Origin of the sequence: Brevibacterium sp. UBA7493 (assembly GCF_002479565.1) — a bacterium.
Lineage (GTDB): Bacteria > Actinomycetota > Actinomycetes > Actinomycetales > Brevibacteriaceae > Brevibacterium > Brevibacterium luteolum.
The window spans coordinates 1-57671 of record NZ_DLOD01000021.1 but is presented as its reverse complement, the minus strand read 5'-3'; the positions used below and the strand labels follow the sequence as shown (position 1 = coordinate 57671).

At 68.1% G+C, this 57671-nt stretch carries 48 protein-coding genes and 1 pseudogene (1 of these 49 running past the window's edge); 34 read left to right on the top strand and 15 right to left on the bottom strand.

The annotated features are described in order from the left end of the window. The 3 genes in view from B4E96_RS12335 to B4E96_RS12325 are tightly spaced (each overlapping or abutting the next) and all read right to left on the bottom strand, a layout consistent with a single transcriptional unit that may run on beyond the window. Positions 1 to 435, bottom strand: the start of a protein-coding gene (locus tag B4E96_RS12335) for a tripartite tricarboxylate transporter permease (protein ID WP_286957807.1). 1143 nt of this gene lie to the left of the window's left edge; only the first 435 of its 1578 coding nucleotides appear in the window; it begins with the start codon at positions 433 to 435; its stop codon lies off the left edge, out of view. Next, on the bottom strand, positions 435 to 1070 hold the full coding sequence (locus B4E96_RS12330; RefSeq protein ID WP_259834035.1) for a tripartite tricarboxylate transporter TctB family protein: 636 nt from the start codon (positions 1068 to 1070) through the stop codon (positions 435 to 437). Before B4E96_RS12330 ends, B4E96_RS12335 begins: the two co-directional genes overlap by 1 nt. After that, entirely contained in the window at positions 1067 to 2101 is a 1035-nt protein-coding gene (locus B4E96_RS12325; RefSeq protein WP_286957805.1) for a Bug family tripartite tricarboxylate transporter substrate binding protein, read from the bottom strand. Before B4E96_RS12325 ends, B4E96_RS12330 begins: the two co-directional genes overlap by 4 nt. 228 nt (positions 2102 to 2329) lie before the next feature. Between B4E96_RS12325 and B4E96_RS12320 the strand changes: the two genes are divergently transcribed. Further along, positions 2330 to 3646, top strand: a complete 1317-nt coding sequence (locus tag B4E96_RS12320; RefSeq protein ID WP_286957803.1) for an MFS transporter — start codon at positions 2330 to 2332, stop codon at positions 3644 to 3646. A 57-nt stretch (positions 3647 to 3703) separates the two neighbouring features. Here B4E96_RS12320 and mgtE read toward each other — a convergent pair whose 3' ends face one another. Further along, positions 3704 to 5056: a magnesium transporter gene (gene mgtE, locus B4E96_RS12315; RefSeq protein ID WP_259876840.1), complete on the bottom strand. Its 1353-nt coding sequence runs from the start codon at positions 5054 to 5056 to the stop codon at positions 3704 to 3706. Between the two features lie 77 nt (positions 5057 to 5133). On the opposite strand from mgtE, the gene B4E96_RS12310 reads away from it, so the two are divergent. Continuing rightward, complete coding sequence (locus tag B4E96_RS12310) at positions 5134 to 6111, top strand: SCO6745 family protein (RefSeq protein ID WP_286957802.1); 978 nt, start codon at positions 5134 to 5136, stop codon at positions 6109 to 6111. On the opposite strand, the gene orn is transcribed toward B4E96_RS12310, so the two are convergent. Continuing rightward, positions 6098 to 6694: an oligoribonuclease gene (orn, locus tag B4E96_RS12305; RefSeq protein WP_286957801.1), complete on the bottom strand. Its 597-nt coding sequence runs from the start codon at positions 6692 to 6694 to the stop codon at positions 6098 to 6100. The genes B4E96_RS12310 and orn overlap by 14 nt on opposite strands. Before the next feature lie 239 nt (positions 6695 to 6933). Here orn and B4E96_RS12300 point away from each other — a divergent pair, with 239 nt between their 5' ends. The 3 genes from B4E96_RS12300 to B4E96_RS12290 all read left to right on the top strand — a co-directional run bounded on the left by B4E96_RS12300 (position 6934) and on the right by B4E96_RS12290 (position 11457). Then, positions 6934 to 8568 (top strand): hypothetical protein, encoded by a 1635-nt coding sequence (locus tag B4E96_RS12300; RefSeq protein WP_286957800.1) that lies wholly within the window; start codon positions 6934 to 6936, stop codon positions 8566 to 8568. A 37-nt stretch (positions 8569 to 8605) separates the two neighbouring features. Then, positions 8606 to 9580 (top strand): tetratricopeptide repeat protein, encoded by a 975-nt coding sequence (locus tag B4E96_RS12295; protein WP_286957799.1) that lies wholly within the window; start codon positions 8606 to 8608, stop codon positions 9578 to 9580. A gap of 119 nt (positions 9581 to 9699) precedes the next feature. Continuing rightward, complete coding sequence (locus tag B4E96_RS12290) at positions 9700 to 11457, top strand: hypothetical protein (protein ID WP_286957798.1); 1758 nt, start codon at positions 9700 to 9702, stop codon at positions 11455 to 11457. 94 nt (positions 11458 to 11551) lie between these two features. On the opposite strand, the gene B4E96_RS12285 is transcribed toward B4E96_RS12290, so the two are convergent. Continuing rightward, on the bottom strand, positions 11552 to 11950 hold the full coding sequence (locus B4E96_RS12285; protein ID WP_165884712.1) for a hypothetical protein: 399 nt from the start codon (positions 11948 to 11950) through the stop codon (positions 11552 to 11554). Between the two features lie 11 nt (positions 11951 to 11961). Continuing rightward, positions 11962 to 12312, bottom strand: coding sequence for a hypothetical protein (locus B4E96_RS12280; protein ID WP_286957796.1), 351 nt, complete (start codon positions 12310 to 12312; stop codon positions 11962 to 11964). A gap of 47 nt (positions 12313 to 12359) precedes the next feature. On the opposite strand from B4E96_RS12280, the gene B4E96_RS12275 reads away from it, so the two are divergent. From B4E96_RS12275 to B4E96_RS12250, 6 genes are all read left to right on the top strand, one after another. Further along, complete coding sequence (locus B4E96_RS12275; RefSeq protein WP_286957795.1) at positions 12360 to 13625, top strand: cysteine desulfurase family protein; 1266 nt, start codon at positions 12360 to 12362, stop codon at positions 13623 to 13625. Further along, positions 13622 to 14800: a tRNA 2-thiouridine(34) synthase MnmA gene (gene mnmA, locus B4E96_RS12270; protein WP_286957793.1), complete on the top strand. Its 1179-nt coding sequence runs from the start codon at positions 13622 to 13624 to the stop codon at positions 14798 to 14800. The genes B4E96_RS12275 and mnmA overlap by 4 nt, the downstream gene beginning before the upstream one ends. Positions 14801 to 14877: 77 nt before the next feature. After that, a complete protein-coding gene (locus B4E96_RS12265) occupies positions 14878 to 16932 on the top strand; it encodes an alpha/beta hydrolase family protein (RefSeq protein WP_286957791.1) in 2055 nt (684 codons plus the stop codon). After that, positions 16929 to 18089 (top strand): hypothetical protein, encoded by a 1161-nt coding sequence (locus tag B4E96_RS12260; RefSeq protein ID WP_286957790.1) that lies wholly within the window; start codon positions 16929 to 16931, stop codon positions 18087 to 18089. Before B4E96_RS12265 ends, B4E96_RS12260 begins: the two co-directional genes overlap by 4 nt. A 53-nt stretch (positions 18090 to 18142) precedes the next feature. Beyond that, positions 18143 to 20395 carry an NAD-dependent DNA ligase LigA gene (gene ligA / locus B4E96_RS12255; RefSeq protein WP_286957789.1) on the top strand — a complete coding sequence of 751 codons (2253 nt, stop codon included), beginning with the start codon at positions 18143 to 18145 and terminating at the stop codon, positions 20393 to 20395. 375 nt (positions 20396 to 20770) lie between these two features. Beyond that, positions 20771 to 22231 carry an AAA family ATPase gene (locus B4E96_RS12250; protein WP_286957788.1) on the top strand — a complete coding sequence of 487 codons (1461 nt, stop codon included), beginning with the start codon at positions 20771 to 20773 and terminating at the stop codon, positions 22229 to 22231. On the opposite strand, the gene B4E96_RS12245 is transcribed toward B4E96_RS12250, so the two are convergent. After that, positions 22225 to 22464 carry a hypothetical protein gene (locus tag B4E96_RS12245; RefSeq protein WP_286957787.1) on the bottom strand — a complete coding sequence of 80 codons (240 nt, stop codon included), beginning with the start codon at positions 22462 to 22464 and terminating at the stop codon, positions 22225 to 22227. The genes B4E96_RS12250 and B4E96_RS12245 overlap by 7 nt on opposite strands. A gap of 154 nt (positions 22465 to 22618) precedes the next feature. Between B4E96_RS12245 and B4E96_RS12240 the strand changes: the two genes are divergently transcribed. The 5 genes from B4E96_RS12240 (at position 22619) to B4E96_RS12220 (ending at position 27767) form a co-directional block, all read left to right on the top strand. Beyond that, positions 22619 to 23092: a hypothetical protein gene (locus tag B4E96_RS12240; protein ID WP_286957785.1), complete on the top strand. Its 474-nt coding sequence runs from the start codon at positions 22619 to 22621 to the stop codon at positions 23090 to 23092. An 85-nt stretch (positions 23093 to 23177) separates the two neighbouring features. After that, on the top strand, positions 23178 to 23483 hold the full coding sequence (gene gatC / locus B4E96_RS12235) for an Asp-tRNA(Asn)/Glu-tRNA(Gln) amidotransferase subunit GatC (RefSeq protein ID WP_165882458.1): 306 nt from the start codon (positions 23178 to 23180) through the stop codon (positions 23481 to 23483). Then, the gene (gatA, locus tag B4E96_RS12230) at positions 23483 to 24988 is read left to right on the top strand and encodes an Asp-tRNA(Asn)/Glu-tRNA(Gln) amidotransferase subunit GatA (protein ID WP_286957784.1); all 1506 of its coding nucleotides are present in this window, start codon (positions 23483 to 23485) and stop codon (positions 24986 to 24988) included. The genes gatC and gatA overlap by 1 nt, the downstream gene beginning before the upstream one ends. A 9-nt stretch (positions 24989 to 24997) precedes the next feature. Continuing rightward, a complete protein-coding gene (gene gatB / locus B4E96_RS12225) occupies positions 24998 to 26476 on the top strand; it encodes an Asp-tRNA(Asn)/Glu-tRNA(Gln) amidotransferase subunit GatB (protein ID WP_286957783.1) in 1479 nt (492 codons plus the stop codon). A 157-nt stretch (positions 26477 to 26633) separates the two neighbouring features. Beyond that, positions 26634 to 27767: a hypothetical protein gene (locus B4E96_RS12220; RefSeq protein ID WP_286957782.1), complete on the top strand. Its 1134-nt coding sequence runs from the start codon at positions 26634 to 26636 to the stop codon at positions 27765 to 27767. A gap of 92 nt (positions 27768 to 27859) precedes the next feature. Here the strand turns inward: B4E96_RS12220 and def are convergent, their stop codons facing one another. Continuing rightward, positions 27860 to 28435: a peptide deformylase gene (gene def / locus B4E96_RS12215; protein ID WP_286957781.1), complete on the bottom strand. Its 576-nt coding sequence runs from the start codon at positions 28433 to 28435 to the stop codon at positions 27860 to 27862. 293 nt (positions 28436 to 28728) lie between these two features. On the opposite strand from def, the gene cysK reads away from it, so the two are divergent. From cysK to B4E96_RS12175, 8 genes are all read left to right on the top strand, one after another. Next, positions 28729 to 29658 (top strand): cysteine synthase A, encoded by a 930-nt coding sequence (cysK, locus tag B4E96_RS12210; RefSeq protein ID WP_170273351.1) that lies wholly within the window; start codon positions 28729 to 28731, stop codon positions 29656 to 29658. Between the two features lie 7 nt (positions 29659 to 29665). Next, entirely contained in the window at positions 29666 to 30319 is a 654-nt protein-coding gene (epsC, locus tag B4E96_RS12205; RefSeq protein ID WP_102161678.1) for a serine O-acetyltransferase EpsC, read from the top strand. A 547-nt stretch (positions 30320 to 30866) separates the two neighbouring features. Then, positions 30867 to 32006, top strand: coding sequence for a CE1758 family FMN-dependent luciferase-like monooxygenase (locus tag B4E96_RS12200; RefSeq protein WP_286957858.1), 1140 nt, complete (start codon positions 30867 to 30869; stop codon positions 32004 to 32006). After that, positions 31999 to 32787 carry a CE1759 family FMN reductase gene (locus B4E96_RS12195; protein ID WP_286957780.1) on the top strand — a complete coding sequence of 263 codons (789 nt, stop codon included), beginning with the start codon at positions 31999 to 32001 and terminating at the stop codon, positions 32785 to 32787. The genes B4E96_RS12200 and B4E96_RS12195 overlap by 8 nt, the downstream gene beginning before the upstream one ends. 48 nt (positions 32788 to 32835) lie before the next feature. Next, positions 32836 to 33804 (top strand): 2-hydroxyacid dehydrogenase, encoded by a 969-nt coding sequence (locus B4E96_RS12190; protein ID WP_286957779.1) that lies wholly within the window; start codon positions 32836 to 32838, stop codon positions 33802 to 33804. Positions 33805 to 34010: 206 nt separating this feature from the next. Beyond that, positions 34011 to 35759, top strand: a complete 1749-nt coding sequence (gene ilvD / locus B4E96_RS12185) for a dihydroxy-acid dehydratase (RefSeq protein ID WP_286957778.1) — start codon at positions 34011 to 34013, stop codon at positions 35757 to 35759. Positions 35760 to 35963: 204 nt separating this feature from the next. Further along, complete coding sequence (locus B4E96_RS12180) at positions 35964 to 36473, top strand: VanZ family protein (RefSeq protein ID WP_286957777.1); 510 nt, start codon at positions 35964 to 35966, stop codon at positions 36471 to 36473. A 44-nt stretch (positions 36474 to 36517) separates the two neighbouring features. Then, the gene (locus B4E96_RS12175) at positions 36518 to 37255 is read left to right on the top strand and encodes an SDR family oxidoreductase (RefSeq protein ID WP_165882470.1); all 738 of its coding nucleotides are present in this window, start codon (positions 36518 to 36520) and stop codon (positions 37253 to 37255) included. On the opposite strand, the gene B4E96_RS12170 is transcribed toward B4E96_RS12175, so the two are convergent. Continuing rightward, the gene (locus tag B4E96_RS12170) at positions 37207 to 37518 is read right to left on the bottom strand and encodes a hypothetical protein (RefSeq protein WP_259798585.1); all 312 of its coding nucleotides are present in this window, start codon (positions 37516 to 37518) and stop codon (positions 37207 to 37209) included. The two genes, B4E96_RS12175 and B4E96_RS12170, sit on opposite strands and share 49 nt — an antisense overlap. A 343-nt stretch (positions 37519 to 37861) precedes the next feature. Between B4E96_RS12170 and B4E96_RS12165 the strand changes: the two genes are divergently transcribed. Both B4E96_RS12165 and B4E96_RS12160 read left to right on the top strand, forming a co-directional pair. Beyond that, positions 37862 to 39070: a cation:proton antiporter gene (locus B4E96_RS12165; protein ID WP_286957776.1), complete on the top strand. Its 1209-nt coding sequence runs from the start codon at positions 37862 to 37864 to the stop codon at positions 39068 to 39070. A 136-nt stretch (positions 39071 to 39206) separates the two neighbouring features. Beyond that, complete coding sequence (locus tag B4E96_RS12160) at positions 39207 to 40649, top strand: HNH endonuclease (RefSeq protein ID WP_259798580.1); 1443 nt, start codon at positions 39207 to 39209, stop codon at positions 40647 to 40649. 67 nt (positions 40650 to 40716) lie between these two features. Here B4E96_RS12160 and B4E96_RS12155 read toward each other — a convergent pair whose 3' ends face one another. The 3 genes and pseudogenes from B4E96_RS12155 to B4E96_RS13425 all read right to left on the bottom strand — a co-directional run. Continuing rightward, positions 40717 to 42531: an ABC transporter ATP-binding protein gene (locus B4E96_RS12155; protein WP_286957775.1), complete on the bottom strand. Its 1815-nt coding sequence runs from the start codon at positions 42529 to 42531 to the stop codon at positions 40717 to 40719. Beyond that, positions 42531 to 43439 (bottom strand): ABC transporter ATP-binding protein, encoded by a 909-nt coding sequence (locus tag B4E96_RS13430; protein ID WP_414632708.1) that lies wholly within the window; start codon positions 43437 to 43439, stop codon positions 42531 to 42533. The genes B4E96_RS12155 and B4E96_RS13430 overlap by 1 nt, the downstream gene beginning before the upstream one ends. Positions 43440 to 43523: 84 nt before the next feature. After that, positions 43524 to 44375 (bottom strand): annotated as a pseudogene (locus B4E96_RS13425) (ABC transporter transmembrane domain-containing protein); the annotation flags it as partial. A 139-nt stretch (positions 44376 to 44514) separates the two neighbouring features. On the opposite strand from B4E96_RS13425, the gene B4E96_RS12145 reads away from it, so the two are divergent. Further along, a complete protein-coding gene (locus B4E96_RS12145) occupies positions 44515 to 45555 on the top strand; it encodes a C39 family peptidase (protein ID WP_259798574.1) in 1041 nt (346 codons plus the stop codon). Between the two features lie 58 nt (positions 45556 to 45613). Here B4E96_RS12145 and B4E96_RS12140 read toward each other — a convergent pair whose 3' ends face one another. Beyond that, the gene (locus tag B4E96_RS12140) at positions 45614 to 46852 is read right to left on the bottom strand and encodes a methyltransferase domain-containing protein (RefSeq protein ID WP_286957772.1); all 1239 of its coding nucleotides are present in this window, start codon (positions 46850 to 46852) and stop codon (positions 45614 to 45616) included. 328 nt (positions 46853 to 47180) lie between these two features. Here B4E96_RS12140 and B4E96_RS12135 point away from each other — a divergent pair, with 328 nt between their 5' ends. The 5 genes from B4E96_RS12135 (at position 47181) to serA (ending at position 53974) form a co-directional block, all read left to right on the top strand. Continuing rightward, positions 47181 to 48944 carry an acetolactate synthase large subunit gene (locus tag B4E96_RS12135; RefSeq protein WP_414632707.1) on the top strand — a complete coding sequence of 588 codons (1764 nt, stop codon included), beginning with the start codon at positions 47181 to 47183 and terminating at the stop codon, positions 48942 to 48944. Further along, a complete protein-coding gene (ilvN, locus tag B4E96_RS12130) occupies positions 48941 to 49450 on the top strand; it encodes an acetolactate synthase small subunit (protein WP_102161690.1) in 510 nt (169 codons plus the stop codon). Before B4E96_RS12135 ends, ilvN begins: the two co-directional genes overlap by 4 nt. A gap of 188 nt (positions 49451 to 49638) precedes the next feature. Beyond that, positions 49639 to 50667 (top strand): ketol-acid reductoisomerase, encoded by a 1029-nt coding sequence (ilvC, locus tag B4E96_RS12125; protein ID WP_217007084.1) that lies wholly within the window; start codon positions 49639 to 49641, stop codon positions 50665 to 50667. 186 nt (positions 50668 to 50853) lie between these two features. Then, positions 50854 to 52143: a GNAT family N-acetyltransferase gene (locus B4E96_RS12120; RefSeq protein ID WP_286957770.1), complete on the top strand. Its 1290-nt coding sequence runs from the start codon at positions 50854 to 50856 to the stop codon at positions 52141 to 52143. Positions 52144 to 52381: 238 nt separating this feature from the next. Continuing rightward, positions 52382 to 53974 carry a phosphoglycerate dehydrogenase gene (gene serA / locus B4E96_RS12115; protein ID WP_286957769.1) on the top strand — a complete coding sequence of 531 codons (1593 nt, stop codon included), beginning with the start codon at positions 52382 to 52384 and terminating at the stop codon, positions 53972 to 53974. A gap of 254 nt (positions 53975 to 54228) precedes the next feature. On the opposite strand, the gene B4E96_RS12110 is transcribed toward serA, so the two are convergent. Beyond that, positions 54229 to 55080, bottom strand: a complete 852-nt coding sequence (locus tag B4E96_RS12110; RefSeq protein WP_259800345.1) for an HpcH/HpaI aldolase/citrate lyase family protein — start codon at positions 55078 to 55080, stop codon at positions 54229 to 54231. 130 nt (positions 55081 to 55210) lie between these two features. On the opposite strand from B4E96_RS12110, the gene B4E96_RS12105 reads away from it, so the two are divergent. Together B4E96_RS12105 and B4E96_RS12100 are read left to right on the top strand one after the other, a co-directional pair. Beyond that, the gene (locus B4E96_RS12105; RefSeq protein WP_286957768.1) at positions 55211 to 56254 is read left to right on the top strand and encodes a 3-isopropylmalate dehydrogenase; all 1044 of its coding nucleotides are present in this window, start codon (positions 55211 to 55213) and stop codon (positions 56252 to 56254) included. Positions 56255 to 56364: 110 nt separating this feature from the next. Continuing rightward, positions 56365 to 57462 (top strand): branched-chain amino acid aminotransferase, encoded by a 1098-nt coding sequence (locus B4E96_RS12100; protein WP_286957767.1) that lies wholly within the window; start codon positions 56365 to 56367, stop codon positions 57460 to 57462. The last annotated feature ends 209 nt before the right edge of the window (positions 57463 to 57671 follow it).

The window sequence follows — 57671 nt, the reverse complement described above, 5'->3', positions numbered from 1 at the left end:
GGGCCCGAAGTTCGTAGCGAAGTCCGCCAGCGCCGGAGCGAAGAACACAACGACGACGGAGGAGACGATGCCGCCGATGAATGCGCCGATAGCCGCGGCCGCCAGCGCTTGCGGGGCGCGGCCTGCTTTGGCCATCCGGTGTCCTTCGATCGAGGTAGCGATCGCAGAAGGCTGGCCGGGGGTGCCGGCGAGGATGCCCATCGTCGAGTCGCCGAACAGCCCGCCGAAGTACACCCCGGACATGAGGATGAGCGCACCGGCCGGGTCGAGGGCGAAGGTCATCGGCAGCAGCAGCGCGACCGCCATCGACGAGCCGAGACCGGGCAGCACGCCGACAGCGGTGCCGAGCAGGCAGCCGACGAACACCCACAGGAGGTTCATCGGGGTAACGGCTTCGGCGAAGCCGCCGAAGAGGGACATGAGACTGTCAAGCATCACAGACCTCCGAGGATGCCCGAGGGCAGGTTGAGACCGAGCGAGACGCCGAGGGCCAGGTAGATGATCGAGGACACGGTGAGTGCGACGGTCGCATCGAACAGCGGCTTCGTCGAACCCATCGCGCGCGTGACGCACCAGTACAGGCCAGCGGCAGCGAGGATCCAGCCGAGCGGTTCGAGCAGGAGCACGAAACCGGCGAAACCGCCGATCGCCCACGCTAAGGACGCGTAGTCGCTGAAGGTGCGGTAGCGGCCCTGGGCCGCGGCGATGTCATCCGGGTCGGCTGAGGTGCCGCCGGCGACCGCCCCGCCAGCCTCGACCGGGGCCTCGGGCGTGCGGATGTAGGCGACGGCGAGCAGCGCGGCCAGCAGGTAGCTGGCGGTCGCAATGACCATCGGCACGAACTGCGGGCCGGGCTTGTCGGCATCTTCGGCGACCTGCATCGTCAGCACGCCGTAGAGCATGTACGTGCCGAAGGCGGCCATGATGAGCGCGAGCACCAGCCCGGAGCGGCCGGTCCACCAGGACCTGTCGCCGGCTGCGCCCGCGCTGGCTCCCGCGCCCCCGCCCGCGGCAGCGGTGCGGTGCGTGCCCGAGGTGTGGGCTCCGGTGTGTGCAGGGGTCTCGTTCACAGTCCCAGCTCCTCAAGCAGCTCGGCAGTGTTCTTCTGGTCCTCGGCGAGGAAGTCCTCGAACTCCTCACCGGTCATCCACGCATCAGTCCAGGAGTTGCGCTGGAGCGCGTCCTTCCATTCCTCGCTGTTGCGGGTTTCCTCGAGCATCGCGATGAGTTCGGATTTCTCCTCATCAGTGATGCCGGGGGCGGCGAGCATGCCGCGCCAGTTGCCCATGACGACGTCGACGCCCTGGTCGACCATCGGCTCGACGTCGACGCCATCGAGCGGTCCCGGCGAGGTCAGCCCGAGTGCTTTGATGCGGCCGGCCTCGATCTGGTCGGAGACCTCGTTGTAGCCGGTCGAGGCGACATCGGTGGTGTCGGAGAGCAGCGTCTGGATCGCCTCACCGCCACCGGATTTCGGGATGTAGGTGATGTCCCTGCCGTCGATTCCGGCTTCCTGCGCCAGGCGGGCGATAACCTGGTGATCGAGCGAGCCGGCCGAACCGCCGGTCCAGCGGAAGCCGCTCGGATCGTCCTTCCATGCTTCGAGCAGACCGGGGATGTCGTCATACGGAGCATCGACCGGGGCGATGACGACGTCGTAGTCCTCCGCCATCCGGGCCAGCAGGGTGACGTCGTCGAAGCCGACCGGGGAATCGTTGAGTTCGATGCCGCCGGTCATCGCCGAGCCGGTCGCCATGATCGTCGAAGCCTCACCGTGCATGGTGGAGAAACGGCCCAGGCCGATCGTGCCGCCGGCGCCGGGGATGTTGACGACTTGGGCGTTGCGGGCGACGCCGGAAAGGCGCATGGCCTGCTGCTGCTCGCGCACGAAGGAATCCCAGCCGCCCCCGGCTCCGGCAGGGGCGATCATCGTCAGCCCGGCGCGCAGGTCACCGGCCTGGCTGGAGGAGGAGAACGTGAAGAAGGTCGCGGTGGCGATCGAGATGACGGCGACGAACGCATAGACCGTCAGCGCGATCTTCTTTGCGCGCGAGGAGGGACCGCGTGTCTGCGCGCTGCCTGAGGTTGGTGGACTTCCCACGAGCGGCTGTGTCCTTTCGAGGTCGGCGGCGTCGGCGATGCGGCATCGTCTGCGCCATGGGTACTGACCGATAGATTCTAGGCATTTGCTCAGACTGTGTCGAGGATCATCTCAGCTCGTGCGACAGAGCTCCCTGAGCGGGTCGAACGCACCGGGCCCGAGGCGGTGGGGCGGGTATACGATGACAGCACAACCGGCAGCACACGAAAGGCGCAGGCAGACAGGCAGATGAACAGGACACAGCAGTCCTCGCACATGTGGCTGTGGTTGCTCGTCGCAGCCGCCGTGTGCACGCAGACCGGTGTGTACCTGCTGCGGCCGGTGACGACGTACAAGCTCATCGACCTCGGCGCCGGGGCGACGTCTGTCGGTCTTGTCACTGCGATCTACGCCCTCGTCCCGCTCGTGGCGGCACTCGCCCTCGGACGGCTGTCGGATCGCACCACCCGGCTGCGGCTCATGGTCCTTGTCGGTGCGCTCATCCTCGTCGCCGGCGGCGTGCTGCTCGCGCTCGCTCAGTCACTCGTACTCGTGGCAGTGGCCAATGCGATCCTGGGCATCGGCCACCTCGTCTTCACGATCGCCGGACAGTCCTCGATCGCCCGCTACGCGCGGGCCGACCAGCTCGACTTCGGCTTCGGCTGGTTCACCGCCGCCTACTCCGCCGGGCAGATGATCGGTCCGCTCGGCGTCACCCTGCTGCTCGGCAGTCAGGCTGCCACCCGGACTGGCGAGGTGTCGGTGGCGCTGTGGCTCGGTGCGATCATCACCGCTGGTGCGGTGCCGCTCATGCTCTTCAGCTCCCGGGCATTCCAGCCCCGCCAGCAGGGATCGACCGGTCCCGAGGCGGGGGCTGAGCCCGAGGCAGAGGCTGCGTCCGGGGCACCGGCCGGTCCCGAGGCGGGGGAGCGGACTGCAGACCCGCAGCCGGAGACGGACGCACCGGACACGACGGAGCCGGAGAAGGCGCGCGTGCGTTCGATTCTGTCCAACGGCGACATCCGGGCGGCGATGCTGTCGTCGCTGGCGCTGCTGGCCGTCCTCGACATCCTCGTTGCCTTCCTCCCGCTCGTCGGCGAGGAGCATGGTGTCGCCCCGGCCTGGATCGGCGTGCTGCTGGCCGTCCGCGGTGTCTCCTCGATCATCTCGCGCGTGTTCCTGCCGTACTTCTCCCACCGCTTCGACCGACCGCTGCTCGTCTTCGTCAGCGTGCTCGGCGCCGGGGTCTCACTTGTGTTCCCACCGATCGTTCTCGACTGGATAGGGCTGGCCGCACTGCTCATGCTCATCAGCGGATTCTTCCTCGGTTTGGGTCAGCCGCTCACGATGGCACTCATCACCTCCTCGGTGCCAGCGGCATGGCGCGGTTCGGCGCTGGCAGTCCGGCTCATGGGCAACCGGATCGGACAGGTGGCGATGCCGCTCATCGCTGGTGTCGTCGCCGCCCCGGTCGGGCCAGCCGCAGCGATTTGGTGCGGCTCCGGTCTGCTCATCGTGGCCGCTGCGCATCAGCACCACCGCAATCGCGTCAGCGGTCAGGAGTGAGGACTGGCGTCTGGTTGAGGGACAGACGCGAAGCCCAGGCGCCACAGCGCCCGCCTCTCAGATCTCGAGCACCAGTTTGGCGATGCCGAAGTAGATGAGCAGACCCGAGGCGTCGACGAAGGTGGTGATGAACGGGTTGGAGAACACGGCAGGGTCAGCACGCAGCGCCTGCGCTGCCATCGGCATGACTCCGCCGACGGTGGCGGCCATCGTGCACACGCAGATGAGGGTGAGCCCGATGACGAGTCCGATGTGGAAGTCGTACACCGCAGTTGTGAGCAGGAACCCGAGCGTGCCGAGCGAGAGGCCGAGCATGAGACCGACGAGGAACTCCCGGCCGATGACCTTGAACGAGTCCCGCGGCGACACATCGCCCAGCGCCAGAGCACGCGTGACCGTCGTCGCCGCCTGATTGCCGGTGTTGCCGCCGGTGCCGATGAGCAGCGGGACGAACACCGAGAGCACGAGCATCTGGCTCAGTGTGGCTTCGAAGACCTCCAGCACCTGCACTGTCAGCGTCGCCCCGATGGCGAGCACGAGCAGCCAGATGATGCGCGAGCGCATGAGTGTGATGACCGAGGTCGACATGTACGGCCGGCGCAGCGGCTCCGAACCGGACATGCGCGCCAGGTCCTCGGACTCCTCGTCCTCGAGCACCGTGAGCGCATCGTCGATGGTGAAGATGCCGACGAGCCGCTGCTCGGAGTCGACGACCGGCATTGCGAGCACCTTCGCCTCCGCACACCGGCGGGCAGCGGTCTCGATTGGGGTGCGGGCGTGGACCATCTCGGGCTTGACCATGAAGTCGCGCACGAGCGTGTCCGGCGCGGCTTCGATGACATCGCGCAGGCTCACCACACCGGTGACGATCCGGTCAGCGGTGAGCACCGGGATCGTGTACAGCGTCTCCGAGTCCTTCGACCGCGCCCGCACATGCTCCATCACCTCGGCAGCGCTGGCGGTCTCGAGCACGTGGATGAGCTGCGGGCTCATTCGGCGTCCGACCGAACCGCGCGGATAGCCGAGCACGATCGCCGTCAGCTCCCGCTGCGAGCGATCAAGGGTGCGCAGCATCTTCGAGGCGACCCCGGCCGGCAGCTCATCGAGCAGTTCGACGGCGTCATCGGGATCGAGTTCATCGAGGACCGCGGTGACCTCTTTGTCCGTCAGTCCGTTGACGAGCTCGCCGCGCAGCTCCGCGTCGAGGGCGTCGAAGACCTGGGCGGCGCGGTCCTTCGACAGCAGCCGGTAGACCACCGCCCGATCGCGCGGGTTCATCCGCTCGATGACCGCGGTGACATCGCTGACGGTCATCTCATCGAGGGTGTGGGTCATCGCATAGACGTCGTTGCGGTCGACTGCCTCCTGCAGCGACTGCTCATAACTGGCGCGCAGCTCCTCAATCCGCATGTTCCAACACCCTCCTTCTGTCTCATCGGCGCTCAGCGGCAGGCGCTGAGTTCATCCGCATCTCCTATGCTGGGTCCATGTATGACGCGCAACACATCGAACGCATCCGCACGACGACGAAGCGGCTCGATGCACTTCACTCCGCCAGCTACTTCTCCCCGGCGGTCGCCCGCGCGTTGGCCGAGATCGGGCTGACGCACCCCTCTGGCGGGTACTTCGCTGCGCGTTCGGCTGCGCTCGGCCGGGTGCCGGCCTCAGTCGTCGCTGCGACGTTCTACAGTTTCAACGCTGACTTTATCAGCGAGTTCGTCCCGGCCTGCTGGGATCTCGCCGCGCCCGAGGCGGTGCTTGCCGCCCGGCATCGCGGGGTCGAGGAGATGGTGGCTGAGATCTTCACCTCCGACGGTGTCGAAATCGATGCGCTCGCCGATGCCGCCGCCGAGGTGCTGACGCTGCTGCAGCCGGTGCTCGAAGTGATGCTGCCCGACGGCCGGACGCTGTTCGCCGCCCATGCCGAGGCGCTGTCGGAGGGGATCGCCACCAGTGACGGCGTGCTCGCGCCGCTGACCCAGCTGTGGGCAGCGGTGACGCTGCTGCGCGAATACCGCGGTGACGGGCATATCGCTGCGCTGCTGGCTCACGATCTCACCGGTTTGGAATCGGTCATCCTGCATGTGGCCAGCGGTACGAGCTTCACCGCGCGGGCCGCGCGCCGCTCGCGCGGCTGGTCGCACGAGATCTGGGAGACCTACGTCGAGGGGCTGATCGACAACGGCCTGCTGCAGCGCACCGGCCAGCACACCGACGCCGAGGCGGCCGATCCGGAGCAGGTGGCCACCGGCGGGCTGGCGCTGACCGATGAGGCGATCGTGCTGCGTGAGGCGATCGAGGACGCCACCGACGACACCGTCGCCCATGCGTGGAGCATGCTCGATGAGCATGAGCTTGCCCGGCTGGCGGAGCTGGCGACGCCGCTGGCGCGCACCGTGGTGAAGTCCGGGGTGTTCCCGGCGAAGGTGTTCGCGCCGGGGTCGGGAATGGTCAGGCGCCGCTGACCGCTTGGGCGGCTGCGGTCGCCTCATCCCCGGTCGGCTCTTCGGCGCGGAAGAGCAGTGTGCGGTAGTACTGCAGCTCGCGGATCGAATCCTGGATATCGCCCAGCGCCCGGTGCCCGCCGGTCTTGGCCGGGGCGCAGTAGTAGGCGCGCGGGTACCAGCGCTTGGCCAGTTCCTTGATCGAGGAGACGTCGATGATCCGGTAGTGCAGCACCTCGACGAGGTGCGGCATCTGCGCCTGCAGGAACTGTTTGTCGGTGCCGACTGAGTTGCCGCCCAGCGGGGCGCGCACCGAGGCGTGCACATGCTGGCGGATGTAGTCGATGACCTGCTGTTCGGCAGAGGCGACATCCGTGCCGGCATCGAGCTCGTCGATGAGCCCGGAGGCGGTGTGCATATTCGTGACGAATTCACCCATCTGGGCTCGGGCCGCATCCGAGGGCCGGATGACGATGTCGATGCCTTCGTCGACGGGGTTGAGGTCGAAGTCGGTGACGATGCACGCGATCTCCACCAGCTCGTCGGTGCCGGCCTGCAGGCCGGTCATCTCACAGTCGATCCATACAATCTTGTCGGTAGCCACAGGAGCAATCCTAGGACATGGCCACCGCCTCGGGACTGGGGCCCACCGCCTCGGGACTGGGGCCCGCCGCCTCAGTGCCGGCGTCCTGCGCCTGCCGACTGAGCGAACACTCAGACTGAGCCGCTAGCCTGGTCGGCTGTCCTCCGCCGCGCCGGGTCACCCCGGGATCCTGAGGCGGGTCAACTACACTTGAAGCACGCGTGCGCACCCGCGCCTGAGCCGTTGAACGAAGGGACTCCATGCGCTATTTCCTAGCCGGACTGCTGGTGATCGCCGGCCTCATCCTCGGCGGAATCGGGATACTGCAGAAGACCGCCTGGGCACCGGACACCCAGATCACGAGCTCGGCGACTTTCGACGATCCCGGCTCGGTCATCGTCGTCGAGCCCGGGGTCCTCAACCTCTACGAGACCCCTGCTGAGCTGACGGTCGAAGGCGAAGGCGAGATCACCATCGCGCAGGCCAGCAAGGAGAACGTCGACGCCTGGGTCGGCACGAGTGCCCACACCACTGTCACCGGCGTCGACGGTGGGGGAGGGCTCGTGACCGAGAAGGTCGACGGCGAGGAGAACACCACTCCGCCGATCGCCGGCGCGGACCTGTGGAACGCCGAGACCACCGCAGCCTCCCCGGCACAGCTCGAATGGGACCAGGACGCCGGTCGCACGAGCTTCGTCATCGGCACCGACGGAGAGAATCCGGCCGCCTCGAAGGTGACGCTGGCCTGGCCGAACGACACCGCAACCCCGTGGGCGATCCCGCTCATGATCATCGGCGCGATCCTCATCGGTCTGGGCATCCTGGCCGGCTGGTTCAACCGCAAGAAGGCCATCCGCGAAGCCCAACGCCGGCAGGCCCGCCAGGAGCGGCGCAAGAAGCTCGCCCAGACCGGTGCCGCGTTTGCGATCGTGCCGGTCATCGCGCTCGCCGGCTGCGGTTCCGAAGAGGTGCCCAAAGCCAAGCCGTCTGACCCGCCGGAGACCCCGGTGGCCGTCATCGACGACTGGCAGGCCGAGAAGATCCTCAGCCAGGTCGCCGAGACCGTCGCCGCCGCAGACAAGGACACCGACGCTGAAGCGCTCACGGCCCGTGCCGACGGCCCGGCCCTGCAGCAGCGCGAAGCCGCCTACAAGGTCAAGGGCAAGGCCAAGGACGCCAAGTTGCCCCCGGCCGTCGCTGCCGATGAGATCGCCCTGAACTTCACCGCCGCCTCCGACCAGTGGCCGCGGGTGACGGAACTGGTGACGAAGAACGCCGAGGACGGCAGTCTGCAGCTGCTCGTGCTCTCCCAGGCCGATCCGCGGGCTGACTACAAGCTGTGGGCGCAGACCGTCATCCTCGGCGGCGCCCAGATCCCCGAGGTCGCTGATGCCCGGCAGGGTGCAGAGCTGCTCCCGGCAGACGCCGAGGGCCTGCGCCAGACCCCGGCCGACACCGTGAAGAAGTACGCTGAGGTGCTCGCCAAGGGCAAGGACGCCAAGGATGCCGGCGCCTACACCGAAGACGCCCTGCGCAAGCACATCGCCGATGCCCAGAAGAAGCAGAAGGACACCCTGTCCGAAGGCAAGGCGAAAGTCGAATACAAGTACGAAAGCGGCCCCGAGGTCGTCGCCCAGCGCACCGCCGACGGCGGGGCACTGGTGACCGGCTCGATCCGCGGCACCTCGACGATCACCCCGGACAAGCAGGACGACCGCACCGGCGAGATCACTCTGCCCAAGACCCAGGCAAAGGTCACCGGCGAGAAGACGACGAAGAAGAAGCTGGAGACCGAGTTCCAGTACATGGTCACCTTCGTCGTCCCGCCCGGTGAGGACGGCCAGATCACCCTTGTCGGATTCAGCGAAGCACTCACCGGAGCCAAGCTGCTCTGAGTTGCAGCCGCCCCATGCGAAAGGAACCCACACGAGCATGACCGAACACCCAGGAAACCCCGCCGCCGGCAGCCAGGGACTCGACCTGTCCGCCGTGCGCAGCCGCAGCCAGGCCGAGACCGCACCTGCCGCCCCGGCCGGCGGCGCACCAGCCGGTGGTGCACCGGCGGCCGGCGCACCGGCTGCCGGTGCTGACACCGTCAGCGTGCCGGCCCTTGTCTTCGACGTCACCGAGGAGACCTTCAACGACGTCGTCGAACTGTCGATGAGCGTCCCGGTCGTCGTCGACCTGTGGGCCGACTGGTGCGGGCCGTGCAAGCAGCTCTCCCCGGTGCTGGACAAGGTCGTGTCCGACTTCGGCGGCAAGGTCGTGCTCGCCAAGGTCGACGTCGACAAGAACCCGCGCCTGCAGCAGGTCTTCCAGGTCCAGTCGATCCCGACGGTTGTGGCGATCCTCAAGGGCCAGCCGGTGCCGCTGTTCCAGGGCGCCCAGCCCGAACCGCAGGTCCGCCAGGTCTTCGAACAGCTCGTCGCCGCAGCCGCGCAGAACGGCGTGACGAAGACGGCCGTGCCTGCCGGTGAGCAGGCCCCGGCCGCCGCCGGTCCGGCCCACCCCGAGGCGATCGAAGCACTCGAACGCGACGACCTTGATGGTGCCGAGCAGATCTACCGCAAGGCTCTCGCCGAAGCACCGGCGGATGAGGAGGCCCGCCTCGGACTCGCCCGCGTCGGCCTGCTCAAGCGCGTCAAGGACGCCGATCCCGAGGCGGTGCGCGCGGCAGCGGCTTCTGACTCCACCGACGTCGACGCCGCCCTGGCATGTGCGGACCTCGACACCGCCGGCGGACACGTCGACGACGCGTTCAACCGGCTGCTGACGATCCTGCCGAGCCTGACCGGAGACGACAAGGAGCGTGTGCGCACCCGCCTTGTCGAGCTCTTCGACGTCGTCGGTGCTGAGGACCCGCGGGTGACGAAGGCCCGCTCCCGCCTCATGCGCGCCCTGTTCTGAACCGGCCTTCCGGCTGGTCGCCCTAAGGTCGGCCAGCCGGATCACCGCCGGATCGCCGCTGACCAGCTGACCGTTCCGCCGCCCATCTGTTCCCGCACGAGAAAGGACCGCTCAACCGCGTGGTTCGCCTCATCCTCGCTGCCTTCTCCGCCATCGTCGGGTTCGTCTGCGCTGCCCTGTCGCTGTCAGCGCTGTCAGTCGTCGGCGCCGATGACATCGTCGACACCGCACCATCCCAGGTGCACGACGGCGCCTACGCCTTCGTGCTTAACCCGCAGCTGGTGCCGTTCGAGAACACCGAGGCGACCCTGCAGGTCAGCGGGGACACAGACCTGTTCATGGGCACGGCCAGCGGGGTTGATGTCGACAGCTACCTCACCGGCATCGCCCATGAGGAAGTCACCGAGATCGATTTCCCGCAGGCGCTCAAGACCCGGTTCGTCGATGGGGAGCCGGCACCGCTGAACGACGCGGCCGGCCGGGACTGGTGGACCGCCTCGCAGACCGGCAGCCAGCTGTCGCACACCTTCGACCTCGACGCCGAATCCGGTGAGGTCATCGTCGTTGCCCCAGCCGACCCGGAGGGCAACCTCGATGGAGTCGACGTGCAGCTGAAGATGGACACCGGGGGAGTGTTCCCCGCCAGCCTCATCGGCCTGGCCATTGCGATCCTCGCCTTCGGCGCGGCCGCCTACTTCCTGCTGCGCTGGCTCGACGCCCGGCCCGGACGCCGGCGCCGGCTGCGCCGCGAGTACGGCCGCGGGGGATCGGGCCGCGGCGGCTCAGGAGGCTCCGGCATGTCCGACCTCGGAAACCGGGCGAAGGACCTGGCCGGCCGGACCGCCGCCTCGGCCAAGCGCGCGACTGCGCGGAAGAACCGCAGCCAGCGCACAGCCCAGCGAGCGCGCAAGGCCACCGGCATCGGCTCCGTCGTCACCCTCGGAGTGCTCGCCGGCTGCTCACCGCTGCCGGTCGCCCAGCCGTCGAGCCCGAACCTCACCGAATTCGAGCGCCCAGCCCTGCGGGCAGGCGAGGCCGGAGAGTTTCTCACCTCCTACACCGAACGCCTCGACGCCAGCCTCAAGGGTGACGAGGACCAGCTCGACAAGATCCAGGCGCCGCCGCTGCTCGACCGCACGCGCGCCGAAGTCCTCATCGCCAAGGCCGGCAAGACCGAGCTCTCGGCGGTGAACTTCGACCAGATCGTCGCCGGCGGACCGTCGTTCGCCGAGTACCCGATGTGGTTCATCGCCTTCGGCAAGCCCGCTGAGAGCGATGAGACCGTCCAGGCGATGCTCGTGACCCGCGAATCGGCAGGCGAGGACTGGCAGGTCACCCAGAGCCTGTTTGTCCCGCAGGAGAACGTGCCGACCCTCGTGGCCGGCGGCACCGGCGCGGTCGAGCAGTCGGGCAAGGAATTCACCGAGCTGGGCACCACCGCCAACGAAACCCTCCAGCAGTACCTGGAGACCGGTGAGATCCCAGAGAACGACCAGAGCATCGAATACGCCTCAGACGCCTTCACCGGCTTCCGCGACTATGTCGACGAGATGGCCGGCAACGACGAGGCCTTCGAGGACACGAAGGTCACCTGCGACCCCTACGATGAGGCGACCGTGCCGCTGGCCTCTCACGGGCTCAAGACCGAAACCGGGGATGTCGCCTTCGGCGAGGTGCGCTGCACGATCGAGCTCAAGGTCCGCTCCGGCGGATCGATCGACGTCGGCGAGGAGCTCGAAGCGGTCATGACGAGCGACCTGGAGGGCGGCAAGCTGCTCATCAGCGCCTCGATCCCCTACATGCTGCTCGGCTCAGAGCAGACGAACCTCATCGTCGGCTCCGACTGGTTCCTGCTCGAAGCCCAGACCACCGACTGACGAGCTGACCGGCAGGCTACCCGGCCCACACCTCGGGCACGGTCACACGAGCGGCGCTCGACTCAGGCCGCGCCTGATCTCAGATGCTCTGGTCTCAGGCGCGCTCGGCTGCCACCCGTTTGCCGACCCGGCGCAGCCACAGCAGCCCGACGATCGGCAGCACGAGCGGGATGAATCCATAGCCGATCCCGAACAGCGACCACACACTCGGCTTCTGGAACAGCTCCGGGTGGGTGAGGCTGAGGAACCCGACGACGATGACACCGATGAGTTCGAATGTCGTCGCAGCAACCGCGATCCGGTGCGAGGTGCGCGAACCGATGACGAGGCAGACGGTCGCGACGATGTAGACGACCGCGGCCAGAGCGGACAGCGAGTACGCCAGCGGCGCCTCATGGTAGTCGCGGATGAGCTGCACGCCGGCACGTGCCGTGGCCGCCAGGGCGAAGATCCCGTACACCGCAGTCAGCCCGCGGCCGGGACCGGTGTGCATGGCCGAATAGCTCACAGCCAAATCTGGTCCATCCTCTCGATCATGATGCCCACGGTCGCAGCAGCGGCAGCCAGCACGCCGGGCCCCCAGCGGCTGAGTTCGGCGAACGCCCAGAAACCGGCCAGCGGCAGCAGCACGATCGCGGTGAACAGGTAGCCGAAGAACAGCACCCCGTCGGTGTCACCGGACTGGCCCCACATGACGATCGAGACGACGAGCTGAACGAGCAGCAGGAGCAGCAGCACGCCGGCCCCGCCGAGCATGAGGATGCCAGCTGGCCGATTCCGGATCGTCTGCACGAGCGCCCACAGGCACAAGCCGGCCGAGGCGGCGAAGAGGATGTAGGTCAGTACGGTGAGCACGCCCAATATTTTAGACCCACGCGAGGCTGCCGCGTAGAATGGGGTCAGTGCGCGTCTATCTCGATCACGCCGCCACCTCGCCGATGCCCGCTGAGGTGCTGACGGCCTTCACCGAAGAACTCCACCGCGTCGGCAATCCCTCGTCGCTCCACGCGGACGGTCAGGCTGCCCGGATGCGCATCGAAGCCGCTCGTGAAACCCTCGCCGACTGCCTCGGCGCGACGACCCCGTCCGAGGTGATCTTCACCTCCGGTGGCACCGAAGCCGACAACCTCGCTCTCAAGGGCATCTTCTGGGCCCGCAACGCAGGCCGCACCGCTGGACCCTTCGACCGTCCCCGCGTGCTCGTCTCCGCGATCGAGCACCACGCGATCCTGGAGACCGCCGAATGGCTCGAATCCTGCGGGGCTGAGCTTGTCATCCTTCCGGTCGATGAGACCGGACGGCTCGATCTGGCCGCCGCCGAGGCGGAGATCGCCGCGGCACCAGAGCGCACCGCCCTCGTGTCGGTTATGCTGGCCAACAACGAGATCGGCACCCTCCAGCCGGTCGCTGAGCTCGCCCGCATCGCCGAACCTCACGGCATCCCCGTGCACACCGATGCGGTGCAGGCCTTCGGGCAGGTGCCGGTGAACTTCGCCGAACTCGGGGTCGCTGCGACGACGGTGACCGCCCACAAGCTCGGCGGGCCGGTGGGCATCGGTGCGCTCGTGCTCGCCCGCGACCTGACCCCGGTGCCGGTGGCCCACGGCGGGGGACAGGAGCGCAAGGTCCGCTCCGGCACCCTCGACGTCGCTGGAGCTGTCGCCTTCGCAGCAGCCGCCGAACGCGCCTGCCGCACCCTCGACTCAGCTGAGACCGCACGGCTGCGCGACCGGCTCATCGCCGGCATCGAAGAGCGCATCCCGACCGCCCGGCTGTCCGGCCGGCGCGGGGATGAGCGGCTGCCGAACAACGTCCACGTCGTCTTTCCCGGCTGCGAAGGCGACGCGCTGCTGTTCCTGCTCGATGCCGCCGGCTTCGCCACGAGCACCGGCTCGGCCTGCCAGGCCGGCGTCTCCCGGCCCTCCCATGTGCTCATGGCCTGCGGGGCCGATGAGGACACCGCCCGGTCCGTGCAGCGCTTCACCCTCGGCCCGGAGACCACCGAGTCCGACATCGACGCGCTGCTCGACGTGCTGCCGGGCATCGTTGAACGCGCCGCCAAGGCCGGCATGGTCTCTGCCGCCCCGTCATGGCAGGCGACCACCGCCTCGGGCCCGGCGACCACCGCCTCGGGCGCGGCCGCCGCATCTGCAGGAGGACAGTCATGAGGATCCTTGCCGCCATGTCCGGCGGCGTCGACTCCGCTGTCGCCGCCGCCCGCGCCGTCGACGCCGGCCACGAGGTCGTCGGCGTGCACCTGGCGCTCTCGCGGATGCCCGGCACGCTGCGCACCGGCTCGCGCGGCTGCTGCACGATCGAGGACTCCCGCGACGCCCACCGGGTCGCCGGCATGCTCGGCATCCCCTTCTACGTGTGGGACTTCTCCGAACGGTTCAAGGAGGACATCGTCGATGACTTCATCGCCGAATACTCCGCCGGGCGCACCCCGAACCCGTGCATGCGCTGCAATGAGCGCATCAAATTCGCAGCCCTGCTCGACCGGGCGCTCGCACTCGGCTTCGACGCCGTGGCGACCGGCCACTACGCCGAGATCATCCGCGCCGATGACGGCACCCCGGAGCTGCACCGCGGACTCGACCTGAACAAGGACCAGTCCTATGTGCTCGGCGTGCTGACTGCCGAACAGCTCGAACACTGCTATTTCCCCATCGGCGCCTCTGCCTCGAAGGCCGAGGTGCGAGCCGAAGCCGCCGAACGCGGCTTCCCGGTGGCGAACAAGCCCGACTCCTACGACATCTGCTTCATCCCTGATGGCAACACCAAGGCGTGGCTGGCCGACAAGATCCCGATGCGGCCAGGGCTCATCAAGGACGAAGCCGGTGAGGTGCTCGGCGAGCACGATGGGGCGATGACTTACACGATCGGCCAGCGCAAGGGTCTGGGCATCGAGAAGCCGGCCGCTGACGGCAAACCGCGCTACGTCGTCGGCATCGATGTTGCTGACAATTCTGTGACCGTCGGGCCGAAGCAGGCGCTGCGCGTCGACCGGCTCGAAGGCATCCGCACCACCTGGTGCGGGCTTCCGCCAGCCGACATCGGCGACAGCGAAGCGACCGCGATCGACTGTGAGATCCAGATCCGTGCGCACTCCGATCCGGTGCCAGCCCGCGTGTGGCTCGGTGAAGTCGATGAGACCGTCCCAGCCCATGAGGAGAACCTGCCGGCACCCCGGCCGCGCGGACAGGTCATGCACGTTGCCGTGAACGAGCCGCTGTCCGGTGTGGCCGCCGGGCAGACGATGGTCGTCTACCGCGGCACCCGCGTGCTCGGCCAGGCGACGATCGACCAGACCGCCCGCAGCGCCGAACTGCTCGACGCGTGAGCCCGCACGCGGCTGCGGCTGCGCTGTGCGATCCGGGGAGTGCGGGCAGCGTCCGTGCGGTTCGGTAATCTGTGGCCATGACCACCGCGCCATACGGTTCCTGGCCGTCTCCGATCTCCGCCGCCGATGTCGCTGCCGGCTCCGAGCCGATCAGCGACGCACGCTTCATCGGCGATGCCATCATCTACGCCGCCCGCGTCAGCTCCGAAGGCGGACGCACCGGCATCGTCGTCAACCGATCCGGTCACCTCGGCGATGAGATCCAGCTGCTGCCACCGAACTTCAGCGCTCGCTCCCGCGTCCACGAATACGGCGGCTGCCCCTGGGCCGCCCACCCGGCGACCGGCACGCTGCTCTTCGTCAACGCCGACGACCAGCGCATCTACCGCCTCGACATCTCCACCGTGCTCAACGGGTCTGCACCAGCGCCGGCCTCACCGCCGGTGCCGATCACCCCGGACACCGACATGGCGACCCGCTACGGGGATCTGACCTACTCCGGCGGGCGGATCCTCGCCGTCGAGGAGACCCACGAGCACCTGCTGCCCGGCGCCTCGGGAACGGAGATCGCCGACGCAGCCAGCACACGGGCCTCCGAGCAGCCGATCACCCGCAGCATCGTCGCCGTCGACGACTCCGGTGTCACCCGCCTGGCCGACGGGGCGCGGTTCCTCGCCTGGCCGCGCATCAGCCCGTGCCAGACGCTGCTGTCGTTCATCGGCTGGGAGCACCCGCACATGCCGTGGGACGAAACCGCCGTGTTCCTTCAGCCGCTCGACGAGGCCGGCGCACCCGACGGGCCGGTCGAGAAGATCTACCACCGGCCGGGCGTCTCCGTCCTGCAGCCGGAGTGGCTCTCGCGCACCAAGCTCGCCGTCACCGCCGACCCGACTGGCAGCTGGCAGCTGACTGGACTCGACGTGCCGGCCTTCCGCGCACAGGCACGCGGAGACAAAGGCGTCATGCCCGCCGAGGAGGAGCCGCTGCTCAGCATCGAAGGCGAGATCGGCGGCCCGCTGTGGCTGCTGGGCGAGCAGCACTACCTGCCCGTCGACGGCGGCAGCCGGGTGCTCGCCGCCGCACGCTTCGGCACCAGCCGGCTCATCTGGGCAAGCCCCCGCTCACACGAACACCAGAGCCTTGACTGCCCGCTGTCCGACATCGGGCTGCAGGACTACCGCAACGGCACCGCCCTCATGATCGGCGGATCCTCCGACCGGGTCCGCGGACTCTACACGTACACGCTTGCCACCGGCGAACTCGAACCCGTCGCGCTCTCGGCCGCCGCCCCGGACCGCACCCGGGCGGCCTACTATCCGCGCGCTGAGCTGCACGAATTCGACGGCATCCATGCGATCGTCTATCCGCCGCGCCACCCCCACTACACGGCGCCTGAGGGCGAGAAGCCTCCGTATGTCGCCTTCGTCCACGGCGGGCCGACCGGCCAGGCGGTGCCGAAGGTCTCAGCGCATCACGCCTTCTTCACCTCCCGCGGCATCGGCGTCATCGACGTCAACTACCGCGGCTCGACCGGCTACGGACGCGCCTACCGGGATGCGCTCAAAGACCAGTGGGGCATCATCGATGTCGCCGACACCGTCACCGCCGTCACCGGGCTCGTCGACGCCGGCCTGGCAGATGCCGGCCGGCTGGCGATCTCCGGCGGCTCGGCCGGCGGCTGGACGGTGCTGCGCGCCCTGACCACCACCTCGGTGTTCGCCGCCGGCGCCAGCTACTACGGTGTCGGCGACCTGCGGGCCCTGGCTGAGGAGACCCACGACTTCGAATCCCGCTACCTCGACGGGCTCGTCGGCGTCTACCCCGAAGAAGCCGAACGCTACATATCGCTGGCTCCAGTCAACCTGCTCGATGAGCTCAGCGTGCCGGTGGCGATCTTCCAGGGCGAAGAGGACCCGATCGTCCCGCCGAGCCAGGCCCGCCTGCTCATCGACGCACTCGAAGCCCGCGGCCTGCCCTACACCGCGGCCTTCTACCCGGGCGAATCCCACGGCTTCGTCCAGGCCGCCAACGTCACCGATTCCCTTGAACAGGAGCTGTCGTTCTATGGCCGCGTCATGGGCTTCGACACGCCCGGCCTGCCGGCAGCCCGGATGAAGGGCCGCGGCCGGTGAGCCGGTACGGGCACAGCGCTGACCGGGTGTTCGCCTCCGGACGCGGCGGCTGGCCGGTCACCACCGCTGCCTGGACCGGCACCGGTCGGCCGGCAGACGGCGAGCCGCGCACCGAGTCCGATGTCCGCGAGGCCGCCCGCATCACCGCAGGGATGCTCGCCGAGGAGGCGGTCCCGTTCCTGCCGGCGGTCACCACCGGGCCCGGCAGCGAAGGCGTCGCCCGAGCCGCCGCCCTGTCCGAGGACCTGACCGTCGAAGCCACCGCCGCCGGCTGGCGGCTGACCCACCTGCCCGGCCGGGACGCCCGCCGGGCGCTCTCGCGACTCGGGGAGGATGCCGATGCCGCAGCCGAGGTGTTCGCCGACCTCGCAGGCCCGGTCAAGATCAGCCTGCCCGGACCGGTGAGCTTGGCCGCCCTGCTGCTCGAACCCCGAGGCGAATCGACGCTCATCGATCCCGGCGCACGCCGCGACGTCATGGCCGGCTACGCCCACGGCCTCAGCGCACACATCACGCACCTGCACCGGCTCATGCCAGACGCTGAGGTCATCATCCAGCTCGACGAACCACATGCCGCTGCCGCACTCTCCGGACAGCTGGCCACAACGGCCGGGCGCACCCGCCTGCCGGCCCTGCCCGAGACCGAGGCGGTCACCGCCTGGCGCGATGTCCGCGAGGCCATCGCCTCGGCTGGCGGGCACACCCTGGTCTTCCTGCCTGGCAGCCGGCCGCTGACCTGGCACAGCCACGGGCAGGCCCGCAGCCTGAGCGATGTGTTCGCCGATGCGCACATCAGCAGCATCGGCATCGACGTCACAGCCGGGACCGAGGCAAAAGTCTTCGAGCAGGCCTTCATCTGGTGGGACACCCACCGGGCAGCCGAAGGCGGCCACCCGGTTCCGGCACTGACGCTGGGAGTCGGGACCGCCTCGGGAACGGGAACCGATAGCGCCGCCTGGGCTCACCGGCTCACCGGTGTGGCCGAGACCCTCGGACTGCCCGATGCGGCACTGGCCGAGCTCGGCATCCTCACCGGCCCGCCGGCCCCGCTCACCCGGTCTGAGGCGCAGGCCGCTGTCGAGACAGACCCGGTGCACCCGCGGAGGTGGCTGGCTGCAGCGAGCCAGCTGGCACAGGAGTGCGCGGCGCTGGCCTGAACCGCAGCTTGTCGTGACTCAGATGTCCGTGGGTAGATGGGATAATGAACCCCATGACCACAGGTGCCGACACTTCTGCCAACGTCTCCTCTGACTCCGGCGACGACATCGTCGACAGCCCCGACTCAACCGACATCTCCCAGGCGGCCGCCCACGGACGCGCATTCGACACCGCCCGGGCACGTGCCAAGGAACTGGCGCTGGAGATCGAGGAGCACCGCGAGCGCTACTACGTCAAGGACGCCCCGACCGTCTCCGATGCCGAGTTCGACACGCTCATGCGCGAACTCGAAGACATCGAAGACCGCTTCCCCGAACTCCGGGACCCGGACTCGCCGACCCAGCATGTCGGCGGCGGCGTCGACACCGAGCTGTTCGCCGAGGTCGTCCACGCCGAGCGCATGTACAGCCTCGACAACGCCTTCTCCCGTGAAGAGCTCGACGACTGGGCCGCCCGCGTGAACCGCGGTCTGGGCCGCAAACCGGCCCGCTACCTGTGCGAACTCAAGATCGACGGGCTGGCGGTCAACCTCACCTATGAGCACGGCCGCCTCGTCCGCGCTGCCACCCGCGGCGACGGGCACACCGGTGAGGACATCACCGCCAATGTCCGCACCATCGCCGACATCCCCGCCCGGCTCGCCGGCACCGGCCACCCGGCCCGCGTCGACATCCGCGGCGAGGTGTTCATCCCCGTCGAAGCGTTCCGGCAGCTCAACGAAGCCCTCGTCGAAGCAGGCAAGAACCCGTTCGCCAACCCGCGCAACTCGGCAGCCGGGTCGCTGCGGCAGAAGGACCCGCAGGTCACCGCGCAGCGCCCGCTGCACATGCTCGTCCACGGCATCGCCGCCTGGCAGCCCGAAGAGGGCGGCGAAGGAGCCGAGGCGCCGAGCCAGTCGGAGGTCTACGCGCAACTGAAGACGTGGGGGCTGCCGACCAGCGAGTACTTCCAGGTCGTGACGTCGATGGACGAGGTCCATGACTACATCGACTACTACGGCGAGCACCGCCACGACGTGCTGCACGAGATCGACGGCGTCGTCGTCAAAGTCGACGAGCTCGATGAGCAGTACGAACTCGGCTTCACCTCCCGCGCCCCGCGCTGGGCGATGGCCTTCAAGTACCCGCCGGAGGAGGTGACAACGAAGCTGCTCGACATCCGCGTCAACGTCGGCCGCACCGGCCGCGTCACCCCGTACGCCGTGATGGAACCGGTGCTGGTGGCCGGCTCGACAGTGGAGAAGGCGACCCTGCACAACGCCCACGAGGTCAAGCGCAAAGGCGTGCTCATCGGCGACACCGTCGTGCTGCGCAAGGCAGGCGACGTCATCCCCGAGATCCTCGGACCCGTCACCGCCGCCCGCACCGGCGACGAGCACGCCTTCGTCATGCCGACCCACTGCCCGGACTGCGGCACCGAGCTGTATGAGCAGAAGGAAGGCGACAAGGACCTGCGCTGCCCCAACAGCCGCACCTGCCCAGCCCAGGTCGCCAACCGCGTCGAATACCTCGCCTCCCGGGCGGCCCTTGACATCGAGGCCCTCGGCGAGGAGGCAGCCAACGCGCTCACCCGCCCGCCGGAGGGCCAGCCGCCGCTGGCCAATGAGGCCGGCCTGTTCGACCTGAGCGCCGAGGACCTCGCCGAGGTCAAGGTCTGGCAGGACAAGCGCGGCAAGGACGCAGCCGAAGGCGAGAAGGAGCTCGTCCCGTACTTCTACACCAAGGACGGCAGCAAGCCGCGGGCGAACACCGAGCGGATGCTCGAGCAGATCGCCGCAGCCAAGGACCGCCCGCTGTGGCGGGTGCTCGTGGCCCTGTCGATCCGCCACGTCGGCCCCGTCGCCGCCCGCGCCCTGGCCGATCACTTCCGGTCGATGGACAAGATCCGCGCCGCCTCGATCGAGGAGCTCTCCGAGATCGACGGCGTCGGGCCGGTCATCGCCGAGTCCTTGCACGACTGGTTCACCGTCGACTGGCATGCAGCGATCGTCGACGCCTGGGCAACCGCCGGGGTGCGGATGGAGGACGAGGCGCCGGAGGACTCCGGACGCCCGCAGACCCTGGCCGGGCTCACGATCGTGGCAACCGGCTCACTGCACAACTACACCCGCGACTCGATCAAGGAGACGATCATCGCCGCCGGCGGCAAGGCGGCCGGCTCGGTGTCGAAGAATACCGACTACGTCATCGCCGGAGACAACGCCGGCTCGAAGCTGACGAAGGCCGAGGACCTCGGCGTGCCGGTCCTCGATGAGGAGGCGTTCGAGAAGCTGCTGGCCGCCGGGCCCGAGGCGGTGGCCGACTGACCTGCGTGCCGTTCCTGCCGGATGGAATCCGGACATCGTGCCGAATTCCTGCACCTGCCTGGCCCCCGCAAGCTTCGGCGATGAGCGCCTCGTCTTCGGTCACCAGCTGGTCCTCGCAGAACCGGACGACTGCCGATCACGCTGCCGTGTCACTGCGCTCAGCCGGTGGAGGGCGTTCATCCTCCTCGGCCATGTTCGCCCTTCCGCGCCGCCAGGGTTCCACGGTGCATCTGATCGATGCCGGCCTTGAGCTTCCTGACGGCCGCTCGCAGCGGGAACCGCCTTCGGAGGAGGCTGTCCCGATGCCTGTTGCCGGGCTAGCGGTCTGCGCCGCGCCTGGGAACGTCTCCCGGCCAGTCTGGCTAGACTGCGGCCATGAACGACACTCCCCGCACCCAGCCCACCCCGTCGGCCAGCCCGCTCGTCACCCCCGAGGAGCTGCGCGACTTCGCCACCCGGTTCTCTGCCTTCGTCGACACCATGGCCGAGCACAGCACTGCCGGCAACCCTGCAACCCCGAGCTTCCGCGCGCTGCTGAGCGACCACCTCGGCGGCCCGGCCGAAGAGTTCGAAGCTGTCGCCAAGCGGTTCCCCGTCTGGCGCTACGCCGACCTCGACATCGGCATCGAAGCCGTGCTCGGTGACGAGCGCACCGTCCACGGCATCAACACCGATGAGGACTCCTTCGACTTCACCGAACTCATCGCCAACCGGTACGACAACTTCTTCCCCGGTGCCGTGCAGTACGAGTCGGTACCCACCGGCCCCGAGGCGCGCCGCCGGGTCGCTTCGGAGGCGGTGTCCCTCTTCGAACGCGACGGCCAGCCGATGGCGCTGCTGCAGGCTCGCTCCGGTGATTTCGGTGAGCTCGTCTCCTACGTCTCGATCCTCTCCGGCGATGACATCGCCGCCGAAGAAGTGCTCACCGAGATCGCGGAGGCGATGAACGCCCGCTCGACCCTGCGTGGGCAGGTCGTGACCTTCGGGGGAGGAGCCTTCGGCGAGGCCTCCCAGGCTGTGCAGTTCCATCCTCGCCCGCAGATCGCAGCCGACCAGGTGATCCTGCCGGAAGACACGCTGAAGCGGATCCGTCGCCACGTGCTCGGCATCTCCGAGATGGCGAAGCAGTTGCAGGCCGCCGGCCAGCACCTCAAACGCGGCATCCTGCTCTACGGCCCTCCCGGCACCGGCAAGACCCACACCGTCCGCCACCTCACCGGACTGGCCACCGGCAGCACCGTCATCATGCTCTCTGGGGAGAGCCTGCAGGCGATCAGCCTTGCCGCTGAGACCGCCCGCGCCCTGCAGCCGGCGATCGTGGTGCTTGAGGACTGCGACCTCGTCGCCGAGTCCCGTGACTTCTCCGAAGGCGCCCGGCCGCTGCTCTTCGAAGTCCTCGATGCCCTCGACGGACTGGCCGGTGACGCTGATGTCGCCTTTGTCCTCACGACCAATCGGGCCGAGGCCCTCGAAGAGGCGCTCGTGCAGCGGCCGGGCCGCATCGACTTGGCTGTCGAGATCCCGCGTCCGGATACGGCAGCCCGCCGTGCCCTGTTCGAGCTGTACTCCCAGCAGCTGAGCTTCACCCCGGCCGCCCTCGACGAGGCCGCCGCGCGCACCGAGGGAGTCACCGCCTCCTTCGTCAAGGAAGCCGTGCGCCGCTCTGTGGTGCTCGCCGCCCTCGATGGGCAGAAGGCAGAAGATGCGTCGCTGCTGGCAGCGGTCGCTGAGCTGCGCGGGGATGAGGAGCGCCTGACTGCCTCACTGCTGGCAAGCGGCAGCGACGGTGAGGACTTCGACGTCGACGGGTTCGGCGAAGGCGACCTCGACTACTGAGGTCTCCGGTTCTCGCGGCCTCGGCGCCGTCGGCTGCTCACGCTGGACTCGCCGCGCCGCACGGTGCGCCATCGGCGGACGGCGATGACGAGTGCGGCGATGAGGGACACGAGAGCCAGGCCCCAGAACACCGCTGCCAGATCGTGCAGCCCCGGTGCGAAGACGAGCGCCAGGCTGCCGATCGCCAGCAGGAGCAGGGCGATGATCCATCTCGACGCCTGCGGGATTCTCATTCGTCCTCCACTCGCTCGGTGATGCCTCGACGCTAGGAGCCGTCGCCGGCTTCTGGCAACCCCCGCCCGCTATCACGGACCGTTCTGCCTACGGTTCAGCGGAGACCCAGCCGGGACGAAGCCGGCCACCAACTGCCGGTGCCAGACTGGAGGCATGTGGACTCTCGTACGCCTGGTCATCGGCTCGGCACTCGTCTCCGGCATCGTCTTCGGCGCCGGCCACGTCACCCGGCTGATCGACACGCAGGCACTTCCCGACACCCCTGCCATCGCCGTCCAGGAAGCGACAGCCGAACTCGACGAGAACAGCGACACCCTGCGGGCTGCCATCGCCGAGGCCGGACGCACCGCAGCACCGGAAGCCGCCTACCTGCCCACCGCCTCGGGCCAGGAGACCCGGCCCACCCGCAAGGACGACGACGATGACGACGACACCCCCTCCTCGGGCACGGCCACGAGCAGGCACACCGGTGACGCCGCACTGCCAGCCGACAGCGCGCAGGCGCGGGTGAACGGGCTGGCCGCCGACCTCAGCCGGGCAGTGGCCAACGGCCACGCCACCCCCGCGGCCGCAGAGCGGTTCCTCACCGAAGTCGCCGGCTACATCCGCAACGAATCGGCTGCCTGACCGAGGCAGAGCGTTGGCACCCGCAGGTGGCCAGGCGCCGGTTAGACTCGTCTGTGACACGAACGCGAACAATGAAGGGGTGACGATGTCGCAGACATCCGCGATCACCGCCGCTGAGGTCAGCCACCTGGCCGACCTCGCCCGGATCGCCCTGACCGATGAGGAGCAGGCCGCACTCACCGGCGACCTCAACGCCATTCTCTCCAGCGTGGCCGCCGTCCAGGAGGTCGCCACCGACGAGGTGCCGGCCACCAGCCACCCGATTCCGCTGAGCAACGTCATGCGCCCGGACACCGTCGGCGAGACGCTCACTGCCGACGAGGCGCTCTCCGGCGCCCCGGCCAGTGAAGACGGCAAGTTCCTCGTCCCGCAGATCCTCGGGGAGGACTGATGGCAGATCTCACGCGCCTGAGCGCGCTCGACCTCGCCGCCGGCATGCGGGCCGGCGACTACACCTCGACCGAGGTCACCCAGGCCCACCTCGACCGGATCGGTGCCGTCGATGAGACCATCGGCGCCTTCATCACCGTCACCGCCGATGCCGCCCTGGCCACCGCCGCTGACGTCGACCGACGCCGGGCCGCAGGTGAGACCCTGCACCCGCTGGCCGGTGTGCCGGTCGCGCACAAGGACCTCATCGTCACCGAGGGCGTGGCGACGACGGCCGCCTCGAAGATGCTCGAAGGCTGGGTGCCGCCGTACTCGGGCACCGTCTACCGCCACACCCAGGAAGCGGGCATGCCGCTTTTGGGCAAGACGAACCTCGATGAGTTCGCCATGGGTGCGACCACCGAGAACTCCGCCTTCGGTCCGACGGCCAACCCGTGGGATACCACGAAGGTCCCCGGCGGCTCCTCCGGCGGTGCCGCGGCAGCGCTGGCCGCCTATGAGGCGCCGCTGTCCGTCGGCACTGACACGGGTGGTTCCGTCCGCCAGCCGGCCGCCTTCACCGGCACCGTCGGCGTCAAGCCGACCTACGGCTCGGTCTCCCGCTATGGAGTCATCGCGATGGCCTCCAGCCTCGACCAGGTCGGCCCGATGGGCCGCACCGTCGCCGACGCCGCCGCCCTGCACGAAGTGCTCGCCGGCCACGACCCGCACGACTCGACCTCGCTGCGGGACCAGGCGACCGGCTTCCTCGCCGCCGCTGAGGCCGGGGCTGCTTCTGGCAGCCTGTCCGGCAAGCGCCTGGGTGTCATCCGCCAGCTCACCGGCGAGGGGGTCGAACCCGGCGTGCAGGCCGCTTTCGACGAGGCGCTGCGGATCGCCGCAGCTGCCGGGGCTGAGATCGTCGACATCGACTGCCCGAGCTTCGCCTACGCCGTTGAGGCCTACTACCTCATCATGCCCTCGGAGGTGTCCTCGAACCTCGCCCGCTACGACGGCATGCGCTTCGGCCTGCGGGTCGAGCCCGAGGAGGGCCCGGTCACCGCGGAGACTGTCATGGCCGCCACGCGCGCCGCCGGATTCGGCGCGGAGGTCAAGCGCCGCATCATCCTCGGCACCTATGCGCTCTCGGCCGGCTACTACGACGCCTACTACGGTTCGGCCCAGAAGGTCCGCACACTGGTCCAGCGCGACTTGGCCAAGGCCTTCGAGACTGCCGATGTGCTCGTCTCGCCGACCGCTCCGACGACGGCCTTCGACCTGGGCGCTGCCAAGGAGATGGACCCGATGTCGCTGTACCTCGGCGACGTCGCGACCATCCCGGCCAACCTCGCCGGCGTGCCGGGCATGAGCGTGCCGGCCGGTGTGGCCGACGGGCTGCCGGTGGGCTTCCAGCTGCTCGCCCCGGCCCGTGAGGATGTGCGCCTGTATGAGATCGGCGCCGGCATCGAGGCTGCCGTCAACGACACTCGCGGGGCTGGCGTGCTCGCCGCCGCGCCGGAACTGTGAGGACGTGAGATGAAGTACGAAGACGCCATCAAGAAGTACGACCCGGTGCTCGGCATCGAGGTCCACGTCGAACTCGGCACCGCCACGAAGATGTTCGACGCCGCCCCCAACAGCTTCGGAGTCGGCGCGAACGAGAACGTGACCCCGGTCTCGCTCGGCTTGCCCGGCGCGCTGCCGGTGGTGAATGAGACCGGGGTCGAGTACGCGATCAAGATCGGCCTGGCCCTCGGCTGCGACATCGCCGAGTCCTGCCGGTTCGCCCGGAAGAACTACTTCTACCCGGACCTGGCGAAGAACTTCCAGACCTCCCAGTACGACGAGCCTATCGCCTTCGACGGCTCCCTGGAGGTCGAGCTCGAAGACGGCGAGCTCATCACCGTCGACATCGAACGCGCCCACATGGAGGAGGACGCCGGCAAGAACACCCACGTCGGCGGCTCGGGCCGCATCCACGGCGCGGAGTACTCGCTGGTCGACTACAACCGCGCCGGCGTGCCGCTCGTCGAGATCGTCACCCGCCCCATCACCGGCACCGGGGAGCGCGCTCCCGAGGTGGCGGCCGCCTATGTGCGCACCCTGCGCGACATCTTCCGCGCCCTCGGCGTCTCCGAGGCCCGGATGGAGCAGGGCAATGTGCGTGCCGACATCAACGTCTCGCTGCGCGAATCGCCCGACGCACCGCTGGGCACCCGCACAGAGACGAAGAACGTCAACTCCTTCCGCTCGATCGAGCGCGCGGTCCGCTACGAGATCGCCCGCCAGGCCACTGTGCTCGAAGCCGGTGAGCAGGTGCTGCAGGAGACCCGCCATTTCCATGAGGAGACCGGCGAGACATCCTCGGGACGTGTGAAGTCCGATTCGGATGACTACCGCTACTTCCCGGAACCGGACCTCGTGCCCGTCGAGCCGTCGCGCGACTGGGTCGAGCAGCTGCGCGCCGACCTGCCGGAGCTGCCGGCAGCCAAGCGCCGCCGCCTGCTTGAGGCGTGGGGCTTCTCCGAACTGGAGATGCGCGATGTCATCAACGCAGGCCTGCTCGACGTCATCGAAGAGACTGTCGCTGCCGGTGCCGAGCCGGCCGCCGCACGCAAGTGGTGGACCGGTGAGATCGCACGTGCAGCCAAGCAGGAGGACGCCGAGGTCACGACTCTCGTCACTGCAGCCCATGTCGCCGAGCTGGCAGGCCTGGTCAAGGCCGGCAAGCTCAACGACAAGCTCGCCCGCAAGGCGCTCGCCGGCGTCATCGACGGCAAGGGCAGCCCGACCGAGGTGATGGAGGCCGAGGGACTGGAGATCGTTCAGGACGACGGCGCGCTCGAAGCCGCCGTCGATGACGCGATCGCGGCGAACCCGGATGTCGTCGAGAAGATCAAGGGCGGCAAGATGCAGGCGATCGGCGCCCTCATGGGCCCGATCATGAAGGCCACCCGCGGCCAGGCCGATGCCGGCAAGGCCCGCGAAATGATCATGGCCAAGATCAACAGCTGACCTGCCCAGCCAGGGGCTGATACACCACACGCGCCCGCAGCGGACCCCAGTTCGCTGCGGGCGCGTGCGTGTTGTCGACATCTGCGTTCAGAGAAGCCTCAGACCGGCGGCGTACACTGTCGGCAACCTCGCCCGCCTGCTCACCGGAGGAGTGCAGATGGCCACGATCTCGTGGAAGTCCCTGTGGGAGCGCAGCTGTGCCGGCACGCTGCCGACCTACCGGATTCTGGTGCCCGATTCTGTTTCCGAGAACGTCCGCAACGTCTGGCGCGCACGCAGCTACCGCGTTGACGCCACCGAACCGAGCCCCCAGCTCGTCACCGCCGGGATGTCACGCAACCTCATCCGCTCGCGGGTGAAGTTCGCAGCTGCCACCACCGCTGGCGCGATCGCGACGGGAATCGCCGCTCTGCCGACGGTGCTCATCAGCGTTTTCGACTCCGTGCCTGAAGGCGGCGTCATCACCACCGGCATCATCGGCACGATCTCCGCTGCCGGTGCAGGCTATACCGGCTGGAAGTACCGCAAGGATCCGCGCCGGCTCGACCGCAAGGCCAAGGAATCGGCAAGCGGCGCGGAGTGGATCACTCCTGAGCGCCTCGGCTGGGTACCGGGACTGACGAAGGGCCAGGACACCGACGAGCAGCGGTTGTTCCACCTGACTGTCGTGACGGCGCAGAAGATCGCCCGGACACGTGCGTGGACGCACCCGATTATGCAGGACCACGTCTCCCGCGTCGATCTCGATCACGCGGTCGCCTCGATCGGACGTCGTCTCGTCGAACTCGGCGAGATCCGCGCTGAGCTTGAGCAGATGCGCCAGACCAACTTCAACGCCGGCGGCGGCATGCCTGCCGACCCGTCGACCGACAAACAGATCGTCGCCTACCTGCGACAGCTCACCCGCGCGTTCTCGTCCATGGTCGACCGGGTGCTGGCACTCAACGCCTACTATGAGCGGCTGCGCAAACTCGACCAGCAACTGCTCATGCTCGACCAGACCGAACGCTCACGCGAGATCGGTTCGCGCGTGCTCGACGTCATCTCCCGTACCGCCGATGACGAGAATGCCGACTGGCGTCTGCAGGAACTCAACATCGAAGCCGAAGCACACGCCGAGTCGATCAATGAGCTGCTGCGCGAACTGACAGTCACCGCTGAAGGCTTCGACGACCTCGACGAACTGGATTCGAAGATCGCCCGCGCCCAGAAGCAGGTCGACGAGCAGCTCGGCCTGAACCGGGCAGGGGAGCAGCTCGGTCAGAACCGCGAGCAGCGCCACCTGTCCTGACCGGCGGTTGTGCTGTTTGTGTCGACTCGACGATCGTCGATTCTGCACGAAACGCACATCGGGCCGGCGCAGGTCAGTATCCGCGGTTCAGCTCAGTGCCCGAACGGATCCTCATCGGTGCCAGGCAGCCAGGACAGACCCGGTTCGGTATAGCCGAACTCGCGCTGCGCTCGCTTCCACTTCTTCGACCACTTCTTATCGAGCCGGTCGACGTACAGGGTGCCCTGGAGGTGGTCGTATTCGTGCTGCATGATCCGGGCGAACCAGCCCTGGACCGTCAGCGACACCGGTTCACCGGTGCCATCGACACCGTTGATCGTGACCTTGTGGGCGCGCTTGAGCGGGAAGTCCAGAGCAGGCACCGACAGGCAGCCTTCCGATTCGTCCTCGATGCTCGGACGCCCGTCGGGGATCTTCGAGGCGGCGAGGATCGGGTTGACGAACACGCCGCGCCGGCGCACACCGGCGACCACATCATCGGCGTCGTAGACGAAGATCTGCTTGCCCACCCCGATCTGCGGAGCCGCCAGGCCGACCCCGTTTGAGGCGGCCAGGGTCTCGAACATGTCATCGATGAGCTCGGCGAGCTCAGCATCGAAGGAATCGATCTTCTCGGCTTTGCGGTGCAGCACCGGCTCACCGCAGACGACGATGGGATGAATGGTCATGACACCTGAGTCTAGCGCCCGGTCGGGTCCGGGCGGACCCAGCACGGACGTGATGTGCGTCCGCGCCCCCGGACAGGATTACCAGTTGACCCGCTGCCGGAATAAGCTGAGACCCAACGCGGTTGAGCGCAGTAGAACTGCCTCCCGCAGTCATCAGCAGCTGAAGCCATTGGCTGGTGTGTGAGCGAAGGGCTCAGCGCTTGCAGCTGTCCTGCTCTTCGCTGTCGACGTAATCCTCTCTGCTGAGTCGAGCCACGGCTCAGCCCAGACGTGCGAATCGAAAGGACACGCCCGTGAACATCTATTCCAATATTTCTGAGCTGGTCGGACGGACACCGCTCGTACGACTCAACAAGGCCAGCGAGCGCAGCGGCGCGGAAATCGTTGGAAAGCTCGAGTTCTACAATCCGGCGAACTCGGTCAAGGACCGCATCGGCGTCGCGATGATCGATGCGGCTGAGAAGTCCGGCGAGCTGCGCCCCGGTGGCACGATCGTCGAAGGCACCAGCGGCAACACCGGTATCGCGCTGGCCATGGTCGGCGCAGCCCGCGGATACAAGGTCATCCTCACGATGCCCGAATCGATGTCGAAGGAACGCCGCGCGCTGCTGCGCGCTTTCGGTGCCGAACTCGTCCTCACCCCGAAGGAGGAGGGCATGAAGGGCGCCGTCGCCAAGGCTGAGGAGATCGGCAAGCAGGACAACACCGTGCTGGCTCGCCAGTTCGACAACCCAGCCAATCCGCAGATCCACCGCGAAACCACTGCCGAGGAGATCCTCGCCGACACCGACGGCCAGGTCGATGCCTTCGTCGCCGGAATCGGCACCGGCGGCACCATCACCGGTGTGGGCGAGGTGCTGCGCAAGCACAACCCGGATGTCACGATCGCCGCCGTCGAACCGGCCGCCTCGCCGCTGCTGAGCGAAGGCACCGCCGGACCACACAAGATCCAGGGCATCGGCGCGAACTTCGTGCCCACCGTGCTCGACACCGAGATCTACGACGAGGTCTTCGCCATCGACGATGACGAGGCGATGGAGAAGGCCCGCCAGGTCGCCCGCGAAGAGGGCATCCTCGTCGGCATCTCCTCCGGCGCCGCCGTCGCGGCCGCCGAGAAGCTCGGCTCGCGTCCGGAGTTCTCCGGCAAGCGCATCGTCGTCATCATCCCCAGCTTCGGTGAACGCTACCTGTCGACCCCGCTCTACGCGGACTACATGGACTGATCGGCACATGTCAGCACTGCGACGACTCGCTCTCGGCGCGGCGGCCGCCTCGGCCGCCGCGCTCGGAGCCGCCTATGCCAGCAATCCTGTATTCCGCCAGACCCTGCGCGAGGATCTCGACACCGCCAAGCGCCGTGACCCGGCTGCCCGCAACGACCTCGTCACGCTCATCAGCTACCCGGGCCTGCATGCCATCTGGGCCCACCGCGGCATCCACAAGCTGTGGCAGCACGAAGCCGGAAAAGTCCCGGCCCGCCTGCTGTCCCAGGCGGTGCGCACGCTCACTGGCGTGGAGATCCACCCCGGGGCCACGATCGGCCGGCGCTTCTTCATCGACCACGCCAACGGCGTCGTCATCGGCGAGACCGCCGAGATCGGCGACGACGTCATGCTCTATCACCAGGTCACCCTCGGCGGGGCGACGATGGAGCAGGTCAAGCGGCACCCGACCATCGGCGACAACGTCATGGTGGGCGCGGGTGCGAAGATCATCGGTCCGGTCACCGTCGGCTCGGGCTCCTCGGTGGGAGCGAACGCCGTCGTCGTCAAGGACGTCCCGGAAGGTTCGACGGCCGTCGGCATCCCCGCGACGATCCGACAACCCCGCGACGGCCGACAAGCCAATGAGTGGAAGCTCGAAGATCCTGCCCTGTGGATCTGATGGGGAAGCCGGAACGTCACCTCGCCGGCTGAACGCCCGCCTCCTATCGGCTGGCTCACGCCCAATGGCCTGAGCCGGCTCACAGGACAGTCGGACTGCACTCACGACCATGTGCGCACAAGACGGGTGGCGCCTGTCCATCCCGTGGTGACCACACTCGTCCATGGTGACCACACTCACGGCTTTGCGCTTTCTCAGCCTGGGCGATCCCGCTGCGTATCGACCCGGGGTCAGCATCATCACTGCTTTCGCCTCTGAGTGAACCGCCAAGGGCCGGCGTCAGGCGCATCCGGGACTCGGCTGACAGCTTCCGCAGTCGCCATCGTAGTCCTCTTCACAGCACCGCGCCCGAGGCGGTTGCGGCTCCTGCTCCGCACCCACAGCGTGATCATTGTCACTGTGTGCGAGCTGCCGGCTTCGAACATCTCGCCGATGCTCTCGCCGCACCGTGTGCGAGGGGAGCGGCCTCAGCATGGAATATCCGGCCGGGGAACGGTGTTACGCTAGTAGTAATTGAAAGTTAAATCAGCAGGGGTAGGTGAGCGCCGTGGAAATCGGCATCTTCTCGATCGGCGACGTCACACCGGACCCGCACACCGGTCAGGCGCCGAGCGAACACCAGCGGATCATGAACATGATCGAACTGGCGACCACCGCTGAGCAGGCAGGACTCGACACCTTCGCCGTCGGCGAGCACCACAATCCGCCCTTCGTCGCCCCCGGCACCCCGCCGGTGCTGCTGGCCCACATCGCCGCGCGCACGACCACGCTGCGGCTGTCGACGGCGACCTCGCTCATCACCACCAACGACCTTGTCAACATGGCTGAGGACTACGCGATGGCCCAGCACCTGTCTGCCGGTCGGCTCTCGCTCATGATGGGCCGGGGCAACACCGGGCCGGTCTACCCGTGGTTCGGCAAGGACATCCGCCAGGGCATCCCGCTGGCGGTGGAGAACTACAACCTGCTCCACCGGCTGTGGCGGGAGAAGAACATCTCATGGCAGGGCAAGTTCCGCAGCCCGCTGGAGGGCTACACCGTCACACCGTTCCCGCTCGACGACGTGCCGCCGTTCGTGTGGCACGGCTCGATCCGGTCCCCGGAGATCGCCGAGCAGGCCGCCTACTACGGCGACGGCTTCTTCCACAACAACATCTTCTGGCCCGAATCCCACACCGCCCGGATGGTCAACCTCTACCGGCAGCGCTACGCCCACTATGGCCACGGCGCCGCCGAACAGGCCTTCGTGGGCCTCGGCGGGCAGGTGTTCATGGATGAGAAGTCCCAGGACGCCGTGAAGTTCTTCCGCCCGTACTTCGACAACGCCCCGGTCTACGGCCACGGCCCTTCCCTGGAGGACTTCACCGCCCAGACGCCGCTGACCGTCGGGTCCCCGCAGCAGGTCATCGAACGCTATCTCGGCATGCGCGAATGGGCCGGGGACTTCCAGCGGCTGCTCTTCCTCGTCGACCACGCCGGCCTGCCCCATGACGTCGTGCTGCGCCAGGTCGAGGTCCTCGGCACCGAGGTCGCCCCGGTCATCCGCCGCGAGATGGACGCCGCCCGCCCGGCCGATGTGCCCGACTCACCGACCCACGACTGGCTCGTCGCACGCCACCGCGCCGGGAACGACCCGGTGCCCGGCGGCCGGCAGAGCGCCACCGCAGAGGAGGATACCGATGTTTGAGATCGTCACTGTCGCCGCCGGCCTGAGCGAGGACTCGACGACCTCGCGGCTGGCCGCCCGGCTCGCCGCCGCCACTGCCTCGGCGCTGGAGACTACCGCGCCTGAGGTGACGGTCACTGAGATCAATCTGCGCACGCTGGCTAAGGAGATGGTCACGATAACCGTCTCCGGACTGCCCTCGCCGGCCCTGGAGGACGCCTTCGCCGCTGTGCAGCGGGCCGATGCGCTCATCACCGTCGCTCCGATCTACAACAGTCAGCCGGTGGGTCTGCAGACGCTGTTCTTCCAGCTCATCGATGATGCCGCGCTCGCCGGCACTCCGGTGCTCATCGGTTCGACCGGCGGCACCGCCCGGCATTCGCTGGCGGCTGAGACGAGCCTGCGCCCGCTGCTGAGCTACCTCAAGGCGATCATCGTCCCGACCGCGGTATTCGCCGCCACCGACGACTGGGGTGCGGACGCCTCGGGCATGGGGGAACGCGGCGGCCTCGCCGAACGGATCACGACAGCCGGTGCCGAACTGGCCGGCCTCGTGCACGCGCTGCGCCCAGCAGCGGCAGGAGAGGAAGCGGCAGGAGAGGAAGCAGCCGGGCCCGGTCTGCCGGAATCCGAGCCCGCCCCTGGGGAAACGGAGGCACCGCAGCACGGCGGCGACCGGCAGCACGCCGGTGACCGGCCGCAGTTCGCCGCGCAGGTCGCCACGCCGGCGGTGCGCCGCGGACCGGTCGACGCACTCGACCCGAACGCCGTCACGCCGTTCGCCGAACTGCTCCGCAGCTGAGCCGCGCGCCGCTGTCAGCCGGGCGGGGAAGGATGACACAATGGCGGCATGAGCACGCAGACTGTCATGAGCGCCCAGAGCATCCGCACTATCGCCTTCCCTGACTCCGAGCTGCGCGACCGGGTCATCGCCCGGATCCCGGCTCATCAGCGCGCCAACGTCGACCTCGTCGTGTACTCCGCTGAGGAGAAGTCCGACAAGACCAGCCCGGACGACGTCGACGTCCTCATCCTGCCCTACACCGACTTCGGGCCGACGATCGAGCTGATCCCGCAGCTGGAGAACCTCAAGACGGTGCTGCTGCAGACCACCGGCTATGACCCCGTCGCCCACCTCCTCGACGAGGGCTACACCGTGGCCACGGCCTCGGGCGTGCACACCGGCGGCACCGCTGAACTCGCCGTCGCCTTAGTGCTCGCCAAGCTGCGCGGCATCGACGCAGCTGTTCGCGACATGGCCTCGCGGACTTGGAACCACCGGCGCCGGCGGTCCCTGCAGGACCGCCGGGTGCTCATCGTCGGTGTCGGGGAGATCGGCGATGCGATCGCCGCCCGGTTAGAGCCCTTCGACATCGACCTCACCCGCGTCGCCTCCCGCGCCCGCACCGATGACCGCGGTCAGGTGCATGGGCCGGACGAGCTGCCGAAGCTGCTGCCGCACGCCGAGGTCGTCATCCTCATCACCCCGCTGACCGAGGCCACCCACCACCTCGTCGACGCCGCGTTCCTCGCCCAGCTGCCGGACAACGCACTCGTCGTCAACGTCGCCCGCGGAGCCGTCGTCGACACCGATGCGCTCGTCGAGGAGCTGCGCTCCGGCCGGCTGCAGGCCGCCCTCGACGTCGTCGACCCCGAGCCGCTGCCGGAGAACCACCCGCTGTGGGGCACCCCGAACACCCTACTGACCCCGCACATCGGCGGAGACACGACCGCCTTCGAACCGCGCATCGTACAGATGCTCACCGAGCAGGTCCGCCGTATCAACGACGGGCAGCAGCCGCTCAACATCGTGAGCTGAACCGCGCGTCTGCCCACCATACGTTCCGTGCCCGAGGCGGGTCCCGCCTCGGGCACGGATGTGTCCTGGGCAAATGGGCACGGAAGTCTTGCCCAAAGCCTGAGGCGACCGGCGCCTCGGGCCCGGACCTCGCAGGATTCCAGGCGGAGTGTCCGTCATGTGGGGCACCCGGTGGCTAAATCCCGACGGCGACCTACACTGCCCTCATGAGCACAGTGAACGAGGAATCAGCAGTGGAGAACCCGCAGTCCGGCAGCGTCGCCGATCGCGTTGACATCAAGCCCCGCTCCCGCGACGTCACCGACGGCCTCGAGCGCGCCGCCGCTCGCGGCATGCTGCGCGCCGTCGGCATGGGCGATGACGACTGGGCCAAACCGCAGATCGGCGTGGCCTCGTCGTGGAACGAGATCACCCCGTGCAACCTGACGCTGGAGAAGCTGGCCGGCTTCGCCAAGGAGGGCGTGCACAACGCCGGCGGCTACCCGCTGGAGTTCGGCACCATCTCCGTCTCCGACGGCATCTCGATGGGCCATGAGGGCATGCACTACTCGCTCGTCTCGCGTGAGGTCATCACCGACTCGGTCGAGACCGTCATGTCCGCCGAGCGCCTCGACGGTTCGGTGCTGCTGGCCGGCTGCGACAAGTCGATCCCCGGCATGCTCATGGGCGCCGCCCGGCTCGGCCTGTCGAGCGTGTTCCTCTACAACGGCTCGATCATGCCCGGCACCGCGAAGCTCTCCGACGGCACCGAACGCGAAGTCACCCTCATCGACGCCTTCGAAGCCGTCGGAGCCTGCCGTGCCGGGAAGATGACCGAAGCCGATGTCGACGCCATCGAACGCGCCGTCTGCCCTGGTGAGGGTGCCTGCGGCGGCATGTACACCGCCAACACGATGGCCTCAGCCGCCGAGGCGATGGGCATGTCCCTGCCCGGCTCAGCGGCCCCGCCGGCCATCCACCGCAACCGCACGCTCTTCGCCCGCGAATCCGGCACTGCTGTGGTCAACCTGCTGCGCCAGGGCATCACCACCCGCGACATCATCACCCGCGAATCGCTGCTCAACGCGATCGCCGTGACGATGGCCTTCGGCGGCTCGACCAACGCCGTGCTGCACCTCATGGCCATCGCCCACGAGGCGAAGGTCGACCTGAGCCTCGACGACTTCAACCGCATCGGCGACAAAGTCCCGCACCTGGGCAACGTCAAGCCCTTCGGCGAATACGTCATGAACGACGTCTTCAAGATCGGCGGCGTTCCGGTCATCATGAAGGCCCTGCTCGACGCCGGACTGCTCAACGGCGACTGCATGACCGTCACCGGCAAGACAGTCGCTGAGAACCTCGCCACGATCAACCCGCCGGACCCCGACGGCAAGATCCTGCGCGCGCTGAACAACCCGATCCACGCCACCGGCGGACTCACCGTGCTCAAGGGATCGCTGGCACCGGAGCGGGCGGTCGTGAAGTCCGCCGGCTTCGACGCCGACGTCTTCGAAGGCACCGCCCGCGTCTTCGACCGCGAACAGCCGGCCATGGACGCTGTGCTGGGCGGCGAGCTGAAGAAGGGCGACGTCGTCATCATCCGCTACGAAGGCCCCAAGGGCGGGCCGGGCATGCGCGAGATGCTCGCCATCACCGGCGCGATCAAGGGCGCCGGCATAGGCAAGGACGTCCTGCTCATCACCGACGGCCGGTTCTCCGGCGGGTCGACCGGCCTGTGCATCGGCCACGTCGCCCCCGAGGCCGTCGACGGCGGGCCGATCGCCTTCGTCGAAGACGGAGACAAGATCACCGTCGACATCGCCGCCCGCAGCATCGACCTCCACGTCGACGAGGACGAGATGGCCCGCCGCCGCGAGAACTGGCAGATGCCGGAGAACCCGCGCCTGCACGGCGTGCTCGGCAAGTACGCCAAGCTCGTCCAGTCGGCCTCGGTCGGCGCCGTGACCACCTGATCGCACTGTCCTGATCGACTGCGGCACCTGCGCCGGTGCCGCGCACCCGCTCCCGACGCGGTGGCTGGAACCCAGCCACCGCCTCGGGAGCGTCTGCACCAGGGGATCGACCGGACTGCCGTGCGGGTGTGCGAAGATCAGTCGATAGAGCGCTACCTGGCGGCTTTTCCCCTCTTCATCCCTGCCTTCGCCCTTGGCGTGCTCATGGCCGTCGCAGTCTCCCGCGTCGGTGCCCGCAAACTGAGCGAACCGCGGTGGACAGTTGCCGCGTGGCTCACCTGCACAGCCTTTGTCCTGGCACTGACCCTGACCCCATCGCAGAGCGGACTCGAACGGTTCCTGACCGATGACGACACAATTCAGAGGCGCGTCTGGGCACGGTCGCTGCCCAACATCTGGGCAGTCACAACCGTCAACTGGCAGTCGATGAACCTGCTCATGTTCCTGCCCCTGGGCCTGACCAGCGGACTCTTCGTCGCAGCCGCCCACCGCTGGTCGGCACTGGTGGTGGCCATGAGCCTGTCGTTCCTCGTCGAAGTCGGCCGGTACGCGATCATGGCTCTCGGCAGATCGGTGTTCAGCTTCGCCACCGTCATCATCGGCTGGTGCGGCATCCTCGCCGGCTTCGGCCTCGCAGCGCTCATCCGCTGGGCGCTGTCCCGGCGCACGCTGCCTGCCACGCCGCGCCCATCACACACGCCCCGTCCACGATGACATCACCAGCCACCTGTGCCCAGACTGACGGTTAGATTGGTGGTATGGACACTCGCATCGCCGTCATCACCGGCGCCGGAAGCGGCATCGGCCGCGCGGTCGCCCGCACGCTCATCGCCCGCGGCTGGCACGTTGCCGCCCTCGGCCGCCGCCGCGACCGGCTGGAGGAGAGCCTCGACGGTGCGGCCGGCTGCCTGGCCATCGAAACCGATATCGCCGCTCCCGAGGCGGTGCGCGCGGCCTTCGCGCAGGTCGCTGAGACCTATGGCCGCCTCGACGTGCTCTTCAACAACGCAGGCATGTTCGGTCCCGCTGATGACGTCGGCGCAGCTGACTGGAACGAGGTGGCCCAGACGATCGACGTCAACGCCACCGGCGCGTTCTACTGCGCCAGTGCTGCCTTCGACCTCATGCGCGAACACGGCGGGCGGATCATCAACAACGGCTCGATCTCAGCGCAGGTGCCGCGCCCGCACTCGGTGGCCTATGCGATGAGCAAGCACGCGGTGGCCGGGCTGACGAAGGCCATCATCATCGACGGCCGGCCGCACCGGATCACCGCCACCCAGATCGACATCGGCAATGCCGCCACCGAGATCCTCACCAGCATCGGCACCGGCGACGGCGCCCTTCAGCCCGACGGGTCCAGGCGCGCCGAACCGAGCTTCGATCCTGAGATCGCCGGGTGGATGATCGCCGATATCGCCGAACTGCCGCTGGAGGCGACCGTCGATCAGCTGACGCTGACCGCCTCGGGTATGCCGTTCCCCGGCCGCGGCTGAGCATTCCGCCGCGCCGCTGCAACGGTCACCGCGGCAGCCCACAGCCCGCCGACGGGCAGTGAGATTGCAGCGGTGATGAGCAGAATGGTGGCGGCTGTCATCGGCCACGTCGGGCCGAGGCCGTCGAGGGTGGAGACCGGCAGGCCGAGCATCGAACCGAAGACGAACAGATAGGCCATGAGCGCTGCGAAGAGCGCGAGCGCGAGCCCGCCGAGAGCAAGCGGAGCGAAGGCGATGAGCGTGCGTCTGCGGGTCATGGTCATGGCAGCTCCTTGGGATGGCACCGGGGATGAGGTTGGCTTTCAGGCAATCTGCGGGTGGTGACATCACTGTCGGAACCGCCTGTGAAGACTGTGGGCTGCTTTCCTGGCAGCCGGCCCGCGCCCCTTCAGCCTTATGCCCCTTCAGCGCAGTACCCGGCTCCAAGAGGTGGAGCCGGGCATAGCGTAAGAATCAGGGGACTCGTGAGGGTCAGTCCCCATCGGGAGCGTCGGCCTCGCGGCACCCTTGACATTCTTCGTCGGTCCCGAGGCGGTTCCTGGCACCGCCTGCAGGCAGGCTCCGATTCGCTTAGGCGAACCTGCTGCACGACCTCGAAAGCCCCTCATGCTCACCGTCCTTCTGCTCGCCGGCGCCCTCGTCGCCGCCTGGGCGCTGTTCGCCCGCGTGCTCGGCCGCTGGCATGTCATGGGCCCGCTGGCCATGGCGATCGGCGGCGCGGCTGCGGGCATCTTCATCACCGACAAGGTCGGCTTCGGGCTCTTCCTCAACTCCAATGCCGCCGAGCGGATCGCCGAACTCGTCCTCGCCCTCGTCCTCTTCGTCGACGCCACCGAAGTCCGCCTCGGGGCGATGAAGGCCGTGCGCGGGCCGGTGCTGCGGCTGCTGTTCATCGCGCTGCCGATCAGCATGTTCCTGGCCTGGATGTTCGCCTCGGTGCTGCTTCCGGACCTCAGCCTCGCTGTCACCCTGGCGATCGCCTGCATCATCGTGCCCGTCGACTTCTCACCGGTGACCTCGATCGTCAAGGACACCTCCATCCCGCAGCGGCTGCGCCACATCCTCAACCTCGAAAGCGGCTACAACGACGGCATCATCACCCCGCTGTTCCTCTTCGCCCTCGCACTCGCCGGCGACGCGAAACGCGGCGGGCTCGGTGCCGCCTTCGGCCATGCGATCCCAGCCTTCCTCATTGCCGTTGCCGTCGGCCTCGTCGTCGGCGTCGCCGACGCGGTGCTGGCCAACGCCAGCGGCCGGCGCGGCTGGTTCAGCGCCCAGTCGATGCGCATCGGCCTGGTCGCGGTGCCGCTGCTGACCTACACGCTGGCCGTGACCCTGCACGGCAACGGCTTCATCGCCGCCTTCGTCGCCGGCACCGTCTTCCGCATGCTGCGGCGCACCCGCGAACTGCACGAGGAGCTGTCCTTGGCCGAGGACATCAGCATCATCAACAACATGGTCCTGTGGTTCGTCCTCGGCGCCACCGTCATCTTCATCGGCCAGGTCCTCGAGACCATCTGGCCGATACTGCTGCTGGCCGCCCTCGCCCTCACCATCATCCGCATGGGACCGGTGCTGCTGAGCCTGCTCGGAACAGCGCTGCCCGGCCGTGAGCGCCTGCTCATCGCCACTCTCTGCCCGCGCGGTACTGCCTCGGTCGTCTTCGGCCTGCTGGCCTTCAACGCCATCGACGACATCGACAGCGCAGCCCTCGTCTTAGCGGTCACCGTATTCATGCTCGGCGGCAGCGTGCGGCTGCACGGTCTCGGAACTCAGCCGCTGCTCCGCGTGCTGGTGCACAGCGCCAAGCGCTGAATCGTGCTGGGGCGACCGCTCCCGAGGAGGAAATCGCCTTCTCCTCGGGCGCTGACCGGAGCCTGGGCTCAGCTGCCAAATCTGCATCTTCCCAGGTGAGGGTGCGTTGTCAGTGCCTCAACGTAGCGTATGGGGTATGAAGAGGACTCGTCGTGGAGAGCCGCTCGATGCCATGGACATCGAGGGCCTCATCCTGGCGTTTTCCCAAGCTCCGACGCTGGTCGACGATACTGAGGCCTTCGAGCGGATGAACCAGGCCGAGCGCCTCAAAGCAGCGATCACTGCCTACCAGGTGCGAGAGACCGACGCGGCGATTGACCGCCGCTTCGTCACCGAGAAGGCCGCCGGGGTTCCCGCCCATCGTCGCTGCCGCGGGTTCGGCGCCGAGGTCGCGCTCGCCCGGCAGGAATCCCCCTCCCGGGGCAGCCGGTTCGCGAAGTTCGCCCAGGTGCTCATGCGCGAAATGCCCTGCACCTTCCGGGCTTTGGAAACAGGAGAGATCTCCGAAGAGAAAGCACGAGCCGTCTTCCGGGAGGTCGCGTGGCTGCCGTCCCATCTGCGCAACTCGATCGATGCCCAGTTGCAGGAGCTCTTCGCCGGCACCGGCCTCAAGCGCCTGGCCGGAGAAGCCCGCCGCATGGCGCAGCACGCGGATCCCGCAGCCACCGTCGAGCACATGGAGTACGAGGAGAAGCAGCGGCACATCTCCGTCCGACCGGCACCGGGGAACATGGCGTATCTGACCGCCTTCGTTCCGATGCCGCAAGCCGTGGCAGCCTATGCGGCCCTGCAGAAGGCTGCCTCTGTGATGGTCGGCACGGGCGAATCAGGCGAGCGCACGGGAGCGCAGATGGCCGCCGACCTCTTCATCACCCGCCTGACGGGCCAGGAATCCGCGACCGACATCTCCGTCGAAATCCAGCTCATCATGACCGACGAGGCTCTCATCAGCGACGGTACGATTCCCGCCTGGCTGCCCGGTCATGGGCCGCTCCCTGCCGCGTTCACGCGCCGACTCCTGGAGAACAGCTCTGGTGCGGTCTACCTGCGGCGTCTCTTCACCCAGCCCGAGACCGGGCAGCTCGTGGCGATGGACTCCAAGCGCCGGACCTTCAATGATGGGCTGCGGCGGATGGTCATCTGCCGTGACGATGTGTGCCGGTCACCGTGGTGTGATGCACCGATTCGCCATATCGACCATGCCACTCCGCACGCCGCCGGTGGTGCGACGAGCTGGGCGAACGCCTCTGGACTGTGCGCGGCCTGCAACTACGCCAAGGAGAATCCCGGCTGGCGGCATACCGCGACCCCTGATTCGCTGACGGTGCGCACGCCGTCAGGCCAGGAGTACACGAGCAGGACCATCCCGATCACGTCTCCGGCGAAATCACCGGTGGCCAAGGATCCGGAGACCACCGCATCACAGGCCAGGGGAGAGAAGCGCGGCCGGGACGGCCGTCATCGCGACGGTCCGCGCACCAAGGTCCCGGCCGACGCAGGTGAGACAGAGGCAAACACCCTGCGGAGCACCATCGAATGTTCGATGGCCGACCTCATCATCGACCTGCCGGCGGCGTGACAAGCCGGCACGGTATAGGAAGCGCGTCTCGGCGATTCCAGCGAGCAGCCGCTTCGGCTGCTTCGGCTCACGCCAGCGTGTCCTGCCAGGCTGAGTACATCCGCCCGAATCGGCTGTCATCGTGGATGAGCTCTGCCGGTGTGCCATCTTCAACAACCCGGCCGGCGTCCATGACGAGTACCCGGTCGGCGATCTCAACCGTCGACAGGCGGTGGGCGATGATGATCGCAGTACGCCCTTCGAGCACACGCGCCAGCGCCTGCTGGATGAGACGCTCGGAGGGGATATCGAGGTGTGCAGTCGCCTCATCGAGGACGATGACATCAGGATCGGCGAGGAACACACGGGCGAACGACACCAGCTGCCGCTGCCCAGAGCTCAGCCGGCCGCCGCGCTTCTTCACATCCGTGTCGTAACCCTCCGGCAGGCTGCGCACATACGGATCCAGGCCCACCGCCTCGGCAGCGGCGAGCACCTGCGCATCAGTGGCATCGGGGTTTCCGATGCGGATGTTGTCAGCGATCGTGCCGGAGAACAGATACGACTCCTGCGTCACCATCACCAGCGACTCACGCAGCCTGGCATCAGCAAGGTCGCGCACATCGACACCGTCAAGCCGCACGGCACCGGTGGTCGGGTCGTACATGCGGGTCAGCAGCTTCACCAGAGTCGACTTGCCGGCACCGGTCGCGCCGACGACAGCGACGATCTGCCCGGCAGGGATCTCCAGGTCGAAGGCCGGCAGCACCTCGGGCTCCTCGGCGTCGTAGGAGAAGCTGACATCGTCGAAGGCAATCGACCGGCCGGTGCCGACGCGGCGCTCAGGCAGCGGCTGCGGATCGGCAGGTTCCTGAACGTCGGGTTCGGCATCGAGAACGGCGGTGATCTTCTCCAGTGCCGCCGAGGCTGACTGGTAGAGGGTGAAGGACTGCACGAGCTCGTCGAGCGGGCCGTAGAAGCGGCGCAGGTACAGCAGGAACGCCGCGAGCACGCCGAGCTGCGTCTGCCCGTTGATGACAAGCCAGCCGCCGAGCAGGATGATCCCAGCCTGGGAGAGGTTGCCGATGAGCTTCGTGCCGCCGGCGAAGGTCGCCACCCCGTTGAGCGCATCGGTGTTGGCCTGAGCGTATTCGGAGTCCTCACCGGTCAGGCGCTGCAGTCCCGTGCGCTGACGGCGGAAGGACTGGACGGCACGGATGCCGCCCATCGTCTCGACGAACTGGACGATGACCCGGGCGATCGAAGTGCGGGTCCGGCGGTAGGCCGAGCGCTGCTTGCGGCGCGCATAGATCGTCAGCAGCACCAGCGGGATGAACCCGGCGAAGGCCACGAGCGCCAGCGGCACATTGAGCACCACGAGGGTGACCGCGATCGCCGACATCGTCAGCAGTGCGAGCACCACCTGGTCGAGTGCCTGGGAGACGAACTGCTGGACGGATTCCATATCCGAGGTCTGCCGGGAGACGAGCCGGCCGGAGGTCGAACGCTCGTGGTAGCGCATATCGAGCCGCTGCACATGCCTGAACAGGCGTCCGCGCAGGTCGAAGAGGATCTTCTGGCTGAGTTTGCCGTTGAGCCGGATGCTCAGCCAGCTTGCTGCGGCATCGAGGATGCCGGCAGCAGCAACAGCGGAGATCGCGAAGATGAGCGGGCGGACGTTGCCATCCAGGGCAGCCGGCAGGCCGTCGTCGATCGCGCGGGCGACGAAGAAGGGACCTGCCACCGACATGATGCCGCCGACAACAGTCGAGATCATGAGGATGACCGCCAGCGGCACATGCGGGCGCAGCAGCGAGCCGAGCAGGCGGCTGGCCCTCCGGGAGATATCAGGCGGGAGCTGCTCGATCTCCGGATCGACAGCCGCATCAGGCTTCACGGACATCAGCGCACCTCCTCAGATTCGGATACCGACTTAGACTCAGCCTCAGTAACGGACACGGGCTCGGGCTCAGCCTCCGCCGCTGCATGGGAGCTGGCTCCCATGAGGTCGCGGTAGTGACGGTTGCGGGCCAGCAGCTCATCATGCGTGCCGGTATCGGTGATCCGGCCGTCCTCGAGCACCGCCACCCGGTCGGCCAGTGCCGCGGTCGAGGGCCGGTGTGCGATGACGAGCGTGGTCGAATCACCGAGCACCTGCCGCAGCGCAGTCTGCACCCGATCCTCCGTGTCGACATCGACGGCTGAGAGCGGGTCGTCGAGAACGAGGACGCGCGGCTTGCCAATGACCGCCCGGGCCAGGGCCAGGCGCTGACGCTGCCCGCCGGACAGGGACAGTCCCTGCTCACCGACCTCGGTGTCGGGACCATCAGGCAGCCGCCGCACGAAGTCGGCAGCGCACGCGATCTCGAGCGCCTGCCACACTTCGGCGTCGACATCAGACTCGCCAGCCACCGCCTCGGCGTCGGCATGCTTGAGCCCCATGGCGACGTTCTCGCGCACGGTCGCAGAGAACAGCACCGGGTCTTCGAAGGCGACTGAGACGATGCGGCGCAGTTCGTTGATCCGGAAGTCGCGCAGGTCCGCGCCGTCGATCGTGATCGACCCGGCGGTGACGTCCTGCAGGCGCGGCAGCAGCGCGGCCAGCGCAGTCTTGCCGCTACCGGTCGACCCGACGAGCGCGAGCGTCTCACCGGGGGCGATGTCAAGGGTGATGTCGGCAAGGATCGGCTCGGCAGCATCGGCGAACTGGTACTGGACGGCCTCGAAGCGGATGTGGCCGGCGTAGTCGTGCGGCTGCGGGTCCTCACTGATGTCACCGTCGGGGTCGGTGATGTCGAAGGGCAGGTCCATGACCTCCCAGTAGCGGTTGGCAGCGGTGAGCGACATGAGCAGGTCGGCAAGCAGGTAGCCGCTCATCTCGATCGGCATGCGCAGGAACATCGTCACCGTCATCGCGGCGATGATCTGCCCGACCGTCATCCAGCCGCCGATGACACCCCAAGTGCCCACAGCCAGGATCGCGGTGAGCGCGAGCACCGGCAGCATGATCGCCGCCCCGAACATCCACGAATCGACATACGCCTTCGTCAGCTCGAAGCCGCGCAGGCGTTCGGAGAGCACCCGGAACCGGGAGGCCGCCCACGGGGAGCGGCCGAAGGCCTTGAGGATGCGGATGCCCTGGACGGCCTCCTCGACGTCGGTGGCGATCTCGCCCATCGTGTCCTGGGCGCTGCGCGAGGCCAGCCGGTAGCGGCGTTCGAGGGCCGCGATCGCAGTGATCGTCGGGATGGCCGCGCCGATCGCGATGAGCCCGAAGTACGGGTGCAGGGAGGCGAGGATCAACCCGCCGCCGATGACGATGAGCGGGCTGGCGACGAGGAACTGCAGGCCGAAGGCGAAGAACCGCCGCAGCTGGGACAGGTCGTTGACCGCGCGCGAGAGCAGCTGACCGGCCGGCCAGCCGTCGTGGACGCCGACGGCGACATACTGCAGCCGGTCGTACAGGCGCTCACGCCACAGCACTTCCCACCGGGAGGTGACCGGCGCGATGAGCCGGCGGCGCAGCCACACGGCCACGGCCTCGGCGACGCCGAGGGCGAGGATGGCCAGCAGCGGACCGAGCATGGCGGTGAAGTCGCCGCGCGCAATCGGGCCGTCGACGATCCAGCCGGTGATGAGCGGCACGAGCAGCGCTAACCCCATTGAGGCAAGCGTGAGGACGAAGACGAAGAGGTAGATACCCAGGCGCGCTCGAACGTCGGGCCAGAATCTCCACAGTGAGCGCATGATTCATCAGCCTAGTGCAGAATCGGGCGGTTGCATGGCCGGCCGGGCATCTTTCTCTGCCAGCTCAATCCACTCATCTGCCCAGTTCAGCGACCACGGGCTGCCGCACCCGAGGTGGGAGTCGGCTACGCTGTCGGGCATGGTCTCCGACGCTGTCACCCGGGTGCGCCTGCACGTTGCGCCGTGCACGCAGATCATCCCGTTCTGGCACATCGACACGCCTGCCGGCACGGCGGCTGAGATCCGGCTGCGCGCGGCGCCCGAGGCGGGGGCTGGGTTTTCACCGTGGGTGAGCCTGGCTCGGTGGTCGAGCGCCGAACCGGGAGTGTCGACGACGCTGCCGGATCAGCATGTGCACGGGCTGCGCACCGACACCGACACGGTCACCGTCGAGACCACCGAGCTCGGCGGGTCCGCTCGTGTCGTCGACCTTGAGGTCCGTGCGGTGCCGGTCGCCGAGGTGCCAGTCGCCGAGGCCAACCCGGCTGCCGCCTCGGGTGCGGAGACCATCACTGTGCACTGGATCGATGCGCTCACCGGCCCCGCCGCTCCGCCGCGTTCCGAGATCACCGCCTCGGCTCCCGGCGGGCGCGACATCGACCACCGGCTGCCGGCGATCAGTCAGCACGCCTGCGGAACGCTTGAGGGCTATGCGCAGGCTGACAGCTGGTGCTCGCCGACGGCGCTGACGATGGTGATGGAATGGCTCACCGGAACACGCGCAGGTGCCGACATTGCTGGCACCGACGTCGCTGATCGGCCGGCGAATGAGGACGCACCAGCCCGGGTGCAGCCGGCGATCCTGGGCGTGTGGGATACCGAGTTCGCCGGAGCAGGCAACTGGGCATTCAACGTCGCCTGGGCGAATACCCGCGGATTCGACGCCCGGCTCGATGCGCTCGCCTCCTTACGCGAGGCCGAAGAGCTGCTCGCAGCCGGCGAGGTGCTCATCGCCTCGGTGACGTTCACAACCGAGCAGCTGCCTGAGGCCGGCTACCCGACCAACGGGCACCTGCTCATCATCTCCGGCGTCACCGCTGAGGGTGACGTCCGCGTCCACGACCCCGGCCGGGCGATCGCCGACGGAGTGCGCACGGTCTACCCGCGGGAGGCCTTCGAGAAGGCCTGGCTGTCAGCCGAGGGGTCAGGCGGGCTCGTCTACCGCATCCGCAATCGCTGATCCTCGTTCCGTTGACCTGCGCCCGGCTCGCCCTCAGCGACGGTGCCACCTGCCGAGTTCAGCTGACGCGGCGCAGCCGCACGACGACCTCCGCATGGGCGGTGTGCGGGAACATATCGAGCATCCGTGCCGCCTCCACCCGGTAGCTCGGCATCTGCTTGAGATCTCTTGCCAGGGTCACGGGGTTGCAGCTGGAGTAGATGACATCGGCGACCCCGGAGTCCTCCAGCCACGCGGCCAGCGCCCCGATCCCGCGCCTAGGCGGATTCACCACCACGACATCGGGCAGCTCACCTGCCTGGCCCTGTTCGGCGGCCCAGCCGGCAGCATCGGCGACATGGAAATCGGCGGTGAGCCCCGCCTCGGCGGCGGCCGCCTGCGCTGAGGCGATCGCCTCCGCTGAGACCTCCACCCCGGTCACCGCGCGCCCGGGTGCGGCGACGTGGAGGGCGAACCCGCCGACCCCGCAGTACAGATCCCACACCCGCAGACCCGCAGCCTGCTCGCCAGCCGAACCGGCGTCCCGGGACGCCACGATCTCATTGACCCACGCGGCGACCTGCTCGTAGAGCTGGCCGGCGACCGCCGTGTTCGTCTGCACGAACGAGCGCGGCAGCACCTGCAGCGTCACCCGGCCCTGGCGCATCGGCAGGTGCCGATCCCCGGCGATGTGGATCTCCTCGGCACCTTCGAGCACCGCCGAATGCTGCGGGTGGATGTTCGCACTCACCACCCGCACCCCGTCGACCGCATCGGTGAGCACGCTCAGATGCTCGCGGATCCGGCCGACCGGCTTGGGCGTGCGCAGCACGAAGCGGACCATGAGCTCACTGTCGGCAGAGACCGTGACGATGATGTGCTTGAGCTCCCCGCGCCGGCGCGTGACGTCATAGGGCGGAATCTGCGCGCGCCGGATGAGCGCCGGCACCGCATTGAGCAGCCGGAGAACCGAAGCGGGATACAGCGGGCAGTCGCGCAGATCGATCCCGGCACCGGTCTCGTCGAGGATGCCGAGGATCGGGTCGTTGACGGTGCCGGAGACGACCATCTTCGCCTTGTTGCGGAACCCGGCATCCGGGCCGGTGACCGGCGGCAGCCAGCGGATGCCGGCCGCCTCGCCCGAGGCGTCGGCTGGGGCCGTGCCCGACGTGTCGGCAGGGGCCGTGCCCGAGGCGGTGGTGGCCTCCGTCAGCAGGCGCGCGATCTCATCCTGCGAACGCTGCACCCGGACCGGAGAGGGCAGCGGCAGGAGGGTGCAGGACCGGCATCGGCCGGCATCGTAATGAGCGCATTCCATCGCTGCAATCATAGTCGTCCCACCAGGCGGACGTTACCGGCCGGCATTTGACATGCCTATCGCTGACGGGAATGATGGGGGTCATGAGCAACATTCTCGTCGTCCTCATTATGCAGCGCGCGGTTCACCCGTAAGCTGTCGCTTGACGACGATCCGCGCGCCCCATACCGATCCGGTACGGGGCGTTTTTTATGACCAGACCAAAGGAGTCTCCGTGGGATCTCACGCCCCGGCACCGCAGCCGGCCCGACAGGCCGTTCCGCAGCCGCCGACGCCGAGCCCGGCGCACCCCGCCCCGGCCAGGCGCAGCGACTATCACGAACCGGAGATGCTCACCGGCGCACAAGCAGTCGTGCGCACCCTTGAGCGCCTGGGCGTCGACACGGTCTTCGGGCTTCCCGGCGGCACCATCCTGCCGACCTACGACCCGCTGCTCGACTCCGAGAAGATCAACCACGTGCTCGTCCGCCACGAGCAGGGCGCAGGGCATGCCGCCGAAGGCTACGCCGCGGCCACCGGGAAGGTCGGCGTGTGCATGGCGACGTCCGGGCCCGGAGCGACGAACCTCGTGACCGCGATCGCCGATGCGCACATGGACTCCGTGCCGATCATGGCGATCACCGGCCAGCAGGCCTCGAACATGCTCGGCACCGACGCCTTCCAGGAAGCTGACATCGTCGGTATGACGATGCCGGTGACCAAACACAGCTTCCTCGTCACCCGTGCCGAGGACATCCCGCAGGCGATCGTGTCTGCCTACCTCATCGCCTCCACCGGACGCCCCGGACCGGTCCTTGTCGACATCACCAAGGACGCCCAGGCCAGCACAGCACCCTATGTCTGGCCGGAAGAGCCGCAGCTGCCGGGCTACCGCCCGGTGCTCAAGCCGCACGCCAAGCAGATCCGCGAGGCAGGCCGGCTCATCGCAGGCGCCCGCAGGCCGGTGTTCTACATCGGCGGCGGCGTCATCCGCGCCGGAGCCGAAGAGGAGCTGCTCGCCCTGGCCGAGGCGACGAAGATCCCGGTCGTCACCACCCTCATGGCGCGTGGGGCCTTCCCCGACAGCCATGAGCAGCACCTCGGGATGCCGGGCATGCACGGCACCGTCGCCGCAGTCGCCTCCTTCCAGAAGGCCGACCTGCTCATCGCCGTGGGCACCCGGTTCGACGACCGCGTCACCGGCGACCTGGGTTCCTTCGCCCCACGGGCGACGATCATCCACGCTGACATCGACCCAGCCGAGATCGGCAAGAACCGGTTCGCCGATGTGCCGATCGTCGGAGACGCCGCCGAGGTGCTGCGCCAGCTGCACAGCGAGCTGCGCGAACAGCAGCCCGACGTGCTCGAAACCGGGTACGAAGCCTGGTGGAAGGTCCTCAACTCGTGGAAGAGCACTTACCCGCTGGGATACGAGCACAACAGCGAAGGGCTGTGCGACCCCGAGTACGTCATCAAGCGGATCTCCGCGCTGACCGGCCCCGAGGGCATCTACTGCGCCGGTGTCGGCCAGCATCAGATGTGGGCCAGCCAGTTCGTCACCTACGACCGGCCCCGCTCATGGCTCAACTCCGGCGGCCTGGGTACTATGGGCTACGCCGTGCCGGCAGCCATGGGTGCCAAGGTCGGCGAACCCGACCGGCAGGTGTGGGCGATCGATGGCGACGGCTGCTTCCAGATGACGAACCAGGAGCTGGCCACCTGCGTCATCAACAAGATCCCGATCAAGGTCGCGATCATCAACAACTCCTCACTGGGCATGGTCCGGCAGTGGCAGACGCTGTTCTACGACGGCCGCTACTCCCACTCCGACCTCAACACCGGCCACAACACCGTGCGCGTGCCCGATTTCGTCAAGCTCGCTGAAGCCTACGGTGCCGTCGGCTTGCGGGTCGAACGCAACGACGACGTCGACGCCGCAATCGAGCAGGCACTCGAGGTCAACGACAGACCGGTCGTCATCGACTTCACCGTCCCACCCGATGCGATGGTGTGGCCGATGGTCGCCGCCGGTGTCAGCAACGATGAGATCCAGTACGCCCGCGATCTGCGCCCGGACTTCGGGGCAGAGGAAGAGGAGGAAGGTCAGGCATGAGCCGTCACACCCTCTCTGTGCTCGTCGAGAACAAGCCGGGCGTCCTCACCCGCTTCACCGGCCTCATCGCCCGGCGCGGCTTCAACATCCACTCCCTGGCTGTCGGCACCACTGAACGCGAGGAGTTCTCGCGCATCACCGTCGTCGTCGACGTCGGCAGCGTCGCCCTCGAACAGGTGACCAAGCAGCTGAACAAGCTCGTCAACGTCATCAAAATCGTCGAGCTCGAACCCGAGGCCTCGGTCAGGCGCGCGCACATGATCTTCAAAGTCCGGGCCGACGCCGCCGCCCGGCCCCAGATCGCCAGTGCCGTCGAGATGTTCCGCGGGCACATCGTCGACGTCGGCCCCAACACCATCTGTGTCGAAGCCACCGGCGAACGCAGCAAGCTCGACGCGCTGCGCCAGGTGCTCGAACCCTTCGGCATCAAGGAGATCGTGCAATCCGGCACGGTCGCCATCGGCCGCGGATCGAAGTCGATGACCGACAGGGCACCGCGCGTGTGAGACCAGGCGCCCACCGCCTCGGGAACGGAACCACCGCCTCGGGCGCGGAAGCACCACCAGACCAGCTGACAGAATCCGGACACCCAGGCATCCGTCTCAGGTTCCGGCATTACGATTGAGACAAGACCCGGCGGCGGGCGATCCCGCCGCTGACCAGCACCACCAGACCCCTACACAAGGAGAACCCCATGGCAGAGCGCTTCTACGACGACGATGCTGACCTGTCCGTCATCCAGGGCAAGAAGGTCGCCGTCATCGGCTTCGGTTCGCAGGGCCACGCCCACGCACTGAGCCTGCGCGACTCCGGCGTCGACGTGCGCATCGGCCTGTCCGAAGGCTCGAAGAGCCGTGACAAGGCCAGCGCGCAGGGACTCGAAGTCGGCACCCCGGCCGAGGTCGCGAAGTGGGCTGACGTCGTCGTCATCCTCACCCCCGACCAAGTGCAGGCCGACATCTACAACAGCGAGATCAAGGACCAGCTGAGCCCCGGCGACACGCTCGTCTTCGCCCACGGATTCAACATCCGCTTCGACTACATCACCCCGCCTGAGGGTGTCGACGTCATCATGGTCGCCCCGAAGGGCCCAGGCCACGTCGTGCGCCGCGAGTTCGTCGACGGCCGCGGCGTGCCCGTGCTCGTCGCCGTGGAGAAGGACGAATCCGGCAAGGCCTGGGACACCGTGCTCTCCTACGCCAAGGGCCTCGGCGGCCTGCGCGCGGGTGCGATCAAGACGACGTTCACCGAGGAGACCGAAACCGATCTGTTCGGTGAGCAGACCGTGCTCTGCGGCGGTGTCTCCCACCTCGTGCAGTACGGCTTCGAGACCCTCACCGAGGCCGGCTACCAGCCCGAGATCGCCTACTTCGAGGTGCTGCACGAGCTCAAGCTCATCGTCGACCTGATGGTCGAAGGCGGCATCGCCAAGCAGCGCTGGTCGTGCTCGGACACCGCTGAGTACGGCGACTACGTCTCCGGCCCGCGGGTCATCACCCCGGAGGTCAAGGAGAACATGCAGGCCGTCCTCGCCGACATCCAGTCCGGTGCCTTCGCCCAGCGCTTCATGGACGACCAGAAGAACGGCGCCAAGGAGTTCAACGAGCTGCGCGCCAAGGAGGAGAAGCACCCGATCGAGTCAACCGGCCGGGAGCTGCGCAAGATGTTCGCCTGGCTCAAGGACACCGACGACGACTACACCGAAGGCACCGCCGCCCGCTGATCCAGCGGTGCTGTGCGAGCGGGCGAGGCTGGTGAAGGCCTCTGCCTGTTCCTGAGAGTCGACAGCTGTGGCCCGGTCCGCATGGGCCGGGCCACAGCTGTGTCGCCGCGCCCGAGGTGGAGGCCGCGCCCGAGGTGGTAGCCGATTTTCGGATGCAGGGGCGCCAGGTTCGGCTAGTGTTGTGTCGTGACTAACTACCGTTTCGAAACCTTCGAGCCCGTCGTCGACGACAAGGGTGTGCCGGACGAGCAGACCGCTGCCTACCTGCAGATCGTCACCGCCGGGTTCCATGACCGCAAGCTCAATGACGAGGCACTGGTCAAGAAGGCCCGCCGCACGATCGCCGACAAGCGGGTGCTCACGGCCGTCTACGCCGATCAGAACCTGCCGTATGCCTATGAGCCGCACACCCCGGTGGCGACGTTTGCGCACTTCGAGAAGAAGATGAACGTCGGCGGCGGCCGGCTGATCCCCACCCACCTCATCACCTGGGTGACGGTGCGCCCGACGCATCGCCGGCGCGGGCTGCTGCGCTCGCTCATGACCGCCAACCTCACCGAAGCGAAGGCCGCCGGCTACCCGTTGGCAGCGCTGACCGTGACCGAGGGCGGCATCTACACCCGTTTCGGGTTCGGCACCTCGACATGGATGTCGACTGTCGAGATCGACACCTCCCCGGGCTTCAAACTCGCCTGCGAACCCGACCGCCGCGTCGAGATGTGCCCGGCCTCGGTGCTGACCGAGCTCGCACCTCAGATCTACGAGCGCTTCATGCAGGGCTCACCCGGTGCCATCGAGCGTCAGCAGGCCTATGTCGACATGGCCTCGGGCACCGTCAACCCCGAGACCGGGGAAGAGGACCGCGATGTGCGTGCGGCCCTGCACTACGACGAGGACGGCAACCCCGACGGCTACGTCAGCTACAAGTTCATGGGCTGGAAGACCGACCCGCCGACCGTCGAGGTCATCGACCTCATCGCGGTCTCCGATGCCGCCTACTCGTCGCTGTGGGCCTTCGTCGCCGCCATCGACCTCGTCGACCGCGTCATCTACGACGAAGCCGCCCAGACCTCGCCGCTGCCGTGGCTGGTCGACAACCCGCGCCGGGTCAAGATCAAGGACCAGCACGACGCCGTATGGCTGCGCGTCCTCGACGTCGAGAAGGCTCTTGAGGCCCGGCCGTGGCCGGTCGCCGGGAAGCTGACGATCCGAGTCCGCGATGACATGAACCTCGCCGACGGCACGTTCTCCATCACCGCCTCCGATGGATCTGCGACCGTCGAGGCGGTCTCGGCCTCACATGCCGCCGACCTGGAGCTCGGGGTCGCCGAACTCGGCTCGATCTACCTCGGCGGTGCCGACCCGGTCATCCTCGCCCGGGCCGGTCGGATCACCGAGCACACCGAGGACGCCGCCGTGCGGGCCCGGGAGCTCTTCGCCCTCGAACGCGCCCCATACGGACCCAACGGATTCTGACTCACCCGGCAGACGGGTGAGAACCGCCTCCGCGCTGGTGACCACCGCCTCGGGCCAGGTGAGCCCCGCCTCGGGACCGGGAGCCGTTCTTATCATGTGACCCCTTGCGAATGCCCTCGCAAGGGGTCACTACGATAGGAAGCGCACGCCGCCGGCTCCGCACGCACGCGGGCGCGGCTGCCTGACTCATCTGGAACATCGCGACGCTTACGAGCCGGCGCCGCTGCAAGGAGGAAACGTGAGCAAGCCTGTGGTGCTCATCGCCGAGAATCTGTCGCCTGCGACCATCGACGCCCTGGGACCCGATTTCGAGACGCGCCACTGCAACGGAGCCGACCGCAGCGAACTGCTGTCCGCCATCGCCGACGTCGACGCGATCCTCATTCGCTCGGCCACCCAGGTCGACGAGGAGGCCATCAGCGCCGCCGGTAAGCTCAAGATCATCGCCCGTGCCGGCGTCGGCCTCGACAACGTCGACGTGCCCGCCGCCACCCGTGCCGGCGTCATGGTCGTCAACGCTCCGACCTCGAACATCACCTCCGCGGCCGAGCTGACGATGGCTCACATCCTTGCCTCGGCCCGCAACCTCGGCGCCGGGAACTCCTCGCTTAAGGCAGGGGAGTGGATGCGCTCGAAGCTCACCGGCGTTGAACTGTACGAGAAGACCCTCGGCATCGTCGGCCTCGGCCGGATCGGCGGTCTCGTCGCCGAGCGCGCCCGCGCCTTCGGCATGAAGCTCGTCGGCTACGACCCCTACATCACCCAGGCGCGCGCCGCGCAGATGGGCGTGACCGTCATGGAGCTCGACGAGCTGTTCGCCTGCGCCGACTTCATCACCGTGCACATGCCCAAGACCCCGGAGACGATCGGCATGATCGGTGCCGAGGCCTTCGAGAAGACGAAGCCGGGCGTGCGCATCGTCAACGTCGCCCGCGGTGGCATCGTCGACGAAGAGGCCCTCTCCGCGGCAGTCGCCGACGGCCGGGTCGCCGGCGCCGGCATCGACGTGTGGGCGACGGAGCCGCCGGAGCACTCCGCACTCATGGAGCAGGACTGCGTCAACGTCACCCCCCACTTGGGCGCCTCGACTGTCGAGGCGCAGGAGAAGGCCGGTGTGGCCGTGGCCAAGTCGGTGCGCCTGGCGCTCTCCGGTGAGCTCGTGCCCGATGCCGTCAACGTCGCAGGCGGGGCCATCGATCCCGACGTGCGACCGGGCATCCCGCTCGTCGAGCGGCTCGGCCGCGTCACCTCCGCACTGGCCGACTCGTCGGTCACGCACCTGACCGTCAGCGTGCAGGGCGAGATCTCCTCCAAGGACGTCTCCGCGCTCAAGCTCGCCGCCCTCAAGGGCCTGTTCCGCGACGTCGTCTCCGTCCCGGTGTCCTACGTCAATGCTCCGATGCTGGCCGAGGAGCGCGGCGTGGGTGTCGAACTGCGCACCAGCGAGGTCGTCGAGGGCTTCCGCAACGTCCTCACCCTGACGGCTGCAACCTCGAACGGCTCCAGCGTCTCGGTCTCCGGCACCCTGACCGGGCCCAAGCAGGTGCAGAAGCTCACCGGCATCAACGGGTTCGAGATGGAGATGCCGCTGGCGGATCACATGCTCATCTTCCAGTATGAGGACCGCCCGGGCATCATCGGCATGTTCGGCCAGGCGCTCGGCCGCAACGAAGTCAACATCGCCGGTATGCAGGTCTCGCCGAGCTCCAACGGCGACGAGGCACTCGCCGTCATGTCCGTCGACCGCGCGATCCCGACCGAGACCGTCAACGCCCTCGCCGGTGCCGTCGACGCCTCCCAGTTCACCGCCGTCTGCCTCGAAGAGGACTGACACCCGGCCGGCCGGTCACCGGCTGCCGGGCACCTGCGACAGGGCGCCTCGGGAACGGATGTCCACCGTGCCCGAGGCACACTGCCGTTGTGTGGGGTGCGGCACCGGGGTGCCGGGGAGCGGGAGTGAGGAGTCTGAGGCCTCGAATTCGCCTCCGCCGGACAGCGGGGCGCCCTCGCGCTTGGTGCGTCCGAAGATCGCCTCCTGGCTCGACGGCGGCTCGGCGGCTGCGGCCGGCCTGTCGTCGGGGGCGATCAGGCGTTCCAGAGACCGTAGGAGTCGGCCAGCTGGGCGATCTTCTTCGCACGCGCCAGACGGGGCAGGTAGGAGCCGTCGACGATGTCGTCAGTGCTTTCCGCCTCGGCGAGCATATTGCGCGCCCATGCGCGGTCGTCCTCGCTCGGTGCCAGGGCGGTGTTGAGTGTGTGGATCTGGTCGGTGTCGATGACGAGCTTGCCGGTCATGCCCATCTTCATCGTCCACAAGCAGTCCTCAGTCACCTGGCCGGTGTCGGCGCCGACCGGGCTCGGTCCGTCGATCGCGCCGGGCAGCCCGCCCACGCGGGTGGCGATCACGAGACGGGAGCGGGCATAGGCCAAGGCGATCGGGTCATCGGCGACACCGGTGTCCTTGCGGAAGTCATTGGTGCCCAGGGCCAGCCGGAAGGTGCCCGGCGCCTCGGCGATGCGGGTGGCGTTCTCGATCCCGCGAGCGGTCTCAATGAGTGCGAGCACCGGCACGCCGGCTCCGGCGCGCATGGCGGTGTAGGTGACCTGTTCAGGGCGTTCGGTGTTGGGCAGTATGACGCCGCGCAGGCCCGGGGTGCCGTTGAGGGCGGCGAGGTCGTCCTCCCACTCCTGGGTGCCCATCGAGTTGACACGCACCCAGCCGCCCATGCCGTTGTCCAGCGCGGCGACGACGTTGTCGCGGGCCAGGCCCTTCTTGTCGGCAGGGACGGCGGCTTCCATGTCATAGATGAGTGAATCGGCTTCCGAGGTCTGCGCGGCTTCGAAGGTCTCCTTCTTGGCGGCATTGATGAGCAGCCAGGAGCGGCTGAGCTTTGCTGGAAGGGACGCGGCGCGCGTGTTGCGCAGAGAGTGAGCCATGCAGGTGAGTCTACGGAGCAAATGCGCGTCGGTCACTTCCCCAGCGCACCGTGTTCAGGATGCAAGACGGCAAGTCGTCATATGAGACGCGGTCATAGGGTGGCAGTGAGCTACGCGAGGAAGGATCCCCATGACGACGCACAAGATCGCAGTGATGCCCGGCGACGGAATCGGCACCGAAGTCGTGCCCGAGGGCCTCAAGGTCCTCAACCGGGCGATCGAGGCCGCCGGCGAGCCCGTCACCCTCGACACCACCACCTTCGAGGCCTCCGCCCGCCGCTGGCACGAGACCGGTGAGACGCTGACCGATGACGAACTCGCCCAGCTGCGCGACTATGACGCAATCTACTTCGGCGCCTGCGGCGACCCATCGGTGCCTTCCGGTGTGCTCGAACGCGGCATCATCCTCAAGATGCGCTTCGGCCTTGAACACGCCGTCAACCTGCGGCCCTCGAAGTTCTACGCCGGAGCCCGATCGCCGCTGGCCGAGCCCGGCGACATCGACTTCCTCGTCGTGCGCGAGGGCACTGAGGGCTCCTACACCGGTCAGGGCGGCGACCTGCGCCAGGACACCGTCCACGAAGTCGCCACCGAAGTCTCGGTCAACACCTGGTACGGCGTCGAGCGCACCGTGCGCTTCGCATTCGCCAAGGCCCAGGCCAGGAACAAGAAGCTCACCTACGTCCACAAGCACAATGTCATGGTCCATGCCGGGCACCTGTGGCGCCGGGTCGTCGAGCACGTCGCCGCCGAGTACCCCGAGGTGTCCGTCAACTACGAGCACACCGATGCGTGCACCATCTACATGGTCACCGACCCGGGCCGCTACGACGTCATCGTCACCGACAACCTCTTCGGCGACATCCTCACCGACCTCGCCGCGGCCGTCACCGGCGGCATCGGCCTGGCCGCCTCCGGTAACCTCAACGTCGAAGGCACCGCCCCGAGTCTGTTCGAGCCGATCCACGGCTCGGCCCCGGATATCGCCGGGCAGGGCATCGCCGACCCGACCGCCGCAATCCTCTCCGCAGCCCTCATGGCCGAGACCCTCGGCATGGAGGTCGTGGCGAAGTCCATCCAGACCGCCGTCGAAGCCGATCTCGCCGAACGCGGCGTGGCCAAGCGGACAACGGCAGAGGTCGGCGACGCGATCGCCGCCCGGATCGGCGGCTGAGACCCAGCCACCGCCTCGGGCACGGGGCGATGCCATAACCTAGGAGACGAGGCGCTACAGTGTGCCTCATTCCATACGACGTTGAGCACCAGACGAATCGGAAAGCGACGATGACTGAATTTCAGGTTCTGAAGAATATGCAGCCGGCTCCGGAGCTGGTGCGAGAGGCGATCAAGGAGAAGCCTGGCTTCGGCGAGCACTTCACCGACCACCTGTCGCACATCCGCTTCACTCGCGCCCAGGGCTGGCACGCCCACACCGTCAAACCCTACGGCCCGATCATCCTCGACCCGGCTGCGGCGGTCTTGCACTATGCACAGGAGATCTTCGAGGGTCTCAAGGCCTACCGGCACGCCGACGGTTCGATCTGGACGTTCCGGCCGCAGCTCAACGCCGCCCGCCTCGCCCGCTCCGCCGAGCGGATCGCCCTGCCGCAGCTGAGCGAGGAGGACTTCCTCGCCTCGCTGTCCGAGCTCGTTGCGGTGGATGCCGCCTGGGCGCCGGCGCCGAAGAACGATCTCGATGAGGTGTCGCTGTATCTGCGGCCGTTCATGATCGCCTCCGAGCGATTCCTCGGCGTACGCTCCAGCCACGAGGTCGACTACTACGTCATCGCCTCTCCTGCCGGCCCGTACTTCCCCGGCGGCATCAAACCGGTGTCGATCTGGCTCTCGCGCACCCTCAAGCGCGCCAGCGCCGGAGGCACCGGATTCGCCAAGTGCGGCGGCAACTACGCCGCCTCGCTGGCTGCCGGTGACGAGGCCGCGGCCAACGGCTGCCAGCAGGTGCTGTTCACCGACGCGGCCGAGGGCAAGTACCTCGAAGAGCTCGGCGGCATGAATCTCATGCTCGTCACCAGCGACAACACCCTTATCACCCCGGAGCTCGGCGACTCGATCCTCGACGGCGTCACCCGCCGGTCGGTGCTCGAACTCGCACCCCAGCTGGGGCTCCGTGTCGAAGAGCGCAAGATCGAAGTGGCCGAATGGCGCGAGCGCCACGCCGCCGGTGAGATCGTCGAGGCGTTCGCCTGCGGCACCGCTGCCGTCGTCACCCCGATCGGCAAGCTCGTCTCCGATGACTTCACCATCGACCACGGTGAGGAGCCCGGCGAGATCACTATGTCTCTGCGCAAAACGCTGCTCGACATCCAGTACGGCCGCGCCGAGGACACCAACGGCTGGCTGTACAAGCTCGCCGACGGCTGAGCCGGGGTCTCGCTGGTCAGGCCCGTGGAGTCGAGGCTGGTGTCTGGCTTTAAGGGCCGTCCCTGTTCATGGTGAGTCGTCCCGGGTGACGGCGAGGAATCTCTGCTGATGGCGTGCGGCCCTTGGTGACAGTGGGCCGTGCTAGGTGATGGCGAGCGGTCCCCGATGACCGGAAGCGGTCCCTGATGAAAGTCAGTAAAGCTATTCAT

What these genes read in the sequence shown, in the direction of transcription:
- B4E96_RS12155 (WP_286957775.1), bottom strand. Translation starts at nt 42,531, where the DNA reads ATGTCCGTGAAGCCTGATGCGGCTGTCGATCCGGAGATCGAGCAGCTC.
- B4E96_RS12170 (WP_259798585.1), bottom strand. Translation starts at nt 37,518, where the DNA reads ATGACCATGACCCGCAGACGCACGCTCATCGCCTTCGCTCCGCTTGCT.
- B4E96_RS12250 (WP_286957788.1), top strand. Translation starts at nt 20,771, where the DNA reads ATGAACGACACTCCCCGCACCCAGCCCACCCCGTCGGCCAGCCCGCTC.
- B4E96_RS12245 (WP_286957787.1), bottom strand. Translation starts at nt 22,464, where the DNA reads ATGAGAATCCCGCAGGCGTCGAGATGGATCATCGCCCTGCTCCTGCTG.
- B4E96_RS12320 (WP_286957803.1), top strand. Translation starts at nt 2,330, where the DNA reads ATGAACAGGACACAGCAGTCCTCGCACATGTGGCTGTGGTTGCTCGTC.
- B4E96_RS12300 (WP_286957800.1), top strand. Translation starts at nt 6,934, where the DNA reads ATGCGCTATTTCCTAGCCGGACTGCTGGTGATCGCCGGCCTCATCCTC.
- B4E96_RS12180 (WP_286957777.1), top strand. Translation starts at nt 35,964, where the DNA reads ATGGCCGTCGCAGTCTCCCGCGTCGGTGCCCGCAAACTGAGCGAACCG.
- mgtE (WP_259876840.1), bottom strand. Translation starts at nt 5,056, where the DNA reads ATGCGGATTGAGGAGCTGCGCGCCAGTTATGAGCAGTCGCTGCAGGAG.
- gatA (WP_286957784.1), top strand. Translation starts at nt 23,483, where the DNA reads ATGGCAGATCTCACGCGCCTGAGCGCGCTCGACCTCGCCGCCGGCATG.
- B4E96_RS12285 (WP_165884712.1), bottom strand. Translation starts at nt 11,950, where the DNA reads ATGCACACCGGTCCCGGCCGCGGGCTGACTGCGGTGTACGGGATCTTC.
- gatB (WP_286957783.1), top strand. Translation starts at nt 24,998, where the DNA reads ATGAAGTACGAAGACGCCATCAAGAAGTACGACCCGGTGCTCGGCATC.
- gatC (WP_165882458.1), top strand. Translation starts at nt 23,178, where the DNA reads ATGTCGCAGACATCCGCGATCACCGCCGCTGAGGTCAGCCACCTGGCC.
- def (WP_286957781.1), bottom strand. Translation starts at nt 28,435, where the DNA reads ATGACCATTCATCCCATCGTCGTCTGCGGTGAGCCGGTGCTGCACCGC.
- B4E96_RS12105 (WP_286957768.1), top strand. Translation starts at nt 55,211, where the DNA reads ATGACGACGCACAAGATCGCAGTGATGCCCGGCGACGGAATCGGCACC.
- ilvN (WP_102161690.1), top strand. Translation starts at nt 48,941, where the DNA reads ATGAGCCGTCACACCCTCTCTGTGCTCGTCGAGAACAAGCCGGGCGTC.
- B4E96_RS12240 (WP_286957785.1), top strand. Translation starts at nt 22,619, where the DNA reads ATGTGGACTCTCGTACGCCTGGTCATCGGCTCGGCACTCGTCTCCGGC.
- ilvC (WP_217007084.1), top strand. Translation starts at nt 49,639, where the DNA reads ATGGCAGAGCGCTTCTACGACGACGATGCTGACCTGTCCGTCATCCAG.
- B4E96_RS12140 (WP_286957772.1), bottom strand. Translation starts at nt 46,852, where the DNA reads ATGGAATGCGCTCATTACGATGCCGGCCGATGCCGGTCCTGCACCCTC.
- B4E96_RS12220 (WP_286957782.1), top strand. Translation starts at nt 26,634, where the DNA reads ATGGCCACGATCTCGTGGAAGTCCCTGTGGGAGCGCAGCTGTGCCGGC.
- B4E96_RS12195 (WP_286957780.1), top strand. Translation starts at nt 31,999, where the DNA reads ATGTTTGAGATCGTCACTGTCGCCGCCGGCCTGAGCGAGGACTCGACG.
- B4E96_RS12295 (WP_286957799.1), top strand. Translation starts at nt 8,606, where the DNA reads ATGACCGAACACCCAGGAAACCCCGCCGCCGGCAGCCAGGGACTCGAC.
- B4E96_RS12310 (WP_286957802.1), top strand. Translation starts at nt 5,134, where the DNA reads ATGTATGACGCGCAACACATCGAACGCATCCGCACGACGACGAAGCGG.
- epsC (WP_102161678.1), top strand. Translation starts at nt 29,666, where the DNA reads ATGTCAGCACTGCGACGACTCGCTCTCGGCGCGGCGGCCGCCTCGGCC.
- ligA (WP_286957789.1), top strand. Translation starts at nt 18,143, where the DNA reads ATGACCACAGGTGCCGACACTTCTGCCAACGTCTCCTCTGACTCCGGC.
- B4E96_RS12100 (WP_286957767.1), top strand. Translation starts at nt 56,365, where the DNA reads ATGACTGAATTTCAGGTTCTGAAGAATATGCAGCCGGCTCCGGAGCTG.
- B4E96_RS12190 (WP_286957779.1), top strand. Translation starts at nt 32,836, where the DNA reads ATGAGCACGCAGACTGTCATGAGCGCCCAGAGCATCCGCACTATCGCC.
- B4E96_RS12165 (WP_286957776.1), top strand. Translation starts at nt 37,862, where the DNA reads ATGCTCACCGTCCTTCTGCTCGCCGGCGCCCTCGTCGCCGCCTGGGCG.
- mnmA (WP_286957793.1), top strand. Translation starts at nt 13,622, where the DNA reads ATGAGGATCCTTGCCGCCATGTCCGGCGGCGTCGACTCCGCTGTCGCC.
- ilvD (WP_286957778.1), top strand. Translation starts at nt 34,011, where the DNA reads ATGAGCACAGTGAACGAGGAATCAGCAGTGGAGAACCCGCAGTCCGGC.
- B4E96_RS12160 (WP_259798580.1), top strand. Translation starts at nt 39,207, where the DNA reads ATGAAGAGGACTCGTCGTGGAGAGCCGCTCGATGCCATGGACATCGAG.
- B4E96_RS12110 (WP_259800345.1), bottom strand. Translation starts at nt 55,080, where the DNA reads ATGGCTCACTCTCTGCGCAACACGCGCGCCGCGTCCCTTCCAGCAAAG.
- B4E96_RS12175 (WP_165882470.1), top strand. Translation starts at nt 36,518, where the DNA reads ATGGACACTCGCATCGCCGTCATCACCGGCGCCGGAAGCGGCATCGGC.
- B4E96_RS13430 (WP_414632708.1), bottom strand. Translation starts at nt 43,439, where the DNA reads ATGGACCTGCCCTTCGACATCACCGACCCCGACGGTGACATCAGTGAG.
- B4E96_RS12265 (WP_286957791.1), top strand. Translation starts at nt 14,878, where the DNA reads ATGACCACCGCGCCATACGGTTCCTGGCCGTCTCCGATCTCCGCCGCC.
- B4E96_RS12135 (WP_414632707.1), top strand. Translation starts at nt 47,181, where the DNA reads ATGCTCACCGGCGCACAAGCAGTCGTGCGCACCCTTGAGCGCCTGGGC.
- B4E96_RS12145 (WP_259798574.1), top strand. Translation starts at nt 44,515, where the DNA reads ATGGTCTCCGACGCTGTCACCCGGGTGCGCCTGCACGTTGCGCCGTGC.